41 protein-coding genes (2 of these 41 cut by a window edge) are annotated in these 57,671 nt (G+C 60.2%); 25 read left to right on the top strand and 16 right to left on the bottom strand.

What is annotated here, in order from left to right:
• From gyrA to dnaN, 3 genes are all read right to left on the bottom strand, one after another.
• Positions 1-243, bottom strand: partial view of a DNA gyrase subunit A gene (gyrA, locus tag SFUM_RS13945; RefSeq protein ID WP_011699535.1) — the start only. 2,199 nt of this gene lie to the left of the window's left edge; only the first 243 of its 2,442 coding nucleotides appear in the window; its start codon is at positions 241-243; its stop codon lies off the left edge, out of view.
• Between the two features lie 230 nt (positions 244-473).
• Positions 474-2,900 (bottom strand): DNA topoisomerase (ATP-hydrolyzing) subunit B, encoded by a 2,427-nt coding sequence (gyrB, locus tag SFUM_RS13940; protein WP_011699534.1) that lies wholly within the window; start codon positions 2,898-2,900, stop codon positions 474-476.
• Positions 2,901-3,234: 334 nt separating this feature from the next.
• Positions 3,235-4,344 carry a DNA polymerase III subunit beta gene (gene dnaN / locus SFUM_RS13935; RefSeq protein WP_011699533.1) on the bottom strand — a complete coding sequence of 370 codons (1,110 nt, stop codon included), beginning with the start codon at positions 4,342-4,344 and terminating at the stop codon, positions 3,235-3,237.
• A gap of 725 nt (positions 4,345-5,069) precedes the next feature.
• Here dnaN and SFUM_RS13930 point away from each other — a divergent pair.
• Positions 5,070-6,833, top strand: a complete 1,764-nt coding sequence (locus SFUM_RS13930) for a formate--tetrahydrofolate ligase (protein WP_011699532.1) — start codon at positions 5,070-5,072, stop codon at positions 6,831-6,833.
• 75 nt (positions 6,834-6,908) lie between these two features.
• Positions 6,909-7,796 (top strand): bifunctional 5,10-methylenetetrahydrofolate dehydrogenase/5,10-methenyltetrahydrofolate cyclohydrolase, encoded by an 888-nt coding sequence (locus SFUM_RS13925; RefSeq protein ID WP_011699531.1) that lies wholly within the window; start codon positions 6,909-6,911, stop codon positions 7,794-7,796.
• Between the two features lie 350 nt (positions 7,797-8,146).
• Here the strand turns inward: SFUM_RS13925 and SFUM_RS13920 are convergent, their stop codons facing one another.
• Positions 8,147-9,733: a YdgA family protein gene (locus SFUM_RS13920; RefSeq protein ID WP_011699530.1), complete on the bottom strand. Its 1,587-nt coding sequence runs from the start codon at positions 9,731-9,733 to the stop codon at positions 8,147-8,149.
• A 501-nt stretch (positions 9,734-10,234) separates the two neighbouring features.
• Between SFUM_RS13920 and nifU the strand changes: the two genes are divergently transcribed.
• From nifU to SFUM_RS13890, 6 genes are all read left to right on the top strand, one after another.
• Positions 10,235-11,065, top strand: coding sequence for a Fe-S cluster assembly protein NifU (gene nifU / locus SFUM_RS13915; RefSeq protein WP_011699529.1), 831 nt, complete (start codon positions 10,235-10,237; stop codon positions 11,063-11,065).
• Entirely contained in the window at positions 11,062-12,243 is a 1,182-nt protein-coding gene (gene nifS, locus SFUM_RS13910) for a cysteine desulfurase NifS (RefSeq protein WP_011699528.1), read from the top strand. Before nifU ends, nifS begins: the two co-directional genes overlap by 4 nt.
• A 173-nt stretch (positions 12,244-12,416) precedes the next feature.
• The gene (gene epsC / locus SFUM_RS13905) at positions 12,417-13,373 is read left to right on the top strand and encodes a serine O-acetyltransferase EpsC (protein WP_011699527.1); all 957 of its coding nucleotides are present in this window, start codon (positions 12,417-12,419) and stop codon (positions 13,371-13,373) included.
• 23 nt (positions 13,374-13,396) lie between these two features.
• Complete coding sequence (cysK, locus tag SFUM_RS13900) at positions 13,397-14,323, top strand: cysteine synthase A (protein WP_011699526.1); 927 nt, start codon at positions 13,397-13,399, stop codon at positions 14,321-14,323.
• A gap of 352 nt (positions 14,324-14,675) precedes the next feature.
• Entirely contained in the window at positions 14,676-15,062 is a 387-nt protein-coding gene (locus SFUM_RS23370; protein WP_011699525.1) for a CBS domain-containing protein, read from the top strand.
• 16 nt (positions 15,063-15,078) lie between these two features.
• Entirely contained in the window at positions 15,079-15,519 is a 441-nt protein-coding gene (locus SFUM_RS13890) for a CBS domain-containing protein (protein WP_011699524.1), read from the top strand.
• Between the two features lie 155 nt (positions 15,520-15,674).
• On the opposite strand, the gene SFUM_RS13885 is transcribed toward SFUM_RS13890, so the two are convergent.
• The 3 genes from SFUM_RS13885 to SFUM_RS13870 all read right to left on the bottom strand — a co-directional run bounded on the left by SFUM_RS13885 (position 15,675) and on the right by SFUM_RS13870 (position 21,566).
• Complete coding sequence (locus SFUM_RS13885) at positions 15,675-16,631, bottom strand: universal stress protein (protein WP_011699523.1); 957 nt, start codon at positions 16,629-16,631, stop codon at positions 15,675-15,677.
• A gap of 278 nt (positions 16,632-16,909) precedes the next feature.
• Positions 16,910-18,850 carry a DNA repair helicase YoaA gene (gene yoaA / locus SFUM_RS13880; protein ID WP_011699522.1) on the bottom strand — a complete coding sequence of 647 codons (1,941 nt, stop codon included), beginning with the start codon at positions 18,848-18,850 and terminating at the stop codon, positions 16,910-16,912.
• A gap of 328 nt (positions 18,851-19,178) precedes the next feature.
• Positions 19,179-21,566 (bottom strand): penicillin-binding protein 1A, encoded by a 2,388-nt coding sequence (locus SFUM_RS13870; protein ID WP_011699521.1) that lies wholly within the window; start codon positions 21,564-21,566, stop codon positions 19,179-19,181.
• Positions 21,567-22,127: 561 nt separating this feature from the next.
• Here SFUM_RS13870 and SFUM_RS13865 point away from each other — a divergent pair.
• The 5 genes from SFUM_RS13865 (at position 22,128) to SFUM_RS13840 (ending at position 29,123) form a co-directional block, all read left to right on the top strand.
• Complete coding sequence (locus tag SFUM_RS13865) at positions 22,128-23,147, top strand: sensor histidine kinase (protein WP_011699520.1); 1,020 nt, start codon at positions 22,128-22,130, stop codon at positions 23,145-23,147.
• An 818-nt stretch (positions 23,148-23,965) separates the two neighbouring features.
• Positions 23,966-24,859, top strand: a complete 894-nt coding sequence (locus SFUM_RS13855) for a TRAP transporter TatT component family protein (RefSeq protein ID WP_011699518.1) — start codon at positions 23,966-23,968, stop codon at positions 24,857-24,859.
• Between the two features lie 17 nt (positions 24,860-24,876).
• The gene (locus SFUM_RS13850) at positions 24,877-25,911 is read left to right on the top strand and encodes a TRAP transporter substrate-binding protein (protein ID WP_011699517.1); all 1,035 of its coding nucleotides are present in this window, start codon (positions 24,877-24,879) and stop codon (positions 25,909-25,911) included.
• 2 nt (positions 25,912-25,913) lie between these two features.
• Complete coding sequence (locus tag SFUM_RS13845; RefSeq protein WP_011699516.1) at positions 25,914-27,716, top strand: TRAP transporter large permease subunit; 1,803 nt, start codon at positions 25,914-25,916, stop codon at positions 27,714-27,716.
• Between the two features lie 204 nt (positions 27,717-27,920).
• Positions 27,921-29,123 (top strand): trans-sulfuration enzyme family protein, encoded by a 1,203-nt coding sequence (locus SFUM_RS13840; RefSeq protein ID WP_011699515.1) that lies wholly within the window; start codon positions 27,921-27,923, stop codon positions 29,121-29,123.
• Between the two features lie 128 nt (positions 29,124-29,251).
• Here the strand turns inward: SFUM_RS13840 and SFUM_RS13835 are convergent, their stop codons facing one another.
• A complete protein-coding gene (locus SFUM_RS13835; protein WP_011699514.1) occupies positions 29,252-29,845 on the bottom strand; it encodes a cob(I)yrinic acid a,c-diamide adenosyltransferase in 594 nt (197 codons plus the stop codon).
• Between the two features lie 506 nt (positions 29,846-30,351).
• Between SFUM_RS13835 and SFUM_RS13830 the strand changes: the two genes are divergently transcribed.
• The 3 genes from SFUM_RS13830 to SFUM_RS13820 all read left to right on the top strand — a co-directional run bounded on the left by SFUM_RS13830 (position 30,352) and on the right by SFUM_RS13820 (position 35,459).
• A complete protein-coding gene (locus tag SFUM_RS13830; protein ID WP_011699513.1) occupies positions 30,352-30,792 on the top strand; it encodes a Fur family transcriptional regulator in 441 nt (146 codons plus the stop codon).
• Between the two features lie 688 nt (positions 30,793-31,480).
• A complete protein-coding gene (locus tag SFUM_RS13825; RefSeq protein WP_011699511.1) occupies positions 31,481-34,087 on the top strand; it encodes a PEP/pyruvate-binding domain-containing protein in 2,607 nt (868 codons plus the stop codon).
• A gap of 358 nt (positions 34,088-34,445) precedes the next feature.
• Positions 34,446-35,459: a molecular chaperone DnaJ gene (locus SFUM_RS13820; RefSeq protein ID WP_011699510.1), complete on the top strand. Its 1,014-nt coding sequence runs from the start codon at positions 34,446-34,448 to the stop codon at positions 35,457-35,459.
• A gap of 267 nt (positions 35,460-35,726) precedes the next feature.
• Here the strand turns inward: SFUM_RS13820 and SFUM_RS13815 are convergent, their stop codons facing one another.
• Together SFUM_RS13815 and SFUM_RS13810 are read right to left on the bottom strand one after the other, a co-directional pair.
• Positions 35,727-36,416, bottom strand: coding sequence for a DNA alkylation repair protein (locus SFUM_RS13815; protein ID WP_011699509.1), 690 nt, complete (start codon positions 36,414-36,416; stop codon positions 35,727-35,729).
• A gap of 67 nt (positions 36,417-36,483) precedes the next feature.
• Complete coding sequence (locus SFUM_RS13810) at positions 36,484-37,149, bottom strand: hypothetical protein (protein WP_041440563.1); 666 nt, start codon at positions 37,147-37,149, stop codon at positions 36,484-36,486.
• Between the two features lie 659 nt (positions 37,150-37,808).
• On the opposite strand from SFUM_RS13810, the gene SFUM_RS13805 reads away from it, so the two are divergent.
• The 4 genes from SFUM_RS13805 (at position 37,809) to SFUM_RS13790 (ending at position 42,770) form a co-directional block, all read left to right on the top strand.
• Complete coding sequence (locus tag SFUM_RS13805; protein WP_244148060.1) at positions 37,809-38,255, top strand: CBS domain-containing protein; 447 nt, start codon at positions 37,809-37,811, stop codon at positions 38,253-38,255.
• 62 nt (positions 38,256-38,317) lie between these two features.
• Positions 38,318-39,205 (top strand): CBS domain-containing protein, encoded by an 888-nt coding sequence (locus SFUM_RS13800; RefSeq protein WP_011699505.1) that lies wholly within the window; start codon positions 38,318-38,320, stop codon positions 39,203-39,205.
• A gap of 661 nt (positions 39,206-39,866) precedes the next feature.
• Entirely contained in the window at positions 39,867-41,087 is a 1,221-nt protein-coding gene (locus SFUM_RS13795) for an FIST signal transduction protein (protein ID WP_011699504.1), read from the top strand.
• Positions 41,088-41,090: 3 nt separating this feature from the next.
• The gene (locus SFUM_RS13790) at positions 41,091-42,770 is read left to right on the top strand and encodes a hybrid sensor histidine kinase/response regulator (RefSeq protein WP_011699503.1); all 1,680 of its coding nucleotides are present in this window, start codon (positions 41,091-41,093) and stop codon (positions 42,768-42,770) included.
• A 71-nt stretch (positions 42,771-42,841) separates the two neighbouring features.
• Here SFUM_RS13790 and creC read toward each other — a convergent pair whose 3' ends face one another.
• The 5 genes from creC to SFUM_RS13755 all read right to left on the bottom strand — a co-directional run bounded on the left by creC (position 42,842) and on the right by SFUM_RS13755 (position 48,936).
• On the bottom strand, positions 42,842-44,269 hold the full coding sequence (creC, locus tag SFUM_RS13785) for a two-component system sensor histidine kinase CreC (RefSeq protein ID WP_011699502.1): 1,428 nt from the start codon (positions 44,267-44,269) through the stop codon (positions 42,842-42,844).
• Positions 44,266-44,946, bottom strand: coding sequence for a two-component system response regulator CreB (gene creB / locus SFUM_RS13780; protein ID WP_011699501.1), 681 nt, complete (start codon positions 44,944-44,946; stop codon positions 44,266-44,268). The genes creC and creB overlap by 4 nt, the downstream gene beginning before the upstream one ends.
• Positions 44,947-45,016: 70 nt before the next feature.
• A complete protein-coding gene (locus tag SFUM_RS13775) occupies positions 45,017-45,304 on the bottom strand; it encodes a hypothetical protein (protein ID WP_150109521.1) in 288 nt (95 codons plus the stop codon).
• 74 nt (positions 45,305-45,378) lie between these two features.
• On the bottom strand, positions 45,379-46,728 hold the full coding sequence (gene creD, locus SFUM_RS13770) for a cell envelope integrity protein CreD (RefSeq protein ID WP_011699499.1): 1,350 nt from the start codon (positions 46,726-46,728) through the stop codon (positions 45,379-45,381).
• 777 nt (positions 46,729-47,505) lie between these two features.
• On the bottom strand, positions 47,506-48,936 hold the full coding sequence (locus tag SFUM_RS13755) for a DNA integrity scanning protein DisA nucleotide-binding domain protein (RefSeq protein ID WP_011699496.1): 1,431 nt from the start codon (positions 48,934-48,936) through the stop codon (positions 47,506-47,508).
• A gap of 778 nt (positions 48,937-49,714) precedes the next feature.
• Between SFUM_RS13755 and SFUM_RS21890 the strand changes: the two genes are divergently transcribed.
• Entirely contained in the window at positions 49,715-50,758 is a 1,044-nt protein-coding gene (locus tag SFUM_RS21890; RefSeq protein WP_011699495.1) for a GGDEF domain-containing protein, read from the top strand.
• Positions 50,759-50,827: 69 nt separating this feature from the next.
• Here the strand turns inward: SFUM_RS21890 and SFUM_RS13740 are convergent, their stop codons facing one another.
• On the bottom strand, positions 50,828-52,153 hold the full coding sequence (locus SFUM_RS13740; RefSeq protein WP_011699494.1) for an acetyl ornithine aminotransferase family protein: 1,326 nt from the start codon (positions 52,151-52,153) through the stop codon (positions 50,828-50,830).
• A gap of 428 nt (positions 52,154-52,581) precedes the next feature.
• On the opposite strand from SFUM_RS13740, the gene pdhA reads away from it, so the two are divergent.
• From pdhA to lpdA, 4 genes are all read left to right on the top strand, one after another.
• Positions 52,582-53,679: a pyruvate dehydrogenase (acetyl-transferring) E1 component subunit alpha gene (gene pdhA, locus SFUM_RS13735; protein WP_011699493.1), complete on the top strand. Its 1,098-nt coding sequence runs from the start codon at positions 52,582-52,584 to the stop codon at positions 53,677-53,679.
• A 69-nt stretch (positions 53,680-53,748) separates the two neighbouring features.
• Positions 53,749-54,729, top strand: coding sequence for an alpha-ketoacid dehydrogenase subunit beta (locus SFUM_RS13730; RefSeq protein WP_011699492.1), 981 nt, complete (start codon positions 53,749-53,751; stop codon positions 54,727-54,729).
• A gap of 72 nt (positions 54,730-54,801) precedes the next feature.
• A complete protein-coding gene (locus tag SFUM_RS13725; protein ID WP_011699491.1) occupies positions 54,802-56,133 on the top strand; it encodes a dihydrolipoamide acetyltransferase family protein in 1,332 nt (443 codons plus the stop codon).
• A 256-nt stretch (positions 56,134-56,389) separates the two neighbouring features.
• Positions 56,390-57,671 carry the 5' portion of a dihydrolipoyl dehydrogenase gene (gene lpdA, locus SFUM_RS13720; RefSeq protein WP_011699490.1) on the top strand. Its footprint extends 143 nt past the window's final position, so only the first 1,282 of its 1,425 coding nucleotides appear in the window; it begins with the start codon at positions 56,390-56,392; the stop codon falls past the right edge of the window.

Below are 57,671 nucleotides of genomic sequence, written 5' to 3'. Positions count from 1 at the left end.
ATAGACGGCCGAGTCGCCGTGGGGGTGGTACTTACCGATGACGTCACCCACGATGCGGGCCGATTTCTTATATGGTTTGTTGAAGTCGTTTCTCAACTCGTGCATGGCGTAAAAGATGCGCCGGTGAACCGGTTTGAGGCCGTCCCGGACGTCCGGGATGGCCCTCCCGATGATGACGCTCATCGCATAGTCGAGATACGAAAGCTTGATTTCGTCTTCTATGTTTATTGTTTTCAAATCCATCCGACCGTCTCACAACGTGGGTAACTGCATTTTACTCATCCGAAAGCAGGTCACGGCTTATGCCCGTCATGCGGCCGCACGGCCGCACCCTGCCCGGCGTTTCCTGCGCACTCGACCGGGCCCGCCCGGAAAACAGTGCTCAGAACCGCACGCTTCGAGCGAACCCCGACCGACCGGTACCGTTTCGACCGATCGTATCGACCAGCGGGCAAAACCCCGCTTGCACGGCATCAAATATCCAGTTCCCTGAAGTCCAGCGCATTGAACTGGATAAAGTCCCGGCGCGGCTCTACGCGGTCCCCCATCAAGGTAGTGAACAGCTCGTCGGCCAGGTACTGGTCCTCTACTCTCACCTGGAGCAGAGTCCTCTTCTCCGGGTTCATGGTCGTCTCCCAGAGCTGCTCGGGATTCATCTCGCCCAGACCCTTGTAACGCTGGATATTCGTGCCTTTCCTCGCTTCTTCCGTCAAGAACCTGAACAAGTCCCCGGGATGATCGAACCGGGCCTCCCCCTGTCCGTCTTTGACCGCGTACGGGGTTTGATTGAAGATTTCGAGGTGATTGTTATAGAGTTCCAGGAGCTTCTTGAACTCGATGGATTGCAGAAACGCGTACCCCAGTCGGACCCCGGTTCCTCCGTTGGCCACTCCCGGCCTGCGGATCTCCAGGTCGTATCCCTGGTGTTCCTCTTCGTCCTCGATGGAAACGATCTCGAACCCGGCCTTTTCCAGCTCCGTCCTCAGCACGCCGATGTTCTCCTCGTGCTCCGCTGGAGACAGCTTTCGTATACTGTAAATCCGGATCACGTGTTCGATCACGTCACGCGGCACCCCTTTCTGGCTCTGCCTTTCCAGCCAGTCTTTGTATCGGGAGTAGGCACGCATAAGCTGAATGAGTTGCTCCGGAGGAAGCGGTTTTGCGCTCCCGGCCAGAAACACCTGCTTTTTGTCCGCCGCCCTCGACAGCAGGTAGGCATCCAGGCTCTCGTCGTCCTTCATGTAGAATTCCTGCTTGCCCACCGCCAACCGATAGAGCGGCGGCTGAGCGATGAACAGGTGTCCGCGCTCAATGAGTTCCGGCATCATGCGGAAGAAGAAGGTGAGGAGCAAGGTCCGGATATGAGCGCCGTCCACATCCGCATCGGTCATGATGATGGTCTTGTGATACCGCAGTTTCTCCGGGTTGTACTCATCCTTGCCGATTCCGGTCCCGAGCGCGGAGATCATCGTGCGGATCTCCTGGTTTTCCACCATCTTGTCGAATCGGGATTTTTCCACGTTGAGGATTTTGCCCCGGAGCGGCAGGATCGCCTGAAAACGTCGGTCACGCCCCTGTTTGGCGGAGCCGCCGGCCGAATCCCCCTCCACAATGAATATCTCGCTCCGTGACGGATCCCGTTCCTGGCAGTCGGCAAGCTTTCCCGGCAGGGAGTGGTCGCTCAGCACACCTTTACGCCGTGTGAGTTCCTTCGCCTTGCGCGCCGCCTCGCGGGCTCTCGCCGCTTCCAGCACCTTGTCGAGGATCGTCCGAATCACCTTCGGATTCTCTTCGAAGAAAATCGACAATTTCTCGTAAACGAGGTTTTCCACCAGGCCTTTCACGTCGCTGTTGCCCAGCTTGGTCTTCGTCTGGCCCTCGAACTGAGGCTGCGAAAGCTTGACGCTGACAATGGCGGTGAGTCCCTCCCGCACGTCGTCGCCGATCATCTTGTCCAAGTCCGCCTTCGCCATCTTGTTCTGCGTGGCGTATTGCTTGATGGAACGCGTCAGCCCGGTCTTGAACCCGACAAGGTGCGTTCCACCTTCTTTCGTGTTGATGTTGTTGGCGAAGGTAAAAATTTTTTCGTTGTACGTCTGGTTGTATTGAATGGCGATATCAATGCTCACGCCCTGTTTTTCGCCGCCGACATAAATCACCTCCGGATAAAGAGGTTCCTTGTTCTTGTTGAGATACTCCACGAAGGACACCAGTCCTCCTTCGTAGCAGTACTGACGGTCTTTGGGAATCCGCTCGTCGGAGAGCTCAATGGAGACGCCCCGGTTCAGAAACGCCAGTTCCCTCAGTCTCTGGGCCAGGATGTCAAAGCTGATTTCCGTATCCGTGAAGATCTCCGTGTCCGGTTTGAAAGTGACCCTTGTTCCGCGGCGCTGCGTCTCTCCCTTCACGATCAGCGGAGTCTTGGCTTCCCCTCGCTCGTACCGCTGGTAATACACCTTGCCCTCGCGCCTGATTTCGACTTCCAGGTATTCACTGAGTGCATTCACCACGGACACGCCGACACCGTGAAGCCCCCCCGAAACCTTGTAAGACGCATCGTCGAATTTACCCCCCGCGTGGAGCATGGTCATGACCACCTGGACGGCGGGCAGGTTTTCCTTTTCGTGAGTATCGACCGGAATTCCCCGGCCGTTATCATCCACCGTGACGGAACCATCGAGGTGGATCTGAATCTTGATGGAATCGCAGTGACCCACCAACGCTTCGTCAATGCTGTTGTCGACCACCTCGTAGACCAAGTGGTGCAGGCCCTCGGTTGAAACATTCCCAATATACATGGACGGGCGTTTGCGAACCGCGCTGAGCCCTTCCAGCACCGTTATCTGCTGTGCAGTATACTCGTCATGGGAGTTTCTCTCGATTGCACTTATTTCCGACATAATAAGACCTCTTGGTGGATTAACTATGCGAAATCATAAGCTCTCCATCACGGGAGAACGATACGCGTTGCCCAGCCGGAAGACAGCCGATTTGCCTTCTACCAAACAAATATTTATACCTCTTAACACACATTTTTTCAATTCATTTCGGGCGAATCCCCGATCCCGGCGGGAGAACGCCGCCAAGCAGCACGGCGCCACTGTTGGGACACTTCGGTAGGCATATGGACGACAGCGGGCCTGCCAACGACCACAGGCACGCATTCTTCATTGCTCATTGACACCGACTCTGTGCGTGAAACGCTCCTGACCAAAAACCCGCGGCAGGCGCGAATCAAACCACCATCGGCATGACCAGGCTCAAAAACCCAGGGTCCTCAGACCCAACGAAAACTCCGCCGTGAAACTGATCCACCCACTCGAATCTCACTCGAGGACTATCAAGAGCCTGGATCGTTTCCAGCAGATACCGGATGTTGAACGCCACGCTGAAGTCTTCACCCTCATACTCCACATCCAGCGTTTCATTTGCATTCCCGAGCTCGGGGTTTCCCGCTTCCAGTTCCAGCACGCCCTTGGTCAATATGAACCGCACGTGACGCCAGACGTTGTTGCTCAGAATCGAGGACCGTTTCAAAGCGGAAAAAAATTGCTCCAGGTCCAGCATAATGAAGAAAGGCCTCTCCTCGGGAATAATCGTCTTGTATTCCGGAAATTCGGCATCGAGGAGCTGCACGCTGAGAAACGTCGACGGCGTCCTGAGCACGACATACTTCTCGTGCACCCCCAGGACGACCTCTTCCTCCTTCTCCAGCATCCGAAGTATCTCCTGGACCCCTTTTCTCGGGATGATCAACCCCTCTCGAATATCCAGCGTCCCAAAGGCTTCCTTCGGCACTTCGCAGTACGAGAGTCGATGTCCGTCGGAGGACACGAACCGATACGAATCCTCATTGACGGCATGAAGAAAAGTCCCCGCAATGCTGAAGGAATCCTCATCCGCGGGGACACTGTGCAAAGTCTTGGTCAGCGCGCGCTTTAGCGCAGCCGCATCGACCTTCACCAACTCGGTTTCCCGGTAAAAGTTGAGCTGAGGAAAGTCTTCGCCAGGAATGGTCGACAGCTCAAACCGCGCGCGTCCGGACAAAATCTGCATCTTGTTGTTCGGGAGGCCTTCCAGCAACACTTCCGGTTGGGGAAGCTCCCGAACGATCTCGAACAATTTGCGGGCGGAAACCGTCGAGCTGCCCGGTGTCTCCACCTGTCCACCGGTCTGGGTCCAAAGGCTCAATTCGAGGTCCGTCGCGGAAAATTCGACCGTTTGTTGTTCCGAGGAGCTGATCAGAACGTTGGACAAAACAGGCATACTCGATTTCTTATCCGTGATATTCTGAACCTTCTGCAGGATTTGGATGAGGTTGCCTTTTTCCAGCCGGACTTTCATTGCGTTTCCCTCGCTTGTGTATTTGATTTTTTTCTCCGTTCGAATGATCCAATCATCTTAATAAGGGCCTGTTGAAATGTCAAAATCTTTATCAAATTACTGTTTTTATTATATTTTTATGTAGACATGGACTCGACCGGATATCGTTTTTCCAACAGCTGGCGGAGTCCTCCCGTGGATTTGAACATTTCTTTAACATCGTTCCGACAGCGAATCGACATGGAATGGACAGGATCTGGAAAATCGATTCATCCGACCGATGAGAACCCACGGAGGCATCGGAAAGCTCGCAACCCGTCAGGGTCTGTTTTTTCGGAAATCTGTGCGTTGTGTCGCGTGCGACGGGGGGGAATTCGAACCATGGGGTGCAGTGCCTCAGCTGAGGGGTGAAAGTCGTGGGCGCAAGACTTTCCGCTTGACAGAACCGAGGACGCACTTTACCCTTAGCATGGTTGCAGCATGCTACTTCGTTCTGCTATGAATACGAGCCAGTATTCCTGGAAGGTTGATTCATCCGGCCCAACCCTGATTGCGTGTTTTCCCCGGATTTTCTCTCTGGCTTCATTCCTCTTACGTGCAACTGTCCTTTGGGCACCAAAGTAAATGTCCAGTGCTTCGGCTGGAGTGGGTGAGATCCATTTGATGCCTGGATAATTCTGGTTTTTTTGAGGATAGAGGGAAAGATCATTTTGTCCATTGGGTCAACAACGAACCGGAGGCCTAACATGCCGTACGACGCAACAAAGATGATGGATTGGCAGATTTCCGAAGAGGCTGAGAAGGACATGCCTTCTCCCTGGCAGTGGCAGGAGAAGCTGGGTCTGCTCAAGGAGGAAATTCTTCCCATGGGGAGACTTTGTAAGCTGGATTTCCTCAAAATCATGAACCGCCTGAAAGACAAACCGGACGGGAAGTACATCGAAGTGACGGCCATCACGCCTACCCCGCTTGGGGAAGGGAAGAGCACGACTTCCGTGGGCCTGATGGAAGGGCTCGGCAAGCGGGGCGTGAATGTCGGCGGTTGTCTCAGGCAGCCGTCGGGCGGGCCGACTATGAACATCAAGGGAACGGCGGCCGGAGGCGGCAACGCGTTGCTCATCCCGATGACCGAATTTTCCATGGGGCTGACCGGGGACATCAACGACATCATGAACGCGCACAATCTTGCGATGGTGGCTCTCACAGCCCGCATGCAGCATGAGCGGAACTACACTGACGAGCAACTCGATCGCCTGACCAAGATGCGCCGGCTCCACATCGATCCCACCCGCGTGGAAATGGGCTGGATCATGGACTTCTGCGCGCAGGCTTTGCGCAACATCATCATCGGCATAGGCGGCCGGCAGGACGGCTACATGATGCAGTCGAAATTCGGGATCGCGGTCAGTTCGGAACTGATGGCCATTCTGTCCATTGTGAAGGACCTTCCCGACCTGAGAAAACGGCTCAATGAGATCACCGTAGCGTTCGACAGGCGCGGAAATCCTGTGACCACCGGAGACCTCGAGGTCGGCGGGGCCATGACCGCTTTCATGCGCAACACCATCAATCCGACGCTGATGTGCACTGCGGAATACCAGCCGTGCATGGTTCATGCCGGTCCTTTCGCGAATATCGCGGTCGGGCAGTCGTCCATCATCGCCGATCGCATCGGCCTGAAGATGTTCGATTACCACGTTACGGAGAGCGGCTTTGCGGCGGACATCGGGTTCGAAAAGTTCTGGAACGTGAAGTGCCGCTACAGCGGCCTCAAGCCCCATGTTTCCGTCCTCACGACGACGATTCGCGCGCTCAAGATGCACGGCGGCGGTCCGAAGGTCGTGGCGGGTCTGGCTATGCCGGAAGAATACACCAAGGAAAACCTGAAGTTACTTGAGAAGGGCATCGTGAACATGGTTCACCACATCAACACCATCCGCAAGTCCGGCATGAACCCGGTGGTGTGCATCAATGCGTTTCACACGGATACCAAGGACGAGATCGCACTGGTGCGCAAGCATGCCGAGGCCGCGGGTGCCCGTTGCGCCCTCTCCGAGCATTGGGCCAAGGGCGGCGAGGGCGCGTTGGAATTCGCCGACGCCGTTATTGATGCCTGCAAGCAGGAGAGTCAGTTCAAGTTCCTGTACCCGCTTGAAATGAAGCTCAGGGACAGGGTCAGCACCGTCGCCAGGGAAGTCTACGGGGCCGACGGGGTGTCCTGGACTCCCGATGCGGAAGCCAAGGCGAAAATGCTGGAAAACGATCCCAAGTACGACGACTATGCAACCATGATGGTCAAGACCCATCTGAGCCTTACTCACGATCCGAGCGTGAAAGGCGTTCCCAAGGGTTGGGTGCTTCCCATCCGCGACGTTCTGATCTATTCGGGAGCCAAATTTCTGTGCCCCTGCGCCGGGACCATCAGCCTGATGCCCGGGACGTCCTCGAACCCCGCTTTTCGCCGCATCGACGTGGATGTCAATACGGGCAAGGTGAAGGGGTTGTTCTAGCACACTCTGGCGGGTTGCGCGGCAACCGCTGGAACACGTCGTCAAGAAGGACTTTCCATTGGAAGGAGTATTCAGATGGCTGCCAAACTGCTCAAAGGAGCGGAAGTCGCCAAGGAGATCCGGGCGGAACTGAAGACCGAAGTCGAACAGCTCCAGTCCAAGCACGGAGTCGTTCCGGGCCTTGTGACCATTCTGGTGGGTGAGAATCCCGCGTCTCAGAGCTATGTTCGGGCCAAGCAGAATACGGCCCACGAGCTCGGGTTCCACTCGGTTCAGGACAACCAGCCTGCGGATCTGGAGGAAAACAGGCTGCTCGATCTGATCGACAAATACAACAAGGATCCCAGCATCCACGGGATTCTTGTGCAGTTGCCCTTGCCGAAGCACATCAATGAAAACAGGATCCTTCTGTCCATTGACCCGAGCAAGGACGTGGATGCGTTTCATCCCGTCAACGTCGGAAAGCTGATGATCGGAGAACCGGACTATCTTCCCTGTACCCCCGCCGGCATCCAGGAGCTGCTGGTGCGCTCCGGGACGCAGGTCTCAGGGGCCGAGGTCACCATCGTGGGGCGTTCGAACATCGTGGGCAAGCCCATCGCCATGATGCTCGTGCAGAAAGCCAACGGCGCCAACGCAACGATCACCGTATGCCATACCCGGACCAAGGATGTTGCTTCCCACACCCGGCGGGCCGACATACTGATTGTCGCGGCGGGAGTCGCGGAATACGTCAAGGGGAATATGATCAAGCCGGGAGCGGTGGTCATCGACGTAGGCGTGAACGAAGTCGGAAAGACCGCAGACGGGAAGCGCATCCTCAAAGGGGATGTGGCCTTCGACGAAGCGGTCGAAGTGGCCAGTGCCATCACTCCCGTTCCGGGAGGCGTGGGTCCCATGACCATCACGATGCTCATGAAGAACACCGTGAGAGCCTGCAAAGTGCACAACAAGATCGCATGAAAGCCGGCCCCGGGCGGTTCCTCTGCCGGCTGGCGCTCAAGACCGCAACACAGGGCGGGCGAGCACGACGTCCTGCCCTGTGATTCCTCGAGTCTCACAACGGGCGGGGTCTATCCTCGCCCGTTTCATTTTCCGCCGACCCTCAGTCCGCGACCTTCAAAGCCAATCGGTATGACCGGACGACTGCCCGGCACCTCGATCCCGCCCCATCCTTTTTCCTTCCCGGGTGCATTGCCGGCTGCCGGGGCGCCTTTGATACGCACCCGCGTTCAAGGGAATGCAACCCGGCATGATTCGCCCGGTCGCAGGAATGCCTCCGCCCTTTGCCGTAAAATGGTTGCTCCCAGGTCCTACTTCAAGAGATTTTCGAGAGGGATGGTCCTGCCGTTCAGCACCACTTTCCCGCCCCGGTAGCTGGCGGATGCCTTGTAGTTCGCGCCGTCCTTAACGATGAGATCCTGTTTGACCAACTGGTCAAGGGTCAGGGCGACCTGCTCCTCCACGGAAAGGGCTTTTCCCTGCGGCGCTCCAGGAAGACCGGGTTTGGCCGGCCTGGCGAGCTCCGAAGGAGCCTTGTCCGGTACGGCGGCTCCCGGTTCCGCTTCCTCGGAGTCTTCCTCCTCCGATTCAGGCACTTCCGCCGGGGATTCATCGGATTCGGCGATTTCCGAACCCGGTGTTCCCGGGACCGTTTCTCCGCCTCCGGGGAGGTTCTTGAGCGCTTGTGCGGCAATGTAGCGCACCAGCGATTCCTGGGCCGTGCATTCGGCCTCGGCCGTCACCGCATTGAGAAGGAGCAATGGGTTCTCGGCTATGGACCCCTTCGGATCCGTGAACACCACTTTGGCTTTCCCGTTGAAGGTGCCTTCGGGCATGGTGAACTTCACCTCGGTGAGCTCAACTTCCGGCGATTTTTTCAACAAACCGGCAGCCAGGTCCAGGTAATTGGCCGCCATCCTCTTTTGCATCTCCTCCTCGGAGGCCGGGGGCTGCATGTTGAGAGCGTCCATGGCATCCTGGAATTTACGAAGCGATTCGGCGTCCAGTTTGCGAAAGACGAAGCTCAACCGGGCATCGAATGACTTGTCCGCTGCCTTGGCCTGCTCAACCCCCATGGTCATGGTGGCATCCACGCAGTTGTTCGCGGATTCCTTGGAATCGATCTTGAGCTTGATGCCATTGGCCCTGAAGCTCTCGGGTGCCTTGTCCCCGGAGCCCTTGAAATCGATTGAGGCAATCTCGGTGGAGACGTCCCCCAGGTTCAGGGAACTGGCGCCTCGGTGGAGATTGACGGCCCATTTGGCGGCTTTGAGCGCAAATGTGCCGTCGGGGGTCGTGACCTGCAGCCCGGGAGCGTTTACCGATCCGGTGGTGGTCTTGAGGCCGTCGGCAAATAGAAAATGAGCGGACAGACCCTCCCACACAATATCGGTCTTCTTATCTTTCTGGATGGTCCGGCGAAAGGCCGGGACCGTCAGGACACTTTCGGTGTTCCCGCTGAAAAAGACGGTGGTCCGGTTCTCCGAGCTCTTCAATTCAGGAAACTCGTCCAGGAATTTCTTTATTTCGGCGTTCATTTCCGGAAAGGACTGGACCGTCGTCCTGATCACGGCCACCACGGGTTTGAAGTCGCCGATGTTTCCCATGGGGAAGGGGCCGTGGCAGATCTCCTGGATCGCGACGAAGCGCAGGCCGTTGCCGTCCTTTCTTGCCTGTTCGCCCATATCGCCGAATTCGATGGCGACCTTGGCCGTGGACGCGAAGATCCCTCTCTTGTAATTCTCCACCAGAAATTTGAGCATCGGCGGTGAAGACGCCTTTGCCAGGATCTGGCGATACTGCTCCTCGGCCTTCATTCCGAACCAGTAGCTGGACCCGGCCCAGGCTGCCCCGAGCACGACGGCCAACACGACCAATACTGCGACGAGCTTCTTCATTTGGCGTCCCTTTCTTCATGAGTTACCGGCCAGACAATACGCGTATGGGCTCAGGAGCCGGCAAGCCCGGGTTCGGGCTCGGACCGGGTTAATCTAACCCGCACAGGCTTCAAACACCAGTCAAATGCGCACCGGTGCATTCATGAAGCTCCACCGGCATGGCGCCTCCCGACTCGGCGGCGCTCAGTATCGCCAATTCACCTATCGGAATCCGAAGTCATGGGCTACAGTGTTTGTCTCAACCGCGGAGGGTATTCCGTAATCCGTCGATTTTCATTGACTTGAAGGTTTGCATGTGTAGGCTAGCAAAAATCCTTCATTTGTGCTCTTAATCTGGTCCGGAGGCTTGCCGGTACTTAACTTATTTGCGACATGACGCCCGGGGTTCCCGGGCTGATGAAGATCGGGTTTGCGATCGCGCACGGTTCCTCATGAATTCTGCCGGGCGCAGTCACATGAGGCTGAGTGAATCGCGTAAAATAGACCATCGGAGGTCCGAGCATGTGGGAATACACGGATAAGGTGAAGGAGCATTTCCTGAACCCGCGCAATGTGGGCGAAATCGAAGAACCGGACGGGGTTGCCGAGGTTGGATCCATCGCCTGCGGCGATGCGCTGAAGTTCACCTTCAAGCTGGATGAAAACGGGAGGATCAAGGAGGCCAAGTTCAAGACCTTCGGCTGTGCGAGTGCCATCGCATCCGCATCGGCGCTGACCGAAATCGTCAAGGGCATGACCGTCGAAGAGGCCTCCAAGGTGACGAACCAGGATATTGCCAGGTTCCTGGGAGGCCTGCCCGAGGAAAAAATGCACTGCTCGGTGATGGGCCGAGAGGCTTTGGACAAAGCCATCGCGTACTATCGCGGCGACACCGGGAAAGAGGTCGAGGATAAGGTGGTTTGTGAATGTTTCGGGGTCACTGAGAAGGAGATCGAGAAGGCCATCCGTGAGAACGCCCTCACTACCCTGGAAGAAGTCACGAACTACACCAAAGCCGGGGGAGGCTGCGGCAACTGCCACCCCGCCATCCAGGAAATCATCGACAGGGTCTTGGGGGATGTGCACGCCAAGCCCGTTCCCAGGCCGAAGATGTCGAATCTTCGCAAGATCCGGTTGATCGAGGAGACCATCGATCAGGAGATCCGGCCGTCCCTCAAGCAGGACGGTGGGGACATCGAGCTGGTGGACGTGGTGGGAAACCGGGTCCTGGTAGCCACGAGGGGTGCCTGCGCGTCCTGCCAGGCCGCCAACCGGACGCTGAAAAATTTCGTCGAGGTGAAGCTCCGTGAGCTGGTCCTGCCCGAGCTGGTGGTTGAGGAGGTTTCCCAGTGAAAACAATATATCTCGACAACAACGCAACCACCCGGGTCGCGCCGGAAGTGCTCGAAGAGATGCTTCCCTATTTCAGCCAGCTCTACGGCAACCCGTCGAGCATGCATTCCTTCGGCGGCCAGGTGGGAAGGAAGCTGAGGGAAGCCCACGAAAAAATGGCGGCTCTCCTGGGTGCCTCGCCCGATGAGATCATTTTCACCAGTTGCGGCACCGAAAGCGACAACGCCGCGGTTCGAGCCGCTCTCCACTCCAACCCGGACAAGCGGCACATCGTTACGAGCCGGGTCGAACACCCTGCAATCCGCGCGCTTTGCGCGCACCTGGCCACCAGGGGGTACCGGGTGACGGAGCTGCCCGTCGACGCGGAGGGGCGATTGGACCTTGAGCAGTACCGAAAAGCGCTGACGGCCGATACGGCGGTCGTGAGCCTGATGTGGGCGAACAATGAAACGGGGGTCGTGTTCCCCGTGGAACAGGCTGCGGAGATAGCCGGGGAAAAGGGAATCATCTTTCACACCGATGCCGTCCAGGCCGTCGGCAAAATCCCCATCGACCTCGGCAAGACCGCCATCAACATGCTCTCGCTGTCCGGTCACAAGCTGCATGCCCCCAAGGGTGTCGGGGTGCTCTACGTTCGCAGGGGAACCAAGTTTTCCCCGTTCATGATCGGCGGACACCAGGAAAAGGGGCGTCGCGGCGGGACGGAGAACACGCCGGGCATCATCGGCCTGGGCAAGGCGGCCGAGCTGGCAGCCCGCTACATGGAGACCGAAAACACGGTGGTGAAGAACCTGCGGGACAGACTGGAGAACGCGCTGCTTGCCCGCATTCCCAACAGCAGAGTAAACGGAGACCGCGTGAACCGGCTTCCGAATACGACCAACATCAGCTTCGAATTTGTTGAAGGCGAAGGCATCCTGCTGATGATGGACGAATTCGGAATTTGCGCATCCTCGGGTTCGGCCTGCACTTCCGGATCGCTGCAACCTTCCCACGTGCTGCGCGCGATGGGCGTTCCCTTCACCATGGCCCACGGGTCCATACGGTTCAGCCTGAGTGTCTACAATACGGATGAAGAGATCGATCTGGTGGTCGAGAAACTGCCTGCGATCATCGAAACGTTGCGCGCCATGTCGCCTTATTGGAAGCCGGGCGAGGGTGTTTGCGCCAGGAGTTAGCGCTGGACCGGCAGCCGGTGCGGGGTACGGAGAAAGGCCTGAGGGCCTCCTTGTTCGGCCCGGCTCGGACCCCGATTCGTCATATTTGTGGAAAAATGCGAGTCGACGCGATGCCTCACGGTAATCTGGCGTGAGTGATTCGGGGAGGACTCCATTCATGAAATGGAAACGCTATGCATGATATGCCCCAGACAGAACGTTGCAGAACGGCAATCGAGACGAGTCGCCACTTTCGGGAGGAAGTTCCGGATGTTGTGGAAAAGCTCGTGGCTTCTTGCGGTGCGGGTACATGTTTCGATCACATCGGTCCCGAACCCATTCCGTCGCGCGAGGCCGTGATTGACCTGATTCACCGGATAAACCGGCTGCTGTACCCCGGTTATTTCATCCGGACCCGCATCGAGGATTTCAACCTGAGGTACTACTTCGGCCAGGAAGCAACGGCTCTTTTCGAGCTCCTGTCGGAGCAGATCACTCTGGCGATGCGTCACGACTGCGTGCGTCACAATCTGCCCTGCATTCAGTGCGAGGAGCAGGGGCAGAAGGCCGCGATTTCTTTCATGCACGAGCTGCCCAATCTGCGGGCGGTCCTGGCCACGGACATACGTGCGGCTTTCGAGGGTGATCCGGCGGCCAAAGGGTATGATGAAATCATCTTCAGCTACCCCGGGCTTCTGGCCGTCACCATATACCGCATCGCCCACCGGTTCTTCGAGCAGTCGGTGCCGCTCATCCCCAGGATCATGAGCGAACACGCTCACAGCGTCACCGGAATCGACATTCACCCGAGCGCGCACATCGGGGAGAGCTTTTTCATCGACCACGGGACCGGAGTGGTGGTGGGTGAGACCACAGAGATCGGCGACCGGGTGCGGGTCTACCAGGGTGTGACCCTGGGGGCGCTCTCGCTCCCGCGAAATGAGGTGGAGCGGCTGCGCACCAGGAAACGCCATCCCACCATCGAAGATGACGTGATCATTTACTCCGGCGCCACCATACTCGGGGGAGAGACCGTCATCGGGGCGCGCTCCGTCATCGGCGGCAACGTGTGGCTGACGGAGTCCGTCCCTCCCGACACCAGGGTGTACCTGAAGAAACCCGATCTTATCTACATCGGCGGTACGCGCTGATCTCCGGACGCTGGGAGGGAACAATGGACCGGATCTTTGTAAACATAGGCGCGACGATCGGCTCCACGCCCGTCGTTCGATTGAATTGGATGACGCGGGGAATGCACGCCGAAGTGCTTGCCAAGCTGGAATTCAAGAACCCCCTGGGGAGTGTGAAGGACCGGATCGGGCTGGCCATGATCGAGGCGGCTGAAGCCAGGGGGCTGATTTCGAGCAAGTCCCTGATCGTGGAGCCCACAAGCGGGAACACGGGTATCGCCCTCGCTTTCATCTGTGCCGCGAAAAAATACCGGTTGGCCTTGACCATGCCCGAAACGATGAGTGTCGAGAGAACCAAGCTCCTCAAGCACCTCGGTGCCGAGCTCGTTCTCACTCCGGGCGCGGAAGGAATGCCGGGTGCTATCCGGAAGGCCAGGGAAATACTCGAAAACACTCCCTACGCCTACATGCCGGACCAGTTTGCCAACCCGGCCAATCCGGAAATTCACCGCCTGACGACCGCCGAGGAAATATGGAAGGACACCGGCGGAAGGGTGGACATTCTCGTTGCAGGAGTGGGGACCGGGGGAACCATCACCGGCGTGGCGGAGGCCATCAAGGGAAAAAAGCGTTCATTCAAGGCCGTGGCGGTCGAGCCGACGGCATCTCCCGTTTTGTCGGGAGGAAAACCGGGGCCGCACAAGATTCAGGGAATCGGGGCGGGGTTTGTCCCGGAGGTCTTGAATGTGAAGATCATTGACGAAATCGTCATGGTGAGCAACGACGATGCCATGGAGACGGCGCGGACACTGGCGAAGCATGAGGGAATCCTGTGCGGCATCTCCTCGGGCGCCGCTGTCTGGGCCGCTCTCGAAGTGGCCAGGCGTCCCGAAAACAAGGGGAAATGCATTGTCGCCATTCTGCCGAGCACCGGGGAGCGCTACCTGAGCACGGAACTGTTCCAGGTGTAGAAGGCGACGGGCGCAGGCGTTCCTTGGGATTGCGGGGCGGAACGTTGCCTGCCGAAGTGGATGCGTCCCCGGAGATGAACGATGAGGTGGCATCCGTCCTTTCGCCGGGAATCGATCCGCACCTGGAATGGCTCACACTTCCATGCGGGGTAACGATCGGGAAGAAAGCCTCTCCGAGGATGACGGCATGCCCCTGCTCGCCGCCGGCGAGCCCTCCGGGGCCCGTGCCGCCCTCGTTGCGTTCCGCTGGGAATCATGCCGTCGGCGCACAAGAAACCCCTTGCCTTTTTTCGCCCTGAGTGTACCTAATAATCATCACTACTCGAAGTTGGTTGGCCGTTCGGGAGGACCCATGGAAGCGCGTGTTATGAGCCTGATGCGAAGAGGCGCCGTAACGTGTACTGAGAATATGAGCGTCCGGGAAGTGGCCCAGATCATGGTCGTCAACCGGATCTACTATTGCGTGGTGGTCAACGAGGACCACGAGGTGCTGGGCGTCATCTCCGCCAGGAGCATACTGAGAGGATTCGGGATGGACTTGGACCGGACGAAAGCCGGGGACATCCTTCTCCACTATACCGTCACCATCACACCCAGGTCACCGCTCAAGGAAGCCATCAACCTGATGTGCAGGCGAAAAATCGAACATCTCATCGTGGTTTCGGATCACCCCGGGAGCAAGACGATCCTGGGCCTGCTCCATGCCGAAGACATAGTCGCCAGGATGGCAACGGAATAGAGAGGGATTGCTGGAAATGGAAGGTACAACGCGAGTCTGCGACCTGATGCACAAAGGCGTGGTCTTCTGCCGTCCCGAGGACAACCTTAAGGAAGTGGCCGGGATCATGAAAGAAAACGGTCTTCGTTCCGTGGTGGTGATGCACGAGAGCGGCGAGGTCTGGGGCCTCATTTCCCTGCTGGAGATCATTCGCTCCTTCGGAGAGGACCTGGAAGGCATCAGTGCGGAATCGGTCATGCAGCCTTACAAGATTCACGTGGACCCTCAATGGCCCATCGAGCGTTCCATCGAGCTTATGAAAAAGCGGAGGATAGAGCACCTGATCATCGTCGATCCTCATGCCGGGCCAAAGCGTCCGATCGGACTCCTGTCGAGCTACGATATCGTTCGGTACATGGCGCACATACCGTCCGGCCAGTTCGAACACGTGCTTCGGCTGCACACGGCAAATCCCTGACGGGACGATGGGGGCGTCCCCGGCTCATCGTGGATTTTGCCGGGCGCCGGCGGGCAAACCGAGCCCGTTAAAATTGCCCGAACGCCTCGTTCCGCCCGAGAGGGGCGCCCTGTCTTCTCCAGGGCTGCACGGCCCCCTCGGAATGCAAACGGCTCCTAATAGTCCACCAGGCAAAGCACCACGCACTTGACGTTTTGCATGACCTTGCTCGCGTGGCTCCCCATGAGGAACGGCTTTCGTTCATGAAAGCTCTTCTTGCCCATGATCACCATCTGAAACTGGTGTTCGGCGATCTCGTTGAGCAGGTCCCGCGCGATTCCCAGCTTCGTCGGGAGGACCAGGGTGTCGAGGTTCGTCCCGGGCGTTCCCTGCCGCTGCAGCAGTTCCTTCCCGTCGGACATGAACTTGCTTACCCGGTCCATCCATTCGGAGCGCCACTTTTCGATTCGCGACTGCCGGTCTTTTCGCTCGGCGGAGCCGAGGATGTGGCCGTTGTCCCAGAACGTGGGGGGGACCGGCGGCATGAGATGCAGGAAAGTGAACCGCATGCGCCTGGACGGGGCGACGAATTCCGCCGCGTAAGCGGTGAGCTCGCGACTCTCCGGAGCGTCTTCCATGGCGATGAGGACCTTCCCGGTCTCGTTGACCGGCGCATCGACGATCCAGACCGTCTTGTGCTGGGCGTACTGCGCCACCTTCCCGGACACACTGCCCAGCAGAAGGGCTTCGACCTGGCTGCGACCGCGCCGTCCCAGCGCGATGGTCCTGATCTTGCGGCTGTCGGCTTCGGCGATGATGTCCTGCGCGGGGTCCATGCTGTTCATTTTCAGCTTCGGCACGATCCTGTCCTCGGGGAATCCTGCTTGAACGAGCCGTTTGACGGATTCGCTCAGTACCGCGTTGCCGATCCTTTCCTGGTCCTTGAAGGAAATCTTGCACCGGTCTTCGAGGTCCACGCACAGATCGCTCGGAAGCAGGCTGGACAACTGCTGCACGCAATGAAAAAGCACCAGTTCGAGGTCCGGCTGGTCTTTCAAGAGGCGTCCGAGGACCGAAACCGATTCCAGTCCCTTCTCCGTTCCGTCTACCGCCAAGAGAATCTTCCGTGCCACAACTTTCCTCCTGTCTTGATCCATGTTTTCCATAGCCTGTAATTGGTTGTAAACCAGTTTCACCCAAGCTGCAACGCATTCATCCGGAAATGTCCCCCGACCCGCCGCGGATCGGAAGCTCGCCACGAGGATTGAAGATCGTGGGATTCATTCTCAAGCATCGCCATGGGCGGGGAAACCTCGATCCAACGTGGGAGCCGGTATCGTCCCTTTCCGGAAAGCCGGAATCCGGGAAGCACCCGGATGCAGGCCCGCGCGTGGTGGACGGCTGCGCTTCCTCACGAAGAGGAAATGCCGGATGGACCCCATTGGAACTCGTCGATGGCGTCCAGTTGGTGAACGAGCCGGCAGGGGGGAAGGCTCTTCAGGAATATTTGACCGTAGTTTTTCTGCAGGAGACGGACATCGAAAATGACGATGAGGCCGCGGTCGCTGGATGAGCGAATCAGGCGACCGACGCCTTGCTTGAGTTGAATGACCGCGCGAGGCACCTGGTAGCCGAAAAACGAGCTTTTTCCCTGTCGGGTGATGAAATCCATACGGGCAGCGGCAAGAGGGTCGTCGGGGACTTCGAAGGGGAGCTTGTCGATGAGCAGGCAGCTGAGAGCTTCCCCCGGAACATCGATTCCCTGCCGGAACGAGCTGGTCGCGAACAGCACGGAACCGATGCTCTCCTTGAATTCAGCCAGCAGAGCGCGCTTCGGTTTTTGCCCCTGCACCAGGATCGGGTACGGGAGACGGTCACGCAACAGCTGATGGACTTCGTTCATGTTTCGGTAGCTCGTGAAAAGGAAAAGCGCCCTGCCCCGGGTCTTGAGCAGGATTTCCACGGACTGCTCCGCGATTTGGCGGCAGAAGTCGTGTTCATTGGGGGCCGGAAACCGTCGCGGGATATAGAGCATGGTCTGCTCGGCGTAGGCGAAGGGAGAAGGCAGCCGGATCGATTTGCTGTCCGGCGCGATTCCCAGGGACTGACGCACAAAATCGAACGAACCGGCAACGGACAGGGTTGCCGAGGTAAGGATCACGGGGCGGTTGGGTGTGAGCACCCGCCGGCGGAAGATGGAACACACCTCGATGGGGGTCGCATTCAGGAACAGAGCATTTTGGCCGACTTCGTACCAGTAAACCAGGGATTCGTCTTCCTGCGCGAGGAGCATTCGTACGGCCCCGGACAGGTCGGAAGCCCTCCGATGGTAGGCTTCGAAGGACAGGGGAAGGTCTTCGGCCGGCGCGATCATGGGTGCCAGCTCATCGAGCGCATGGATGAGCTGATTGCAGGATTGCACGAAGTTCTTGCCCATTCTGCTCATGTCGAGCGGAAACCGTCCCTGGGACCCGCGGACTTCGAACAGGTGACGATGCAGAAGGCGATTCAGCACCTCCAGCTGCTGGACGATTCTCCGCGCATCGTGGAAGCGGTGTGACGCCCCGGTTTCCTTCTTGAATTCGCGCTGCAGGACGCGGGTCAGTTCCATAAGTCCGTAACTGTTGAACTGGATCCCGAAATACTGTCCCATGACGTCTTCGAGCTGGTGGGCCTCGTCGAATATGACCGCGTCGTACTCCGGAAGGACCCCCGTGTCCGCCTTGTCTCTCAAGGCGAGGTCAGCGAAGAAAAGGTGATGGTTGACGACAACCAGGTGCGCCTGTGCGGCTTCGGCGCGCAGCCGCGTCACAAAGCACCGCTGCACATCGGAGCACTGTTGGCCGAGGCAGTGTTCGCCGGCGGAGCAGACTTCATTCCAGGTGTGAAACTGGTCCGGGAGCCAGGAAATCTCCGCCCGATCCCCGGTACGGGTCCTTGTGGCCCACTTCTGAAATCGGCTCCAGAGCTTGGCTTCGTCCTTGTTCCAGAGTGTGGGTTGATAGGAGAAATCCTTGAAACGCCGATGGCACAGATAATTCCCGCGGCCCTTCAGGCAGACGGCTCGAAGCTTGGGATACACCGTGCGTTTCAGGAACGGTATGTCCTGGTCCAGGATTTGGTCCTGGAGGGTCTTCGTACCGGTGGAAACCACTGTGCGCTTTCCGCTGAGGATGGCGGGAACCAGGTAGGCCCAGGTCTTCCCCGTGCCCGTTCCCGCTTCGACCACAAGCGGCGAACGGGCACCCAGCGCCTCGAGAACCGCCTCTGCCATTTCCAGCTGGGAAGGGCGAAATTCGAAGTGCGTGACATTCTCGGCCAGAAGGCCGTCAGGACCAAAATAACGTCGCATGATTCCTGGTTTTCCCGGGGATCGGACCGGATGGCGCCTTCATCCGTGAATCACCGCCCCGACAGTGCGCGAAAGCCGAAGCCGGGGATAATCCCCGGCCGCGACAAACAGGGAAGCCGGTTCCAACGAAGAGCCGTAGGCGGCGGTTCTCACCGTCGCGTTCGCGGTCTTCGCTCGGGAGCATGCCGGCGCCTGATTGAGAGTGTCACCGCCAGGCCGCCGCGGGCCGGGGTCCGGGAGGCTTTGACGGACCCGGACGTCCGGCTGCGGGTGAAGGACATCGGCATGTTTCATGATTCGTTGCGGGCCTCCTGCTGATGGCGGTTCACTAGAAGAGGTCGGACTTGAAAAAGGATTCCGATGAAGAAGTGTATGACCCGGAGCCCGTGACGAGATCCTCCGAAAGCTCGGAATCGGGACCGCTTCGCCCGGTCGGCAGACTGCCCGCGAATGCGGCGTATGTCCCTCCAGGTTCGTCGGATTTCGAAATCGCGCCCGTGTAGGAATTCATCTTGGCAAATACAATGCCTTCAGGAATGGCGAAGGTGTCGATGGGCTGATTCATCATGTACTCTTTCATAAAGTACACCCAGATCGGGCACGCGGCCCGGCCCCCCGTTTCACCTTTTCCCAGCGAGATGTTGTGATCGTCGTATCCCACCCACACTCCGGCGAGCACGGTGGGTGTAAAACCGATAAACCAGGCGTCCTTCATTTCATTGGTGGTGCCGGTTTTTCCCGCGGCAGGTCTGCCGATTTCCTTCGCCTTCGTTCCCGTGCCCTCCAGGACCACCCCTTCCAGCAGATTGGTCATCAAGTAGGCCGTCTGGGGTGAAATGACCTGTTGCCGGTTGACCTGGTGTTCTTCGACCAGTCCGCCGTGCCGGTCGTAGATCTTCTCGACGAGGTAGGGTTCCACGCGTTCCCCCTGGGCGGCAAAAGGCGAATAGGCGGTGAGCAGCTCGGAAAGAGTCAGCCCGGAGGCTCCCAGCGCGAGTGCGAGGGTTGGAGTCAGGGGTGCGGAAATGCCGAGTTTCCTTGCATAGTCGATGGCATAGTGCACCCCGATGGCGTCGAGCAGCTTTACCGTAACCACGTTCCTCGAATTCACCAGAGCCTTCCTCAGCGAAATGGGCCCCCAGAATTTCCGGTCGTAGTTCGACGGTATCCAGGGTCCCCTCAGGCTGTGGTCGTCGAGAACGAGCGGCGAATCGACGAGGATGGAGGCCTCCGTATAGCCTTTGTCGAGTGCCGCGGCATAAATGATGGGCTTGAAGGATGATCCGGGCTGACGGATCGCCTGGGTGCAGCGATTGAACTGGCTTTTCTCGAAGTTCCGCCCCCCGACCATGACCAGCACCCGGCCGGTGTCGGGCGCTATGGCCATCAAAGCCCCTTCCATGCCGGGATCCTGTTCGAGAACGGTCATCCAGGAGCCGTCCTCCAGGGGCTTGTCGAGCCGCACCCGGATGATGTCCCCGGCGCGAAACATCTTTGAGGCGCGCTTGGCGGACACTCTCGTCCATTCATATCCGGAGGCGGGCAGTTTTCCCTCGCCCTTGCCGAACATGATCTGGCAGGCCCGGCTTCTCTCGTCGAAACTCCTCACTATGGCCGCAACCACTTTCCCCTGGGTCAGTTCGCCATTGCTCTGCGCGAGAACCCTCAGAGCGCCCGGCCAGTCCTCCCGGGGAACGTTGGCGTGGACGCCGCGGTAGCTCTTGTGGCGTTTGTCGAGCTCGCGAAGTCCCTGATCCAGAGCTTTCCGGGCAATCTTCTGCCCTTTTGAATCGAGCGTCGTGTGGATGGTCAGGCCTTCCTTGTAGAGCATATCACGGCCGTAGCGGGCCTCCACCTGCCTGCGGACCTCCTCGGTGAAGGAATCGAGCTCCTTCAGCGTCCAGTGCTTTGGCTTTGCCAATTGGAGGGGTTTTGCCATGGCCTTCTGAGCTTCCTCGGGCGTAATGAATCCCACCTCCGCCATGCGCTGCAGCACGTAGCCCTGGCGTTCCCTGGCGACTGCAGGGTGCTGAAAAGGCGAAAAGCGGCTCGGAGCTTTGGGCAGGCCGGCAAGCAGCGCGGCTTCGGGCAGAGTCAGATCCTGCACGTGCTTGTTGAAATAGGTCCGCGCGGCCGCCTCCACTCCGTAGGCGCCCGAGCCGAAATAGATTTGATTGAGATAGAGGTATAGAATTTCATCCTTGCTCAGGGTGTGATCGATCCGGTAGGCAAGCAGCGCTTCCTTCATCTTCCTGGCCAAGGTCTTTTCCGGGGTCAGGAGAAGCGATTTAACCACCTGCTGGGTGATGGTGCTCCCGCCCTGCACGATTTCTCCGGCCTGGAGGTTCTTGAACGAGGCCCGGAGGATCCCGAAGAAGTCCACCCCGCCGTGTTCGTAGAACCTGACGTCCTCAGCCGCCAGGAAGGCTTTGATCATCATGGCCGGAACATCCTTCAGGGGTATGAGGTAGCGTCGCTCGATGAAGAACTCTCCGATAAGCTCACCGTCGGCGGAGTACACACTGGAAACCAGGGGCGGGTGATAGTTCTTGAGAGACTGGGTACTGGGAAGCGAACGGTCCAACTGGATGTAAAATGCGAACAATCCGACCCCGACAATCAGAACCAGGCAAAAAAGCACGGAAGCAACGGCAAGAACAAACCACCGAAACGTTTTGCGTTTGGGTGCTCGTTTTGAAGGACCCGGTTTTCTCATATCTCACCTCGGTTGCCATGGCACGCTTCGGTCGGCGCCGCCCGAAGGCGTTGCGAGACGGCGGTGACCACCAATGTCGCACACTGTCGCGAGCGATTATTCAAATCAAATCATTTACCATATTTACCCCGGAAAAGAAACAACGGGCTTCTTTGTCTATATGAAATGTTCCGTCAAATCAAACGGTTGTTCCGAACGCCCACGGGCGCTTCCGCACCCGTGTCCGCTCCGGCCGCTCTGCGCCCGGTGCTTTCGCCGCGTCTCGGACAATGGTGAGGGTGCGGGATGGAATGACAACGCGCGGCGTTCGTCTTATTTTCATTCCATGTATCGCCGACCGCAGATATCCCGTGAGAGGTCCGGATCGTCCCGGGCGATGGATGGCGGCCAAAGACGGCAATTCGCCCTGGAGCTTCGAATGGTTTAGAATGTTCATGCCGGAAGTGAAATCGGCAAAGACGATTCCTGGCCGTGTCCCGTGCCTGTTGTGCCGATTCCGGTCGCCGCGCGGCCCGCGTACGGTCCTCCTGCGACCGTCTGTGCGTCCCGCGAGGAGCTCCTATGGCGCTGAACAGCAACAAAACGAGAATCGCCCTCATCTCTCTCGTGGTGCTGGCCATCACGGTCGCTCACAGTTTTGGCATCCGCTCCCGGGGCGGTTACCTACATCATCTTTACCATGCTTGCTTCTTCCTGCCGTTGATGCTCGCGGGGTTCTGGTTCGGGCTCAAGGGTGCCCTGGCGACGTCATTGAGCATCACCCTGCTCAACCTTCCCGAGGTGATAACCCATTTCGAAAAGTTCTCGCCGATCGAGTTTGATTACATGCTGCAGATGGGCATTTACAACGTGGTGGCGGTGTGCCTGGGTATGCTCAGGGATCGGGAGCGCCGGGAACAGAAACGGGCATTGGAGGCCGGGAGGCTTGCCGCCATCGGGAAAGCCATATCCTGTGTCGCGCATGACATGAAGACCCCGCTCATTGCCATCGGCGGTTTCGGCCAACTGCTCATGAAACACTTCGAGACGGGCGATCCGCGCCTTGAAAAACTGGAGATCATCGTCAAGGAAACCCGGCGCCTGGAAATGATGGTGAGAGAAATGCTGGATTTTTCCCGTCCTCTCGAGCTCCACCGGTCGGAGGAAGACATGTGCCTGCTGGTCCGGGAGAGCCTCGAGGTGGTCAACGAGGCGGCGACGGCAAAGCGGGTGATCGTTTTCAGCACGCCGGCGAATCCTCCCCGGATTTCGGTCGACCCGTTGCGTATCAAACAGGTTCTCATCAACCTGATGATCAATGCGGTTGAAGCGTCGCCCGAAGGGGAAATCGTCACCGTGGCGACCTACAAGCAGGGGAGAAACCTCGTGATCGACGTCAGCGACAAGGGGGACGGGATCCCGGATGGGAAGGCAGAGGAGATTTTTTCCCCTTTCTATACGACCAAGAAGGATGGAACCGGTCTCGGCCTCACCATTGCCAGGAAGATCGTCGAAGCCCACGAGGGTCGCCTGGAGCTTCTGCAGAACTCTGGGAAAGGCCTGATCGTCAGGGTTATCCTGCCCATCGGGCGAAGATCCTAGCGGCACGGCGGAATCGCATGGAAAAGCGGGCCCTCCGGGATACCGCGATCGGGGGCGGTTGGGCGGCAGTCTCGGTCTCCTCGGAATCGCAATGCGAACCACTACTCCCAACTGTATGAAATGTTTATTGGAAAATCTCAGCAGCCAGGATTCTCCAGCCATAATCCTTGACAATTTCAGGTCCGCTGTGACAAGAATGCTCGTCGTCCCCTACCCGGCGGCGTTTGTGGGGATGCATGACACCCATTCGCGTTCCGATCTCGGGATACGGAACCGGCGGAAGGCGGAGCGGTGCCTTGCGTATCTCATGCGGAACATTGATTTTGATGCGACGGAGAGCGTCGTTTCCGATGACCCCGGCGGGATCGACGGCTGGAGCGTTTCCGAGCCCCCCGGAGGGGGGCGCTGACCTTCTTGGATAAAGCCTTCGGTGACCGGCCGTTCCGAGGAGCCGTCACGGCGGTGTGGAGGCGGTTGAGGTTGGAAGCTTCGTTTCCCGGGGCGGGGTTGCTTTCACGGTTCCTCACTTTCCCGGGGCGCATCGATCGTCGTTTTTGACAGGCCTTCGCGTGAAACCGGTTTCTTTCAATGGAGCGGGTGTCGCCAGCATGAATTTCTCTCCCGTCAATGATCTGAAGTCTGGTTCGCCTCATTGCAAGCATTCACCCCGAGGCGTTGCTCCGCGTCCTCAAACGGCGACGGCGTTTCGGGCAACACGGCCGGGGGTGATCGGGGGGAACGTTCGTCACGCTTTCGAGGGGGCACGGGCGGAACAAAGTGCCCGGAAGTTTCCGACAGGGCCGGGAATCACGCTCGGTATGGTTTTTCTGCTGGGGGTTCTCTTGTTGCAGGGTTGTGCCTCCGTGGAGCGGCTCGCCGTTAACCGGCTGGGTGATGCGCTGGCACAGGGAGCCTCGGTGTATGCGACCGACGACGATCCGGACCTCGTCGGCCAGGCGCTGCCTTTCGGCCTCAAGACGATCGAGGGCCTTCTCGCGGAATCTCCGCGTCACAAGGGGTTGCTCCTTGCCGCGGCCAGTGGATTCACGCAGTACGCGTACGCCTTCGTGCAGACGGAGGCGGACTTTGCCGAGGACGCGGATCTGGCGCGCGCCATCGCACTGCGTCAGCGCGCGGGCCGCTTGTATCGCCGGGCGTTGGGATATGGGCTGCGCGGCCTCGAGGAAGTCCATCCAGGCTTCCTTCAGGCGCTGCGCGCCGACCCGGATGCGGCGCTGGCCGGGTTCCGCAAGGCGGATGTACCGCAACTCTACTGGACGGCCGCGGCCTGGGGATCGGCGATTGCCCTGGACAAGACCGATACTGAACTGGGGGCCGACCTGCCCCTGGTCGAAGCACTGATGCGCCGCGCCCTGAAACTCGACGAAGGGTTCGGCCGGGGTGCGATACGGGATTTCTTCATCGTTTACGAGGGAGGGAGACCCGCCTCGGCGGGTGGGTCCATCGAGCGGGCCCGCGAGCACTTTTCCCGCTCACTCGTGTTGTCCGGCGGCCGCCGGGCGGCCCCCCTGGTATCTTTTGCCGAGACGGTCGACGTCGGCCTCCAGGACCGGGCCGATTTCGAAAGGCTGCTGCACCAGGCGCTGGCGATCGATGCCAACGCCGAGCCTGAGGAACGGCTGGCGAATGTGATTGCCCAAAGGCGGGCGCGTTGGCTTCTTTCCCGCATGGACCGGCTGTTTGTGGAGTAGACGAGGGGGAAGGTACCATGAAACGATGCAATGACTCGACGGGCAGGCGGCTCCTTGTCGCGGTCCTGCTCGTTCTGGCCTCGGCGCACCTCTCATGGGCCGCCGACGAGATCGTTATCAAGATGGCGACACTGGCACCCCAGGGCTCGGAGTGGCACCAGGTGCTGCAGGAAATGGGCGCGGCGTGGCAAAAGGCGTCCCACGGCAAGGTGGCGTTCCGCCTCTACCCGGGGGGAGTGGCGGGTGACGATACCGACGTCGTTCGCAAAATGAGGCTGGGAACGCTCAACGCCGGGCTCCTGACCATCTCCGGGCTCTCCGACATCGACCGGGGCGCGTTGGTGGTCGATGTGCCCCTGGCCTACGCCGACTATGACGAAATGGACTGTGTCCTCGAGCAGATGAGCCCGCAGATCGAAAAGAGGATCGAGGCGAAGGGGTTCGTCCTGCTCGGTTGGTCCGATGCGGGATGGGTGCATTTCTTCACCAAATCCCCGGTCAGGACTCCGGATGATATGAAAAAACAGAAAATGTTCATATGGGCCGGTGACGACCAGTACATCGAGCTATGGAAGAAGGCCGGCTTCAACCCGGTGCCGCTGCCTTCGACGGAGATTTCCACCGCTCTGCAAACCGGGCTGGTCAATGCCGTCACGTCCAATGCGCAGGGCGTGGTCCTGCTCCAGTGGTACAAGCAGGTCAACTACATGAGTGACCTGAAGTGGGCGTTGTTCCTGGGCGGCATCGTGGTCAGCAAGCCGACGTGGGAGAAGATTCCGGCCGAGATGCGCCCGCTGCTCAAGGATGCCGCGGTCAAAGCATGCAAACGTCTGCGGGAATTCTCGCGCCGATCGGAGCCCAGGGACATTGAGGTTCTGCAAAAGCACGGCGTCCAGGTGGTCCATGTGGACGGTGCCGCGCTTGCCGAGTGGCGCAAGCTCATTGAAGGGACCCTGCAGCAGGTGAGGGGATCGTATGTCCCGGCCGAACCCCTGGATGCCGCCCTCAAGTTTCGGGATCAGTGCCGCCGACGGTCCGGCAAGGTCAATTGACGTTGAGAGCGCTTTCACTCATCAGTGGCGCGGGTGAAGGGATTGTCGTCGCCACCTTCCTGCTGCTCACCGCAATGCCCCTGGTGGACCTGCTCGGACGCCCGCTCGCCAACTTCCATATTCCCGGCGCCTCCACCTACACCCAGCAACTCACGTTCTGCCTCACATTTCTGGGCGGGCTCCTGGCCACCTGGACGGGGAAGCATTTGACGCTTTCGACCGCGGCGCTACTCCCGGAGGGGCGCGTTCGCCGGACGGCAGAGTACCTGGCTTCGTGTACCGCTGCGGTGGTCACGGCAGTCCTGACCTATGCCGGCGTCGGCGTGGTTTTGGCCGAGCGGCAGCAGGGGCAGAAACTGTCCTTCGGCCTGCCGGTCTGGATCAGCGAGAGCGTGATGCCCATCGCGCTGGGTCTGATGGCCCTGGTGTATATTTATCGGTCTTCGCGGGGCTGGCCGGGGCGTGTCGGTGTGGCCGCGATCGTGGGAGCGGTCTTCGCCCTGGGGCTGATTTCCCCGGCGCATTCCATCGCGTGGCTCTTGGGCGGCCTGTTGCTGGCGGCAACGTTGGTCGGGTCCCCTGTCTTCGCCGCCATGTCGGGCATGGGATTGATTCTTTTCTGGCGGGACGCCACACCGGTTGCGGCGGTCAGCGCCGAAATCTACCGATTGATCGCCTCGCCGACTCTGCCCGCTATCCCTCTGTTGACGGCCATCGGCTTCGTGCTCGCGGAAACCCGGGCGCCGCATCGCCTGGTGCGCTTTTTCCACGCGATTTTCGGATTCATGCCCGGAGGCGTCGCGGTGCTTGTCGCCGCCGTCTGCGCGCTCTTCACCGCCTTCACGGGGGGCTCGGGCGTCACCATCATCGCGCTGGGAGGCCTCGTTTACCCGATCCTGATCGAGGACGGCTATTCGGAGCGGTTCTCCCTGGGCCTCGTCACCGCGGCGGGCAGCCTGGGGCTCCTGTTCCCGCCGAGTCTTCCGGTCATCCTCTACAGCGTCGTGGCGAAGATCCCTGCCGATCAGTTGTTTCTCGCCGGCCTGGCGCCCGGCTTGCTGCTTCTTTTGCTGGTGGCGGCTCACGGCATCAACGTCGGGCGCAAGCTCGAATCGCGCCGACAGCCGTTCGTGTGGCGCGAAGCGCTGGCCGCTACCTGGGAAGCCAAGTGGGAGCTCTCCATTCCGGTGGTGATGCTGCTCATGTTCGCCACCGGCATCGCTTCTCTCCTGGAGACGTCCGCCTTCGCCTGCGCCTACACCATTTTCATTGCCTGTTTCATTCAGCGGGATCTGCACCCGTTCAAGCAGTTGCCGCGAGTGCTGGTGAGCGCCGCGGTGCTCGTGGGTGCGGTGCTGACCCTCCTCAGTTGCGCGATGGGGCTGACAAGCTACTTGGTGGACGCCCAGATTCCGGATCGCCTCCTGGGGTTCGTGAAAACCCACATCGAGTCGCCGCTGGTCTTCCTGCTCGCCCTCAATCTCCTGCTCCTCGTTCTTGGCAGCGTGCTCGAGATCTTCTCTGCGATCATCGTCCTGACGCCGTTGATCGTTCCTCTCGGAGTGGCGTTCGGGATCCATCCGGTCCACCTGGGCGTCATCTTCCTGGCCAACCTCGAGCTGGGATTCCTCTTCCCCCCGGTCGGCCTCAACCTGTTCCTCTCGTCGTCGCGCTTCGGAAAGCCCATGGTCGAGCTGTACCGGGACGTTCTTCCGCTGCTGGTCATTCTCGGCATCGGAGTGCTTCTCATCACCTATGCGCCCGTGCTCTCCCTGGGCATACCGCGTCTTTTGGGCTTCTTTTGACGCAATGGCCCGGATCGGCCCAAGGCACCGGGCATGAATCGGTACCGCGGGAGCCGCGTATTGACTTGCCCGGGTTCATTGTTACATCCCTTTCAGGGGCAGTCATCGGCTGCTGCTCCAAACGTTGTCATCCGCTCGAGAATCCAGGACTCTTATGAGGAACCCTCGGCCTGAACGAGGGGGCCTTACTCTACCGGGAGCGACATGATGAAAGACGACGAACGCCTCCGTCGGATGGGGAAACACACGAAGGCCATCCATGGCGGCGGCCTCGAGAAGAAGGTTTACGGGGAGATTTCGGTTCCCATTTTCCAGACCTCCACGTTCGGCTTCCCGAGCGCCGCGGAAGGGGCCGCTCGTTTCGCGGGAGAGAGTGACGGCTACATCTACACCCGGCTGAACAACCCGACGGCGAACGCGCTGGAAGAAGCCATGACCCTGCTGGAAGGCGGATTTGCCGCCATCGCCTCCTCCACCGGCATGGCCGCCGTCACCACGACGCTGCTCACGTTCCTTAGCCAGGGAGACCACGTCGTGGCCACCGACTCGATCTACGGGGCATCCCGGATGGCCCTGCAGTTCGAATTTGCCCGGTTCGGCATTGGGGCGACCTTTGTGGACAGCTCTTCGACAGCCAACATCGAGCGTGCGATTGGCCGAAACACGAAGGTGATCTTTTTGGAAACGCCCACCAATCCGACCATGGCCGTTTCCGATATCCGTGCGGCGGCGGAACTGGCCCGCGCCCGGGGCGCCATCCTCGTAGTGGACAACACGTTCGCCGGTCCGTATCTCCAGCGCCCCCTGGAACTGGGCGCGGACATCGTCGTGGAAAGCCTCACCAAGTTCATCAACGGCCACAGTGATGTCCTGGGCGGTATGGTCGTGACCCGGAATGAAGAACTCCACGCGCAGATCAAGAGGATGTTCACCCTGTTTGGAGGCACCATCGATCCCCATCAGGCATGGCTCATCCTGCGCGGCCTGAAAACCCTGCCGTTGAGGGTGGAAAAGGCGCAGGACAATGCCGGCCGGCTTGCCCGGTTCCTCAGCGGGCATCCGAAGGTGACCTGGCTGCGCTACCCTGGCCTGCCGGATCATCCGCAACACGAGGTTGCGAGGCGACAAATGGAAGGGTTCGGCTCCATGATGTCTTTTGGGGTGAAAAACGGCCTGGAGGGCGGGATCACACTGATGAACGCCGTACACCTGATCACGCTCGCGGTTTCCCTCGGCGGGATCGACTCGCTCATCGAACATCCCGCGTCGATGACTCACGCCGCCATTCCCAGGGAGGAACGGGAGCGGGCCGGAATTCGTGACGAGCTGGTGCGCCTCTCGGTCGGGTGCGAAGACTTTGAGGATCTGCGCGCGGACCTTGAGCACGCGCTGAGTTGCATTCCCTGAGCCTGGGCATCGGGGCACAAGGCTGCTCTCGTTCGCGGCGGAATCGACGGGAATGCCCGTCTCCCGCCCGTGACCGCCATGGGGCGCGGCACGCCGGCATGTTCGGATCGAGCGATCGGACCCGGCACTCAGTAATCGATGCCGGGTTGTGCTTCGATATCTTTGCGGTAGGCGTGCTTGATCTCCCTGACCTCGCTCACCGTGTCGGCCAGTTCCATGACGTCGGGGTGAGCGTCCCTGCCGGTCAGGACAAGATGGGTGAGGGGTGGTTTGCGATGCAGGAGGTCCAGCACCTGATCGAGATCGAGCAGATTCAGGTGAAGGGCGTTGTTGATCTCGTCGAGGACCAGAAGGTCGCAGCCCCCCGAATCGAGCTTTTCCCGGGCCAGCCGGAGCGCCTGCTGAGCGGCCTCCCGGTGGACGGGGTGCGGATAAGGGTTTCCTTTTATGCCGCAAAACCCCATGCCGGTGCGGATCAACTCCACGTCACAATCCATCTTGTCGATTCCATCCCATTCCCCCGTGTAGATGTCGCCTTTCATGAACTGAATCATGCACACCTTCATCCCGTGGCCGCAAGCACGAACCGCCATCCCGACGGCGGAGGACGTCTTGCCCTTGCCGTACCCGGTGAGTACCACGATCAATCCGACTCTCTTCGAGGGCTTCAAGTGAGTCACTTCGAGCCGGGGGTGCAGCGTGTCGACTTTCCGGGTCGCCATGAGGTCACTCCTCGCTTGCCGCATTGTGTTTCCACGCAGCCGATGGCCGGCCGTCACGATGAACCCTGTCCGGCCGGATTCGCGTTGTCGCCCTTCACGGCGGATCAGACTGCCCTCCGCCTGCGCTCTCGATCCGCACGAACGGCAATGAACGGCACTCGGCCCCGCTTTTCATGTTTCATGTGTCTCATATTCAATGATAATCACACAGTGTGGACGGACAATGTCGTCCCGCGCCTTCCAAAAAACAAGGAATCGTCCTCAGATATGGATTTAATTTCCGAAATATAGTGAAAAAATGCTTTACTTCATAATTGAGAAGTAGTACCGATTGTGTGTGATTCACTATCGATAACTTGTGCGCTCTTTGATTCTATATTGCTAATTTCATTTGTGTAGACCTTCATCATTGTTGAGGCTGATTCGGTCAGAAGGGCGCTCCGAATCGCCGCTAGACTCCAGGTCCGAGACGGACCCCATGGTTCCCAACTGGCGAAGGGGGGGAAATGAACGGCATGGATGATACGGGTTTCATTTCAATACTGAGGGAACACGGACTGCAGGTCACGTACCAGCGGTTGGCCATTTATCAGGCACTGTACCATTCGAAGGAACATCCCAGCGCGGAGGAGATTCACCAGCAGGTGGGGCGGCGTTTTTCCATGATCTCGCTGGGTACGGTATACAAGACGCTGGAACGCTTCAGCGAAGCCGGTCTGATCGACAAAATCAACCCCGTGGCCGAAGTGGCGCGCTACGACGCGAACCTGATGCCGCATCATCATTTTGTCTGCGTGCAATGCCAGGCGATCTACGACCTCGAGGGCGTGTCCGACGATGAATCTCCGATGCGACTCGATGGGTATGAGGATTTCAAGGTCCTCAAGAGGCAGGTGATCTTGAGGGGTTACTGCCCGAAATGCCGGCCCCGGGGGACGGAATCCTGAGACGCTCGAATCCTCTTGCCCGGTCCAGTGCGTAGCCCCCCGGGAGGGTCGCCGAAGAGGCGGCAGCCGGGGGGAGAGACCCGGAAGCAAATCTGCCCGAATCCGCTTTGTCAGTGTTCCCCGTCACACAGAGTCCGCTCACTCCTTTCTTTCCGCCCGGTTCAAAACGGGACGTTGGTTTGCCTTCTTGGCGGGGACGTCCTCTGCCGACGCGGTGAAGAGATGGCTTGTCCGGGCGATGCGTGGTCGGAACACAGTCGAGAGACCGGCTCCGCCGGGCAGGGCATGCCGGTTTTCCCTCATTTCGGGGGGATTTTCATGAAGGGAATCCAACACTCCAATCGGGGGCGGCTCTGATGGGCTGCGCCACGGCACGCGGGGGCTCTGCCTCGACGGCGAACCGGCTGCTGCGAGCAGAAGCGCAACCGCCGGCACGTCGCAGGAGCTTCGGAGTCTTTGCCGCATATGGGCTTCGGGGCTTCCTGCCGGGGAATGGAACGCACCTCGATCCATGAACGCCCTTCGTCCGAATGAACTTAAGAATTGTCGCAGTTCGCGTTCCGATGATATTGACTAGTGTAATAAGATGGTTCGCACCTGAGCACCCGGGCACCTTCCAGGGCGAGGAATCGGTGTTTGGATCGGCGGTGTTGAATCGGTGCGCGTTCCGGGTTGAGAGGGATATGCGATGTTGAAATTTTTTGAAATGTTTCGAAAGAATCGGCTGCTTCAGGCGGAATCGCCGGAAAAGGCCGCTTTTCAGTATAAGTACAAGCATTTTCAAAACCTTCTGGCTGGGAACTCCCGCGCCCTGGAGATAATGACCGAGCTGGAACAGACCTGCTACGGTCCAAAGCCTTTTGCGCTGGACGACGTCGTTGATCGGACGGCAAGCCTGGTGTCACGCGTCTACGATATCGTTGAAGACCTGAACGCGCTTGCCGGTGGTGCTTTTCCGGGGCTGTTCGATGCCCTTGAACGCGTCGGGGAGAGCATCCGCAAGGAATTGACCAGGAAGAAGGGCCCGGAGGAGACAAGCCTCACCATTCCCTTGCAGCACCTGAGCCTGGATCGTGTTTCGGAAGTGGGGGGAAAGGCGGCGAACCTCGGCGAGGTCTATAACCGGATTCATCTTCCCGTACCGCGAGGCTTTGCCGTGACGGCTCACGCATGTTCACTGTTCCTGGAGTCCAACGACCTTTTCAAGAGGTCTGGCGGGATCTTGAAGGGATTGGACGTCGAGAACACTTCGCGGCTGCTCGAGTGTAGTCGGGAAATCAGGGCGGCGATCGTAAACGCGGTTTTGCCCGCCGAGCTCGAACGATGCCTGAAGGAAGAAGTCGCCGCCCTCACCGCCGAATTCGGTTCGGGCATAGGGTTTGCCGTGCGCAGCAGCGCCACCAGCGAGGATTCGGAGGCGAGCTTTGCCGGTCAGCATTCAACGGTTCTGGGGGTGGGCAGGGATCGGATCGTGCAAGCCTACAAGGAAGTCGTCGCCAGCACCTTTAACCCGCGAGCGGTTTATTATCGTCGCACCAAGGGGTATCCGGACGAATACGTCATAATGAGCGTGTTGTGCGTGGTCATGGTGGATGCCGGGGCCGGCGGCGTGATGTACACGCGCGATCCGAACAATCCGGGCCGGGATGTGTTGATGATCAACGCCGTCTGGGGGCTCGGAGTGGGCGCGGTGGATGGGTCGGCGGCCACTGATTTCTTCGAGGTGGACAAGAAGGACCGGCGGCTTCTGGCTTCCCATGTCGCGGAAAAGCCGACCAGGTTCGTGATCGGTCCCGACTGGAAGCCGGAGGAGCAGCCGGTGCCGGAAGAGCTGCGGAGCAAGGCGTGCCTCAATCCCGATCAGTTGATGCTGTTGGCAGAGTATGGCCTGACCATAGAATCCCATTACGGGGTGCCCATGGACATCGAATGGGCACTGGACAGCCGCGGCAGGCTGATTCTTCTCCAGGCCCGCCCGCTCAACGTGGAGCTCACCGGCATACGTGGCGAACCGGCGACGGCGGACCAGGAGCCGGGGTCGATCGAACGTGCCGTGGCCGCGCATGCCGTTTTGCTGCGGGGCGGCATGACGGCCTCGCGAGGCAAGGCGAGCGGATTCGCTTACGTACTGAATTCGGATCACAACCTGCTCAACGTTCCCGAAGGCGCAATCCTTATCGCCAGGCAGACCTCGCCGCGCTACGTGGCCATCCTCGGGAGAGCGCGGGCAATCGTGACCGACGTCGGGAGCGTGACGGGCCACATGGCCGCGGTGGCGAGAGAGTTCGGAGTCCCCGCGCTGGTCGGTACCGGCAACGCCACGGAAGTCATCGGCCACGGGGAGGAAGTCACGGTCGACGCCACCAACCGGATGGTCTTCAAGGGAAGAGTGGAAAGCATCCTCGGCCGCAAGCGGCAGGTCAACCCGATGAAGGGAAGCCCCGTTTACAGGATCGCCCACTCAGTGCTCAAGAGGATCGCGGTGTTGAATCTGGTCGATCCCAAAAGCGACCAGTTTTCTCCGGAAGGCTGCCAGACGTTGCACGACATCATCCGGTTCGCCCACGAAGCGTCCATGCGGGAAATGTTCCGGATCAGCGACGATCTGGATGTGAACCGGTCTTTTGCCGTGCGTATCAAGGCTCCTCTGCCGATGAAAATCTTCGCCGTTGACCTGGGAAACGGGCTTTCCATCCAGCGCGGAACTCCCGAGGCACGGGTGGAGGATGTCGCTTCCGTCCCCTTTCGGGCACTGCTGCAGGGAATGACAAGGCCCGACGTGCGCTGGATCGGCCCGGTGGACGTCAACTGGAAAGGCTTCGCGGCCATAGTGACGGAATCGATCTTCAGCGATCCCACGCTTGACGATCGCATGGGGGGACCGAACTATGTGGTGATCTCGGGTGAATACCTGAACTTCAATTCCCGGCTGGGCTATCATTTTGCGGTTGTGGATTCCTATTGCGGCGAAAACGTCAATGACAACTACATCACCTTCTCGTTCAAAGGCGGGGCGGCGGATATCGGGCGCCGCTCCCGGAGGGCACTGCTCATCACCAAGATTCTCAAGCGGCTGGGATTCAAGACGGAAATAAAGGGCGACCTGGTTCGCGGTGAGCTCAAGAAGTTCCAGAGCGGCGTCATCGAGGAAAAGCTCGATATGATCGGAAGGCTCCTGGGAGCCGTGAGGCTCCTGGACATGGTGCTCTCCGACGACGGCCACATCGACTGGTACGTCGAAGAGTTCTTCAAAGGCAACTACACGTTTCAGAGGCCGCTCCGGCAGAAGACGTGAAGCGGCGCTTTTCCCGGCGCGGCCGCTCCTTGCGTACGGGAGGAGGGGCGCCGTGCGCGCGGATCGTGCCGACGCCTTGCCGCTGGTGATATAATCCATGCGTGACGGAACGGACCCGCGGATTTCGGGCTGGGCAAAGGCGACATCGGCGAGGGAATGATATGGAGTTGCGTCCGGGACGATGGTCCGAACGGGCAATCGGGGAGCGGAGGAAGGACTTTTTCTTCCTCCCGCGCACGGCCTTGGGGCGGCCGCTGGAAGGTGCGCGGGATGATGCTCCCCCGGGCTTCCGAAAGACATGGTTTGCGTTTTTCTTGAAGACCTCCCGGTACGATTCCATGGAAAGCGGTGTGCGAGCTTGTACATCAGACGCGTTAAGATCGAAAAAGAATACCATTACGTCCTGAGAGAGACGGTACGCGCTCATGATGCCTGGGTGAGCCGCGACCTCATGGACCTGGGGACGGATCCGTGCAGGCACATCGAGTATCCCGGAGGCAACGGTTTTTACTTCAATCCCGAAGTGGATGAAGCCCTCTGCGCAAAAGGGGTCGAATACGCGTCCGAAGACCTCGAGGAAGTGTTTTTTCCTTTTCTGGAACCGCATGTCCGCCGCGTGGTGCGAAACTTCAGCCATCCACCCGGGCGGTGCCGGGGGCCGAATGCGGTTCCGGGGGAAGACCTCTGGAAATACGAGCAGGAGCTTCACCTCTTCGACAAGCGGCGGCTTCACTACCTGCGTTGCGGGCGGATCGACATCGGCGAGTTGGAAGGCCGTTCCTGGAAATTCCTCAAAGTCCTGTTGGGCAAGTGCAGAGATGAGATCGAATGCGTGATCGAGGGGATGGAAGGCCGACTGCGGCCGCAGGAGCTGGGGTCCTATGTCTACGCGGCGTTCAACCTCCAGTCCCATTTCCCCGGGCACGTTTTGAGAAATATCCCGGCGGGCCTCGATCCCGACCGAATCGACGAGTGCCTGCTCGCGGAGATCTGCCGACTCAATGACGATCCGCGGTATTTTGCCGGGATGAACGGCCATGACGGCAGAACCCTCCATCCGTTCCTGGTGAAGTATCTCATCCTGCACTTCGACCACGGATACGAGCGGCGGTCCCTGCTGGATGAGCACATGAACGATTTTGAACGGCGCCGACGGTTTGCCCGTCCTGCGCCCCGAGGGGCCGGGATGGCGTTGCAGGAGGCTTTTGCCGTCTTCGGGATAACGGACAAGGAATTCCAGGCGATGAGCCGAAGGGAACTGGTTCGACGCTACCGGCGTCACGCCAGGCACCGCCATCCCGACCAGGGAGGAAACCACGAGGACTTTCTGCGGCTGACCAGAGCCTACGAGGTCCTCCTGGTCAGGAAGTGACGCCGATAGGGACTTGAGCGCATGGAAAACCGCCGCCTTGTCCCTCGTTCCGCCGCGTTGAACCCCGATCGGTGTAGGTGGTTGCCCATGCCGCCCGCGTGACCCGAAAAACATCGGGAACCGGTATTCCAAACGTGTCTCTGCAGAATGCCTTTTGAGCGCGTGCGCGAAGCTCGAAGGGGACGCTGTTCCCGGACTCTGCCGCTTCCGGAATCATGCGCCGTCACAAAACTGCTCCGCTCGCGGATGGCGCGATGCGTGGCGGAGTCAAACACGCTTCCAGACCCGGACGCGTTTCCGCACGCCGGTGCTCTGCAACTCCCGGAGGGCATCCGAGGCAATCCATCGTGCGGCTCGGTTTTCGCTTTTCTTGAGTTCCTCTCCCACTCCGATCGCGGCCTTGTTGAGAAGGGCGTTGCGCTTGCCGATCTGGCGAAGCGCCCAGCTGATCGCTTTCTTCACGAAGTTGCGCTCGTCTCCGGCTTCCCGCGCAACGGCGACCAGGAAAGGGTTGAATTCGAAATCCGGGAGGCCCTTGTCCTTGACCGCCAGGATCGCCATCATGACGAACCCGGCCCGCTTCTCGAACTCCCGTTCACGCCGGCTCCATTCCAGTGCCTTGCGATGAGCCGCCGGGTGTTTCCAGAAGCAATTCAGAATCGTCCCATCGGTGATTTCCCAGGAATCGAAATCCTTGAGCCAGGCTTCGAGCCGGCCTTCTTCAAGGGTTTTGGGGTCCTGGACCATCGAGGCAAGCAGCCGTGTCTCGCGGTACCCCAAATTCCACAACGCCTCCGCCAAGCCGGAATCGATCCCGATCCGGCGGGCAAGCCGGCGAAGCTCGGGCACGCGGACTCCCAGGTTGCCGGCGCGAGGAATTCCGAAGCGCTCCATGCCGTCCAGGTCTTCCGGATTGCCCATCCGGCCCAGGTGTTCCATGATTGAACGAAGATCCATTGGCATCCTTCGCCCGTTTTCCGTTCGGGTCCGGTTTGAGATGCGCCGGTCAGGCACTCCCGGTCGTTCAAAGGGGATGACTCAGTTGCACGACCTTCTGCTTCAGGCACCCGAGGAACTGGATGTCGGCCGGCGAGGCCTTCTGACCCTTCGATTCGATCAGGTGAATCAGGGAAACGATCTTGGCGAAGGTGGCGTCGAGCTTCCCCTCCGGAGCGTCCCCCTGTCGTGAACCCCGGAAGGGACGCTCATCCCGGCTTTGCCGGAAAGTCCTCGAATGGTCCGCGAACCGGGGGCGCCCCAGGACCCGGAAGTCGATATGGCTTCCCGTTTCCCCGTAAGCCCCGCGAGACAAGCTCTCGGGACGGTCGCACCGCCCCTCCCGCGAGGTTCGCAACAGGAAGCCGCCGATCTCCCGTTCGCCGAGATATCCCACGGGGTCCGGCAATTCATCGTCGAAGCACCAGGCACGTCCCTCGAATTTCCAGTCGAAAATCGGGGCGCCGGGTTTCGGAACGCCATCGGTCCCCAGGCGGACCACTCGCACGGGCAGTTTCGCGGATGGCTGCCATTCGAACTGGACGCCCTCGATCGCGAGATTCACCAGCACCAGGGAATCCCGGGAGAGAGCGTTGCGGACCGTCAGTTGAAGGAAGTAAACGGGTTGTCTGCGACCGCTCGAGTGGATCAGCATGACGCCTTTCCTGCGCAGGGTGTAGAGGTCTTTGGCCATGTGAGGACTCCATGAAACCGCCCGTCCGGCATGCGCTTCCGGAAGTGCCGCGCCGCACGGGCGCAGTTGAGAGTTTGCCCTCCCACGAGAGGCAAAAAGGTTGATAATGGCGCGCAGGTGAATATTAGGTGAAAGTTGTTGTGGTGTCAAGAGAATTTTTGTGAGCTGTCGGCAAATCAGGCCCGGATAGTTGAACACGCCTGAAGAACGCTGTTTCAACAGCCCATGGCGAAAGGAACGCGGCATCCTCGGAATTTCCCATCAGGGCTCTCGCGCGGACAATTCCGCTCGGTAGCGGACGGCTCAACGCGCATCCGCCGAATCCCAAAAGTGCAAAAGGATTGACAGGTTCGGGCGAAATGATAAAAGGGAGGAGAGTAAAGAACCTGAAAAACGGACCCCGCTCACGCTCCCGTGACACCTCACCTCATCTCTTCCTGCGAAACATCGGAGTGAACCGGATCAGTCGATTCCCGGCGCATCGGAACCGCAATGCCCGCTTCATTGAAGCGGAGAAAGGGGTGCGGTTCGGCTTTTTTCCTCGTGGTTCGACAGCCACGGCTTCGCCTCCGCAATGGAGGCGCGCCTGAACCGTTGACGTCCTGCGCGGAGACTGCGGGGGCAAGGGTGACCTGATGGGTGTGACGGCACGAGACATCATGGAGACGCGATTCCGCTCGCTTTTGCCGACGATGACGGTTGCGGAGGCCGTGCTGGCCTTTGAAAACGCGTCCCGGACACTCGGACGCCGAGTGTTCGGGATGATGGTCATCGATGAGGACGGAGAGCTGGTGGGGATGATTTCCATGTATGACATCCTGGTTCTCATGCGTCCAAAGCACATCCACATCTGGGGGGAGATGAAGGATATCGACGTCACCGGGTTCATCCGCCAGAACCTGCAGCGCGCCAAGCAGATCCAGGTCGGAGACTTGATGTCGACCGACATCATCACGATCACTCCTGAAACGCATTTGCTCAGCATCGTGGACATCATGCTGAGGAAGCACGTGCGGCGGCTTCCGGTTCTGGACCGGGGGAAAGTGGTGGGCATCGTCCATATTTCGAACGTTTTCTTCTACCTCATGGAACAACTGCTGCACTGAGCGGAATTCGGCCGGGTGGATCGGCAAGACGGCCCTCGTGAGGGGTGGGTCCGAAGACAGCCATGACCAGATCAGACGGCACAAATGTCTTGAGCGACATAAAGGTCCGGGAGGCGATGCGCAAGATCCCCGTCTACCTGTCGCCGGATTCGCAGATCGAACTGGCGGTCCGGTGTGCCGTGAAGTTCAAGATCAATGCCGTGCTCATCATCGGCCAGGGTTTCGAGGCCGTTGGAGTAATATCCAAGACCGACCTGATGTACGCCTACTATGCCGGGCTCCCGATCAGCGCGCCGGTCGCCGTGGTCATGCGCTCCCCGCCGCTGTTCTGCCGGCTCGATGATTCACTGGACCGGGCGCTGGACGTCATGCGGGAGAGCAAGGTGAGCCGTCTCTACGTCCTGGGAAACGCTCCCGGGCAGGCCGTCGGCGTCCTGTCCTATCCGGACATCGTCGGATTGTTGTACCGTTACTGTCACAAATGCGAATTCAACACCCTCAGGTCGAAACGGCAGGACAGGACCAGCCCCGTGCCCGACATATTCAAAGTCTGCGAGGTGATGGGACCGGTCAGTCTTTCCTTTCGGGCTGAAGACAGCCTCCTCACCGTGATGGAAGGGATGTCCGCGAGCGGCGAGGCGGCTCTCATCCTGGATGAAAACGGCCTGCCGGTGGGTGTGGTTTCCAAGACCGACCTCATTCTTGCCTACCGCCACGGCGTTCCGACGACCGCTCAGGCGCGGGCCGTCATGAGTTCCCCGGTGCGGTCCTGCGACAAAGACGAGACGTTGGTCAACGCGATTCAGAAAATGATTTTTTCCGACCTGCATCGATTCTTCGTTTGCAGGGGGAACCCGGAAAACATCGTCGGCGTGATCTCGCTGGCCGATGCCGCCCGCGTCCGTTCGGGTTCCTGCCGCGCCTGTATGCCGAGCAGGATCACGCTCTGAACCGTCCGATTCGACCCGGCGTTCGAAAGGACGGCGCGAGGCCCGAAAGCGTTTCACTCCTTCCGCCGCGAAGGGTCCCCGGAAAGTCCGGGGCGGGACATTCCCCTTCATCTGCCGGATTCGATCCGGGTCTTCCGAGCTCCACTCGACGAAAATCCGCTCGGCGCCAGGCCGCCTATCGGGCCTTGCCGGGCACTCTGCCCGATGTGCCCGACGGAAGTCCTGCCCGTATTCAAGAAAGCCCCGGGTGAATACTGTCTTTGCCGAATGAGGCCGAATGAAGTCTGCATTTGACACGGAATCCTCAAAGTGGGATCCTGAGACACTCCTTTTGAATCTTGAATCGCTCCGGTAGAGTTTTTTTTCGCCGCCAGATCGAGACCGGCTCGATTGTGTGGGGCCGAAACGCCTCGTGCATGCCGGCAGGAGGTGGCCCCTGGAATGCTCGTTTCCGCCTGTCCGGTGGGGGAGTGGGCGTTGCGCATGGGCTTCCCTTTCCTCGATCCCAAGGGCAGGGGATGCAGTGCAGCGTTTCCGTCCGCTTCCGCCCGTGGACCGGGGCGGAAGCGGACGGAAGCGGATTCCGTCGACTCGAGAGCCTCATTTTACCATGGCGCATGGCGGGGTTTGGAACCCGGGTCGTTTCCACGCGGGGGGACGAATGAAAGCCGGTGTCGGATACTCCAACGGAGAAAACTCCTATTCCTGCGGGAAGGCAGCGGCGGAAGGGGCCGTACAGACAGGCGGCATCAGGCGCCCCGGGCTGGTTTTCGCCTTTTGCCACGGGAATCACGATCACCGGGCGTTTCTCGGCGGGTTGCGCTCCGTGGTGGGCGATTCCGTGCCCGTTGTGGGTGGATCCTCCATTGGGGTCATCACGAACAACGATCTGTCCTACGAACGCTTTCCGACCGGGGTTGCCGTCCTGGAAGCGGGTGGCATCAACTGCCGGGTTGGATCGGCGGGAGATGTGAACCTGGACGAGAGAGCCGCGGGGAAAAAACTGGCGGAACGGTTCGCACTCATCGAAAAGGACCGCTTATTCCTTTTGTTCTACGATTCCATCAAAGCGCCTTCCGACGGCCGAGGGCCTCCTCTTCTGAATGCCTCGACACCACTCATCGAAGGAGTCGCATCCGGGCTGGACTCGCGAATCCCGATCATCGGCGCGGGTCTCCTCGGAGATTACGGCTTTGGACCCACGCAGCAGTTTTGCGGCTCGCATGTGTCCTCCCAGAGCGCCGTGGGCGTGTCGCTCGACGTCGATTTCCACGTGCGGATCATGCACGGCTGCACGCCCCTCGACGGGGTCTACCGGTCGATAACGAAAATGGAAGGATCGACCATCTATGAACTCGACGGGCGTCCGATTGTCGAGGTCATCGATGAGCTCTACGGAAATACGGAGTGGCGGAAAAGCTACCCGGTGGCCCTGTTGACGCTCGGGCAAAACCACGGCCCGAGATTCGGCGCATACCGGGAAGACCGCTACGTGAACCGTCTCATCACCGGAGTCCTGCCGGACGGCAGGGGGGTAAACATCTTCGAACCGGATTTTGAATGCGGATCGGAGATTCAGTTCATGCTGAGGGACTCGGGGAAGATGATCAAGTCCGCGAGAAAGAATTCATCCGGGCTGATGCGGCATATTACCGAGGAAGCGGGCCGGAAACCCTTGTTTGGACTGTACATCGATTGCGCGGGAAGAAGCGGGGGTTGCTCCAACACGGCCTCGGAAGAGGCGGCCGAAGTTCAGGATGTCTTCAACCGGTATGGGGTGCCTCTGCTGGGATTCTACTCGGGCGTGGAGATTGCCCCGTTGCTGCGAAGAAGCAGAGGGTTGGACTGGACGGGAGTGTTGCTCGTTTTGACCGGGGAATGAAGCATGCCTGACGATATCACCGACTGGAAAGAAAGATGCGCGGAGCTGGAAACCCTCCTCGGGGAGGCGCGGGAAGAAGCGTTGTATTGCCGCAAAATCGCTGAAGAATCCGGACGTGTCGCACTGCGTGAAATAGAGCAACTCTCGAAGGTCATCGCCGCCAGGAAAAAGGCCGAGGACGCGCTGAAAGAAAGCGAATACAAGTTCAGAAGCCTTTTCAACCTCTCCCCTCAGTCGGTGATCCTGTTGAACATGGAAACGGAGAAATTCATCGACGTCAACGACAAGTTCTGCGAAATCACCCAGTACGTCAAAGAGGAATTGCTGGAGCTCACAGCCGGCGATTTGGGCCTTTTTTGCGATGGAGATCGCGGTGATCTCGTCGACGAACTGACAAGAGGCTACGCGTTTGAGGCCGCCGAGTTCAAGATCAGGGCCAAGGACGGGTCCCTGATAGACGTCATGGCTTTTGCGCGGCCCGTTCGGCTCAGCGGGGAGGACCTGATCCTGTGCATTCTCCACGATATGACCGGCCAGAAACAGCTCGAAAAGCAGCTCCGGTATGCTCAAAAGATGGAGGCGATCGGCACTCTGGCCGGAGGTATAGCTCATGATTTCAATAACCTGCTCATGGCCATCCAGGGGAACGCATCCCTGATCCTGCTCAATCTCAACACGGGACACCCCCATTACGAAATGATGAAGAGCATCGAGAAGCAGGTCAGGAGCGGAGCGAGACTGACCGCCCAACTCCTGGGCTATGCCAGAAAAGGCAGGTACGAGGTCAAGCCGACCAACCTGAATCATCTGATGCGTGAGACCGCGGAAGCTTTCAGCAGAACACGGAAGGAAATCAGGGTCAATCTGGACCTGGCCGGCGGCCTGTACGTGGTCGAGGCGGACCAGGGACAAATCGAACAGGTCCTGTTGAACCTTTTCGTCAATGCCGCGGACGCCATGCCCGGTGGCGGTCAGCTCCACGTCCGCACAAGGAACACGACGCACGAGGCCCTCCGCGGCAGGGTGTACCGCCCGCGGTCCGGCAATTATGTGCTGTTGCAGTGTATCGACAGCGGGAAGGGCATGGACAAAACCACGCAGGAGCGCATCTTCGAACCTTTCTTCACCACCAAGGAAATGGGGCGAGGAACGGGGCTCGGGCTAGCATCCGTCTACGGAATCGTCAAGGCGCACAACGGGTATATCGAGGTCGAATCCTACCAGGGGCGGGGAACTACGTTCAGCATCTACCTGCCGGCAACCGGCAAGAAAATACTCGATACCGGCGACATCGAGCAGGAAATCATGGAGGGGACCGGGACGATTCTCATCGTCGACGATGAGGCAATGGTCCTCGATGTCGGCGCCAGCCTGCTGGAAGCTCTCGGTTACAACGTGCTTCAGGCCCCGGGGGGGAAAGAGGCCGTCGATATCTGCCGGGATCATCCCGGCCCCATCGACCTGGTCGTGCTGGATCTCATCATGCCCGACATGGGAGGGGGCGAAGTCTTCGACAGAATCAAGGAAATGAGGCCCGGCCTGAAGGTGCTTCTCTCGAGCGGGTACAATGTGGACGGCCAGGCCAGAAGGATTCTCGATCGCGGATGCGACGGGTTCATCCAGAAACCGTTCGACATCAACCAGCTGTCCGCCAAGATCAAGGATATATTGAAGCAGCGATAGCGTGGGGGGCGATTCAATCCGGGGCGGAAATCTTCCCGCCTTTCGCGCAATCCGGCAGGAATTCCTCCGGGTCACACGGGAAGCCGGAGAGTGGCGCGCAGGCCTTTTCCCTCGCGGTTTTCGAGGCGGATGTCTCCGTGGTGAAGCGCCGCGACCTCTTTGACGAGATTCAGTCCCAGCCCCGTGCTCTTCTTCCCCGTATCGGGCCTCTGCAGCGAAAAGAATTTGTCGAAAACCTTCTCCCTTGCATATTCGGGAATCCCCGGACCTTCGTCCTCGACCGTGAAACATAATGCCTTGGCGTCCGCCTGGATGGTGATATCGATCCGCCCATGAGCGGGACTGAAATCGATGGCGTTTTGGATCAGGTTCGAAGCGGCCTGGCGGAGGAGAAAGGAATCCCCGGGCACCCGAACGTCATCTTCCGTTCCGATTTGTACCTGGAGGTGCTTTTGGGAAAGCAACGGTTCCTTTTCCTCGACAGTTGTTCTGATGAGGACACTGAAAGGAACGAGCTCCACCCGGTCCAGGAATTTCTTGTTCTCGAGCTCGGAGAGTCTGAGCATCCGGTCTACGAGCCGCTGGATGCGGTTCGCTTCGGTGCGGATATTCGACAAAAAACGGGCGCGAACGTCGGGCGACATCTCCTCTTCCATGAGTTCCGCCGCACCACGGATGGCGGACAGAGGCGCCTTGATTTCGTGGGTCAGGGTCTGCACGTACCGCTCCACGTATTTCCTGCCTTCCAGCGCCTCGCGCATCATTTCGAAGGCCGCTCCCAATCCCCTCAGTTCGCTGCGTCCCAGTTCGGGCAGTTGGACGCGTTTGCCTTCGCGCACGTCGACGGCATATTGAGTGAGGCGCCGGATGGGCCTGGTGATCACGTACGAGACGATGAGGCTGAGGAAAATGGTAGCGCTGAGCGCTACGGCCCCGATCTTGATGATTCGGGGCCTGGCCGTTTTCAGGAAGCTGTTCACGTTCGTGGTCGGTTTCGCCACGGTCAGGGCTCCCGTCGTTTGACCGTTGACGATGATGGGCGCGGCTACGTGGAGGACCACCGTTGCCGGCTCTTTGGGGTTCAGGCGCGTAGCCCTCGCCCCGTATTTTCCCTGCAGGGTCAAACGGACGTCCCTCCAGGCGGAGTAATCCGCGCCCGTGTTCCACCGGTTGGTGGAATCGAAAGTGATTTTTCCCGACATGTCAGTCATGTACACACGGATATCCACTTGCGTTTTGACGAGGTCATAGATGCGGGCCGGAAGGGACCGCCCGTAGACGTGTTCGAAGGCCGTGTGGAGGTCTTCGGCCGAGAACCGGTTCCTCTCCATTTCCATGCCGACAATGCCCGCAAGGATGTTCGCCTGGTCCACCAGCGGGTCTTCGATTGCTTCGACGTAGCGCGTGCGAAGGTCCCGGGCGATGAGATCGAAAGGATAGTAGAAGCACACGGCGAAAATGAGGAAGTAAGCGATGAAAATGCGGGTACCCAGTCTCATAGGTTCTCTCTCAGTGAGTATCCCATTCCCCGATGAGTAACGATGGGGTCGCTTTCCGGCGCGATGACCCTCAGTTTGGCGCGGATATTCTTGATGTGCGCATCCACGGTTCGGTCCAGACTGGTTTCCGGCTGTTCCCAGACGAGCTCCATGAGCTGGTCCCGCGAATAGATGTGTCCCGGGCGCCGGATGAACGTCTTGAGGATTTCGTATTCATAACGGGACAGGTCCAGGGTTCTTCCGTGGTAGGCGATCCGGCGTTTCGAATCGTTGACTTCAAAGACGTGAGGCGTCGGGGCGCAATGATCCCGGACATGGGTGCGGCGGAGCACGGCCCGCACTCTCGCGGACAGTTCGCGCGGGCTGAAGGGCTTGGTGACATAGTCATCCGCCCCGATCTCGAGGCCGACCACCCGATCGACTTCATCCGTCCGCGCGGTGAGAAAGATGACGGGGGTCGAGTGACTCTTCCTGATTTCCTTGCACAGTTCCATGCCGCTCATGTCGGGCAGGCCGATATCGAGGATGATGAGGTCCACGGTGTCCCGGGCGAGAAATGTGAGCACCGGTTCTCCCGAGACAAGGCAGACCGTGGCGAACCCTTCCGTTTCAAGCGCATACTGGATATTGTCCACGATGGCGGGTTCGTCCTCGACGATCAAAACCCTGGGTTTCATGGCAGAATCTCCCGTTGCCCGCAGCCTGGCCACAGCAGCTTCAGCCGCCTGCTTCCGAGGCGGTGAGCGGTTAAAAGCACGGAGCGGCAAAGACGATGACCGGGAAGTTCACACCGGCGTAAGCCGGTGCAGGAATGATCCCGTGTCGCCTGCCGATGAACCCGGCGCGTGTTTTCTTCTCGAAATGGATGCCCGCCGGGAAATCCACCAGCGCGGCCGTCGGCGAGAGACTCCACGAAAGCACTTCGCCGTCGGCTGGATGATCATGCCATTTCAGGGCAGTCGCCGCAAGCAGGACGGCGGCATAAAAAGCGATATTGTCCGCGAGCGAATTCCGGAGTCCGTCCTGTTCCATCATGCTCCATCTCCATTCCCGCCCCGAATTCCGCGCCGGTCGTCGCAGACCGGCGCGGAATTCGGGGCGGGGCCGATTCATCCCAGAGGCAACTCCGGCAGCCCGGGGCCGTCCTCTTCGCGCGCCTTCCCTGATCCCATCCCGAACCAGTCGATCCTGCGCGTCAGGAACATCACCAGCGAGAGACTGACGAAGAGACCCATGCTGCCGAGAAGCAGGGCGTAATCCTCCAGTTGCAGCAGCACGAAAAGAAATCCGTACAGTGCGACCAGAACGCCGGCAATCACTGCGGTCACCCCCCATCTGCGGGTAACGCCGCGAGTGTAGGCACCGATCAGAAAGATGTTCGGCAGGGATGCAACCAGGTATGACGTGTTGAAGGACCGGTATTCGGACACTGAGAGCAACAGGACGAAGAACAGGACCAGTGCCAGCCCGACCAGGGTGTAGTGGACGGGGTGAAAAGGGCTCCGGTTGAGGACGTCGATCATGCCGAAGGCCAGAAAGGTGAGCGCGACAAACATGATGGCGTACCGCACGGCCCGCCAGTTCTTCTGGTATTCGTCCACCTGGAGCAGGAGCTTCACGCCGAACGACGAGCTTTCCAGGTTCGGCTGCGGGCCGATCCAGGATTGCGACAGGTTCCTGTTCAGATGGAGCACTTTCCAGGACGCTTTGAAGGAACTGTCGGTGATATTCCGTTCTTCGGGCAGGAAGTCCCCCACGAAGCTTGGATCCGCCCAGGAGGATTGCGCGCGGACTTGCGTGGTCTTGCCGAGCGGAACGAAGCGGAGTTCCTCGCTGCCGTTGAGGCCGGCATCGAGAACGAACCGAAATCGAGACTGTCCCGGTGAGAGCGGGGTGCGGAACGTGAATCCGGCTTGTAGGAGGTCTTTGGTGCGCAGCCCCGGTTCCGGGGTGAGGGGGCTGTCTTCGCAGGCGGCTTTGTGGATGTCCTTTATCCCTTTGAGGTCCGAAATCCCGAGGGTGAGGAACGCATCACTCCACAGGATCTCGCTGTCGGCCGACTCGTTCTCGCTCAACGCCGGAGCGGAAAATGCGGCCTCCAGGTGCAGCCCCGCGGTGTAGAGCACCACCCTGTAGATGCCTCGGTAGCGGATCGAAGGGGAGAGTTCCGCGTTGCAGTCGAGGCTGTCCGGCAGGAAATGCGCATGCACGATGTAGGGCTTGATCGTGCCGTCGCTCAGTTTGTGCTTGCGCTTCACAGGTATGGTGAGAATGGGGCCGGTCACCGTTTGTTGACGGCCCCATTTCTCCGTGACTTCGGAGACGGCCTCGGCGCGCGTGTGCCGGCGGTCCTGGATGAGGTCGGTGACAAGAGAGATCGGAATGACGAGCACCGTTCCCAGCACCGCCACGATCAGCATCCGGGAAACGATGGAACTCCTGAGGGAGAATGGATTCATTTATCGGCTCCTTTGCGCTGTCCCGGGAACCCGGGAGGAAATGACATTGCGGATGCGCCGCCGGTTTGCATCAGGCCGGGATTCCGCGGTGATTGGAATGGAATCGCCCGCGTCAGCGGAAAACGACATGCGGGCAGAGCAGTGCCGAGGGAGCCGGCAGCGGCAGCTCTGGCTCCGGGGCTTGCAGGCACCCGCTGCCCGACGCAAGGTTCGAGTCGTGAAGAGGCCATGGCAGGGGTTGATCCACGTCCCCGGCGCGTGCGCCGACGGTCGTCCGCAGGGGGGCGCCGGAGGGACGTACAAGGTTGGACTTTGAACCCTCCCGTCAATATCAGCTTCTTGAACGCAAGCGCGTATGAAACCCACATTTTCCCCTGTTCCTCATGATCGGTACCTCCCTTTACGGGTTAGATGGATGAAAGCAACGCCTGCTCCTCGTGACCGGCGCTGATTGTCGCTGCGGGAAATGAAAAAAATGGGAAGGTATGATGAAAAATCCATGAAAAGGTGAGGAGCTTCAGGACAATGAGGTCCTGCAACAGGTCGATAAAAGGAAGCTCAGGGGTAAGCCGTGTTCCTTTTCCGTCATTCCGACGAGGCGCCGGAGAAGGGAATCCGACACGCCGATCCGGGCGGCCCTGAAACAAGGGGCGCGAAACGGGATCCGGCGGCTTCGCCCCGACTCGATGTGCTCACCGGCGCTCCCATGTGGAGAGGGACCATCGGGTTGCAGCCGGGAACCGGGAACACCCCGGAGCACGGCACGGCTTCCCGTGATCAGCGCCTCAACCATTCCTCCAGGGTGGGCGGCGGGGTGACGAACAGGGAGAAGGGTTCCCATTCACTGGGCGGGTTGAGAAGCGCTCCTCCCTGGATCACTGACACGGGGCGGTCCGAAGACACGACAACCACGATCAAATTCGGGTTCTCGGAGGTGAACCGCAGGGCGGAATTGAACCTTGCTCCCCGTGCCCGGTCCTCGGTCTTTATGAAACGGCCGTCGAGCAGGCAGGCAAAACCGTGGAGATGAAGGTCGGAGCAGATGTGGAGCGCTCCGTCGACCCTGGCCAGGGATTTTGCGAGTTCCAGGTACTGTTCATGCTGTAGATCCACGGGACGTTCCAGCTGCTGACCGGATATTTGCACCGGAGGATCGTTGAAATCGATCACCAGGGAACACCCGTGCTTTTGTTCTCCCGCGGCTTCGACGATGCACGATACGATCTTGAAGAGCAGGGAGCTCACGGCCGGGTCGAGGCTGGATGTGACCAGCAGTTCTTCGAGATGCACGAGGTTGGATTTGCGGGTCGTGGAATGAAAGCTCCCGTCCGAAAAACTGCACACCAGCTCACCGGCAAACCGCAGGAAACCGTGGCCGCCCCGGAAATCCGCCGTGATTCGGCATTGAGGCAATTCACCTGAAACGACGCCGATGATCTTCCTGCCGTCGGAGACCAGCTTGCGGTCCGAGTTTTCCACGGCCAGCAACAGTTTCCTCACATGCTTGTAGTTGTTCACCTTCAAAACATCCACCGATGGGAAACGGATCAGGAAGTGCATTTCCGGCAGTGAGTCGGGCTCGACAAAAGCCAGGAGGCCGCGGGGCCAGGCGCCTTCCTCCCGGGTTTTCGAAACCCCCAGTATGGTGTCCAAAATGGGATAAACCTCCATGCTCGTGTCCCATCCGAACTTGATATTCAGATCGTCGCGGATGAAGTCGCGCACGGCATGCGTGGCGTATTCCCTCAGCACATACCTGGAATTGCGTGTGTAGAAGGCGTCCTCATTGGCAAAATCGTGGGCGAGGAGGCAAACGGCGTGTTCGAGCCATCTCTCCGTCGGGCCGATGCTGCACATGTCCGGGTGGTGCTCGGTGAACCACATCTGGTAGAAAATGGATTGAGTGCGCCCTCCGAAGGAGATGAGTCCGGCCAGTTGCAGGTTCTTTTCCGGATAGATCTGTCCGAATAGCTTGAAGTTCAGCGTGCTCGGGGCTTCCCGCCTCCATCCGTCGGACGTGACGTAGAGCTTCTTAAGCACGGGTTCGTGTCCTTCGAGGAGCCTTTGAGGGTCGCACACGTGGACCTTGTCATCCGGTTTTTCGGCATACAGAAGCGCGGCCCTGCTGGGTCCGGAATAATGGCTCAGACCTTCCGCGAGGCCGTCGAGGACGTGATAGATGCACAGGTTCTTGATCGAATGATTCATGGGCCGGGTTTCCGCATGCAAGCAGCCTTGACGGCAAAGAGGTCTTCCGGGCTCAACCGTCGCGAGAGTTGAAGGGGCCGATGCAAACCGTTCGTCGGGTTTGCAGGCGACTGTCTCATTTACATTGAGTACATTGTTAGCTTCTGCTTTTCAACTGAAAAGCCGGATCCTTCGGGCCCGCAATGCCGGGTCGATCCGGGTGAAAGCGATCATGCCGGCGCGCTTTCAAGGCCGTGAGATAAAAGACCCGCGGGAGAGGGCGGTGCGGAATAAACCCCGTTCCTGGGACTTGCGCAATTGCAGAGGAGGGCTTTATGCCCTCCGATGTTGGTCGCTCGAACCCAACCGTTATCAGGCGGACATCCACCGGACCGGACGCCGGCCGGAGGCCGGAGCCGGCCCGGGCTCCTCCCGCGGGGCGCCGGCCTTTGCGCCCCAATTGTGCTCAAAAAGACCGGGGTTTGTCAAAATGTCTTGCATGTTCTCTTTGGCCCAATGTTTAATACGCTATCCTGGTGCGACGACAGGCCGCAACGGGAGGTCGCTCCCGCACGGAAATGGGCTGTTCCGGTCTTTCCCGGCTTCGGAGAACCGTGGGGGCTGCCGTGAATGAAGCGTTTGGTTTTTCCCTCGGAACACACTTGAAAGTGCGTAGGGGAAAGGCGGACCGGGAGCCTGAGTCCGGACGTTTCGACACGTGGGCCGCGGAACCGGAAAGCGGAATGGGACCCGCGGCGGGTACGGCTTCCCGGAAAATGATTTCCTCAGGAACGGAGGAATGAAGAGGCCCATGAGTCTGGTCGACGATCTGCACGCGATATCCGAGGAAAACTTGATCGTGCTGACCTACGCGGCACGCCTGATGGCTTCCGTGACGGACCGGGAGATCCTGCTCTCCAACGGCATGGAATGCATCGGCGACTTCTGCCGCGGTCTTCTGAGCGCGATCCTGACCTGGGATGAAGACCGCGGGAGCTTCATGGTGGAACGGCTCTTCGCGGACAAACAGGTCCTCGCGGTGAAACTGGAAGTTCCCCTGGCCGATCTTCCGGCCGCCGACAGCAGCGTGTTGACCCGGGCGAAGCTCTTCGCGCTGCGTTTCGAGGGGCGGATTCCCCTGCCGGGTACCTCTGAAGACGCGCCTCCGGACCGGTGTCTGTGCCTTCCGCTCGTGGCGGCCGGCAACAGGCTGGTGGGAATCTGCACCATTGCCCTCAACGGCGAAAAAGAGCTGACACTTCAGGATATGCAGGATTTGAGGGTGCTGACGACCGTACTGGCGGTCACGCTGGAGAATGCCCTTCTCTTTCGGCAGGCCCTCTGCGACGGGTTGACGGGAACTTACGTGCGCCGGTATTTCGAGATCCGGATGAATGAGGAGCTGTCCAGGCTGAAGAGAAAGGGCAATGCATTCTCGATTCTCTTCCTGGACATCGATGGATTCAAGACGGTCAACGACCGGCTCGGTCACCAGGTGGGAGACAGGGTCCTGGCGGAACTGGCGCAACTGCTCAAGAGCGAGATGCGGCAGGGAGTGGACGTGATTTGCCGTTACGGGGGTGATGAATTCATCGTGCTCATGCCTGATACGGACCTGGAAGCGGCCCTGACGGCGGGGGAGAGAATCCGCGAACGTTGCAGCTCCACATCCTTCGAGTCTCTGCCCGGCGACCTGGGGGTCACGCTCAGCGGAGGGCTGGCGTCCGCGGATGCCCATCATGCGCTCAGCCCGGACGAGTTGTTCAACCGCGCCGATGCGATGCTTTACCGGGCGAAGGAGGGAGGCGGGAACCGCATCGTCGCATGGCCGGGCAAAGAGTGAGGCGGGCGGGAGCGAATCCGTGCGCGCCCGGGGGAACGGGAGCTTGAAGGCGCGCAGTGAGGGGTTGTCTCAAGCCTCCACGGCACGCAGGGCTTCCGCGAAGATCTCGAGGCCGACGTTTGCTTCTTCCTCCGAGATGGTGAGCGCCGGGCAGAAGCGGATGGTGTTTTCTCCGCAGCCGAGGAGTAGGAGCCCTCTGCGGAATGCCTGCTGAATGACGGCGTTGCGCCGGTCGCCGGCGCGTTCCCGGGTGGCGCGATCCTTGACGAGCTCAACTCCGATCATCAGCCCACGACCTCTCACGTCCCCGATGCATTCGATTTCCTTTTGAAGCTCGATCAACCCTTGCTGCAGTTGCGCGCCGCGGGTTCGAGCGTTGGCCATGAGGGATTCCTGCAGCAGCTGGATGGTGGCCAGCGCCGCGGCGCAGGCCACCGGGTTGCCTCCGAAGGTGGATGCGTGGGAACCCGCCTCCCAGTCCATGATTTGCGCCGGGGCGATCATCGCCCCCAGGGGCAGGCCCGATGCGATTCCCTTGGCCACTGCAACGATATCGGGCGTGACGCCGAAAAGCTCCATGGCGAACATGTTCCCGGTTCGCCCCATCCCCGACTGGACTTCATCGGCCACCAGCAGGATGCCGTACTTGCGGGCGAGTTTCGAGAGTTCCACGTGGAACTCCGCGGGCGGAACCACGTATCCCCCTTCTCCCTGAATGGGCTCGACGAATATCGCGGCCACCTCCTCGGGGGGCACCGTTGTTCGGAAGAGCATCTCTTCCAGCCAGTTCACGCACGCCAGGCCGCAAGCCGGATGGCTCAGGCCCCACGGACAGCGGTAACAGTTGGGATACGGAACGTGGGTTATGCCCGGCACCATGGGGTTGTAATTCTTCTTCTGGATGGTCTTGCTGGCGGTCAGGGACAGAGCGCCCATGGTCCGGCCGTGGAACGCCCCGAAAAAGGCGATGTTCAACTCCCGCCGGGTATGCCGGCGAGCCAGCTTGAACGCGGCCTCCACCGCTTCCGCTCCGGAATTGCCGAAATATACCTTCGCATCCCCCTCCACCGGCTTGAGGGACGCCAGCTTCTGTGCCATCAGGATCTGCGGCGTATAGTAAAAATCGGTCCCCGACATGTGGAGCAGCCGGTCGGCTTGCTCCTTGATGGCCTGCACCACGCGAGGGTGGCAGTGACCGGTCGAGCAGACGGCGATGCCCGCCGTAAAATCCAGAAAAACATTGCCGTCCGGGTCACTCACCCACAAACCCCGGGCCGAATCGGCCACCAGTGGATAAAGCCGTGTGTAGGAAGGAGAAACGAACGAGTGGTCCAGGGCGATCATGGCCGCCGCCCGGGGGCCGGGCAAGCTGGTGTGAATGCGGGGATACTTCATGACCGAATCTCCGAAAGCGTCGCCGGGATGATTCCGGCGGTTCCCGTTGAATGCGCCGCCGAGCTCGCGGAAGGAAACGCCCCGATGCCCGTTCGCGCTCCGCCCGCGTTGCGGGAAACCCGACAAAGGTCGCCGACCGGGAACGTCCCAGCCTAGCCAACACCTGGCCCGGTACTTATATTTATGCCGGTTCACAGGTACCGTTGCCCATGCCCCTAAGATAGTGCCTGTTCGCGGCATGTTCAAACGGGAACCCGTAGCGGCGGGATTGTGCTCCGCCGGTCGGATCTCCTCCGGGTCGTGACGCAGCCGCCGGGATCGAGGAGAGAACTGGCTGAAGGCGCGAGCGATATGCGACATCCGGCGGCCGCCGGTGTGTAATGGAACCCCCGCGGTTCTTCGAGCGGGACAGTGAAGGAAAATCGACGATGCCCAGAAAAGAAATCGAACTGCCTTATCGGGTGGAGCACCTATCCATCCTGAACGAAAACGGTGAGGTGGACAAGAGCCTCGAACCGGACATTCCCGAAAGCCTGCTCGTCAAGCTCTATCGGGCCATGGTCCTCAGCCGCAAATTTGACGAACGCATGCTCATTTTGCAGCGCCAGGGGCGTATCGGCACTTTTGCCCCGATCAAGGGTCAGGAGGCCCAGGTGGGGGCGGTGGCGCTGCTGGAACCCGGGGACTGGCTGGTGCCGTCTTTCCGGGAAATGCCGGCGGAAGTGTGGCGCGGAAAGAAGCTGGAAAACGTGCTCCTGCTTTATGCGGGGTACAACGAAGGCGGCCGGACCCCGGACGACCTGAACAATCTGCCCGTCTCCATCCCGGTCGGCACCCAGACCCTGCATGCGGTCGGCCTGGCCTACGGCATCAAGTACCGGAAGGGCAAAAATGTGGCGATGGCATTCTTCGGTGACGGCGCGACCTCGGAAGGAGATTTCCACGAGGCTCTCAACTTCGCGTCGGTGTTCCAGGTTCCCGCCGTTTTCATCTGCCAGAACAACCACTGGGCCATATCGCTTCCGAGAGCCCGGCAGAGCCACTCCAAAACGCTTGCCCAGAAGGCCTTGGCGTACGACATGCCGGGCCTCCAGGTCGACGGCAACGATGTCCTGGCGGTTTACGCGGCGGCCAAGGAAGCGGTGGATCGTGCCCGGGCGGGGGGTGGCCCGAGCTTCATCGAAAGCGTGACCTACCGGCTGTCGATGCACACCACCGCCGATGACCCGAAAAAATACCGCCGGGAGGAGGAGGTCGAGCAGTGGGTGCGGCGCGATCCCATCATCCGGTTCGAAAAGTACCTTCTCGGCCGGGGACTGCTGTCCGAGGAGAGCGTGGCGGGCATCGCGGACGAGGTGCAGGCGGAAATCAAGGAAGCCGAAGAGCGTTGGACCCGGATGACGGAAAAACCCGCGGATCCCATGGAAATGTTCGACCACGCCTACGAGGAATTGCCGCCTTACCTGCTGGAGCAGAAAGAACAATTGAGGCGCGAGCTCGACGCGAAGCAAACCGAGGCGAACTGAACGGGCGCGGGCGTCGCCGCTTGCCGGCGGGGCCCGGTTCATGGACCGGAGACGGGGGAGACAGCAACAATGGCCAAGATGACCATGGTCCAGGCAATCAACCTGGCCCTGACACAGGAAATGGAAAAGGACGACAGCGTGGTCGTCCTGGGCGAAGACGTGGGCGTGGACGGGGGCGTATTCCGTGTGACCGACGGACTGATCGGAAAATTCGGCCCGGAACGCGTCATCGATACCCCTCTTGCCGAATCGGGCATCGCCGGGATTTCGATCGGGATGGCCGTGTACGGTTTGAAGCCGGTTTGTGAAATGCAGTTTTCGGGTTTCGATTACCTGGCCTTCCACCAGCTGGAATCTCATGCGGCGCGGCTGCGCTGGCGATCCCAGGGGCGCTTCCGGGTGCCCATGGTGATGCGCGCGCCTTACGGAGGCGGCGTGAGAGCCCTGGAGCACCATTCGGAAAGTCGGGAAGCCTACTGGGCCCACACGCCGGGGCTGAAAATGGTGATTCCGTCCTCGCCGCGAAATGCGCGCGCGCTGCTCGTCAGCGCCATCCGAGACCCGGACCCGGTGGTGTTTTACGAACCGAAGGCGGTCTACCGCGCATTTCGGGAAGAAGTCCCCGAGGCGGAAGAAACCATCCCCATCGGGAGATCGCAACTGGTCAGAGAAGGGCGGGACGTGACCCTCATCTCCTACGGCGCGACCATGCACCCCGTGCTCGAAGCCGCGTCGCTGCTCAAAGAACGCGACGGCGTGGAGGCGGAGGTGGTCGACCTGCTGACGGTCTCGCCGTTGGACGATTCTCTTTTCACGCAATCGGTGAAGAAAACCGGCAGGGCGGTCCTCGTGCACGAAGCGCCGCGAAGCTTCGGCCCGGGGGCCGAAATAGTCGCCCGCCTCGTCGAAAAATCGTTTCTCTACCTGGAGGCGCCCATCGCGCGCGTCACCGGGTTCGACGTCATCATTCCGCTCTACCAGCGGGAACGGGAGTATATGCCGGGGACCGAGCGCATCCTTCGGGCCGCCCGGGAGACTCTGTCTTTCTAGAGCCGGTGCGGATCCGGAGCCGCCGTCCATCCGGCGGCACGGCGCGGCCGCAGCAAGGGAGGAGGAAGGAATATGTCCGTGGAATTCAGGCTCCCGGACCTGGGGGAAGGCATTCATGAGGGCGAGATCGTCGAGGTCCTGGTCTCCGTGGGGGACAGGGTCCTGGACGGCCAGCCGGTCATGGTGATCGAGACGGACAAGGCCACCACGGAAGTGCCGGCCCCGGTCTCGGGCGTGGTGAAGGAAATCCGTGTGAAACCGGGCGAGGTGGTCAAGGTGGGAGCGGTGCTCATGACCTTCGAAGCGGAAGGCCGGGCGGTCGCGGCCGCGCCTCCCGAAAAGGACGTTTCGCGCGAGAAGGCGGGCGGTTTGGAGGCTCCCCCCGGCGGGGGAGAGACCCGGCCGGCCGTAACGGCTTCCAAAGAACCGCCGGCGGCGGCGCCGTCCACGCGGCGGCTGGCCCGCGAACTCGGAATCGACTTGCGCCAGGTGGCGCCCAGCGGCCCCGGAGGACGGGTGACTCCCGAAGACGTGCGCCGGCATGCCGAGCTCCAGGGTCGCAAACCGGCGGCCCCGTCGCCTCAGGCCGCCGTGGCCGAGGAAGAGGCTCCGGTTGCCCGGACCGCCGCCCCCGAAGCCGCCCCTGCGCCTTCCCCCGCGGGAGAGCCGCTCGGAGCCTGCGATCCACACGGCGCCATCGAGCGTGTTCCGCTGCGTTCGGTGAGGCGGGCCACGGCGAAACATCTTGCCCGGGCGTGGGCGGAGATTCCGCACGTGTCCCACCAGGACGTTGCCGACATCACCGAGCTCGATGCCTTCCGCCGAAAACACAAGGCGGAAATCCGCGAAGCGGGCGGAGCCCTCAACATGATCGTATTCGTGCTCAAAGCCGCCGTCGCCGCGCTCAAAGCCTTTCCCGGCTTCAACGCGAGCATCGATCCGGAACGGGAGGAAATCGTCTTCAAGCGTTACTACAACATCGGCGTGGCCGTGGACACGGACCGGGGGCTCATCGTGCCGGTGATCCGGGATGTCGACCGGAAAAGCGTCCGGGAGCTGGCCGTGGAGCTCCTCGACGTGGCGGAGCGGACCCGTCGGGGTAAGGCGGAGCGCGAGGAGATGACCGGGGGCACCTTCACCCTGACGAACATCGGCGCTCTCGGCGGGACGGCTTTCACTCCCATCATCAACCATCCCCAGTCGGCGATCCTCGGAATGGGACAGGCGAGGCTGCAGCCGGTGGTGCGCGGCGACCTGGAACGCCATGAGATTGTGCCGAGGCTGCTGCTGCCCCTGATCGTCGCTTTCGATCACCGGATCGTGGACGGCGCGGACGCCGCGCGTTTCCTGGGGATGATCATCGAGGCGCTGGAGAACCCCGAAGAACTGTTGCTGGTGATCTAGCGGGCGAGGGGCAGGCGGGCCCCTCCGGCCTCCGGGTGTCCGGATGCCGGGCGAGGGATCGACCATGCCGGTCCGGGCTTCAGGTCTGCCGGCTGCAGGCCGCTTCGGGGCCGTCCGCATGAGCGGATGCAAGCCTCGACTGAGGCTCGAGCAACTCGATCATTGTGGATGCACCGCTCTTTCCGGTCACCCGACCGGGGGGTGGAAGGTTGTTTCGGGGCCGCTCGGTTCGCGGATGCGATGGAGAAGATAGTTCATGGTAATGGGAGAGTTCACTCAGGAAACGGATGTTCTGGTGATCGGCGCGGGACCGGGCGGATACGCCGCGGCGTTTCGGGCCGCCGACCTGGGGCTGGACGTGACGATGGTCGACACGGGCGACCGGCCCGGAGGCGTCTGCCTGTTTCGGGGCTGCATTCCTTCCAAGACGCTGCTTTACGTAACGGAGCTCCTGTACGACGTCGGTCGTGCGGCGGACATGGGGATCAGCCTGGGAGAACCGAAAATCGACCTGCCAAGGCTGCGGGAGTGGAAGAAGCAGGTCGTGGACAAGCTGGCCGGCGGCCTCGTGGAGCTTTGCCGAAGCCGGGGGGTGCAGTTCCTCCGGGGGCGCGCCGTGTTCGAGTCGTCGAGCTATGCGCGATTGCTGGAGGCGGAGATCAGCCGCATCAAGTTCAAGCATGCCGTCATCGCCACGGGCTCGCACGCCCGTTCCATCGCGGGAGCCGAATTCCGTGACGGCGGGCGAATCATGGATTCCACGGGCGCACTGGAGCTCACGGACATTCCGAAACGGCTGCTGGTGGTCGGAGGAGGGTATGTCGGCGTGGAGCTCGGATCGGTCTACGCTTCTCTGGGCAGCCGCGTGACCATGGTGGAAGCGGGTGAGCGCCTGATGGCGGGGGCCGACCAGGACCTGACGGCATTCCTGAGTCGCCGCTTGAGCGGTTTGTTCGAAGCCGTTCACGTGGACACTCGGATACAATCCCTTCGTGAATTCGACGACTGGGTGGAAGTGGAGTTGGAAGGCAAGGTCGACCAGCCTGCTCAGAGCTTCGACCGCGTGCTGATCGCCGTCGGGCGGGAGCCGAATTCCGGCGGTATCGGGCTTGAGAAAACCGGGGTCGAGGTGAACGAGCACGGCTTCATCGTGGTGGACGAACAGCGGCGGACAACCGACGGGAAAATCTATGCCGTTGGAGACGTGGCGGGGGGCGTCATGCTGGCCCACAAGGCCATGCACGAAGGCAAGGTTGCGGCGGAAGCGATCGCCGGGCAAAAGTCCGCATTCGACTACCAGGCCATTCCCGCGGTGGTCTATGCCGATCCCCAGTTGGCGTGGGTCGGGTTGACCGAGGAACAGGCGAGACGCGAGAATCGTCCCGTAAAGGTTTCCCGGTTCCCCTGGTCGGCTTCGGGCCGGGCCGCGACCATGGGGGTCCCGAGAGGCATGACCAAAGTGATCGTCGACCCCGACACGCAACGGGTCCTGGGGGTCGGCATCGTGGGCCGGGAAGCCGGCGAGATGATCGCCGAGG

Source organism: Syntrophobacter fumaroxidans MPOB, assembly GCF_000014965.1.
In the GTDB taxonomy this organism is placed as follows: Bacteria; Desulfobacterota; Syntrophobacteria; order Syntrophobacterales; family Syntrophobacteraceae; genus Syntrophobacter; species Syntrophobacter fumaroxidans.
The sequence above is the reverse complement of the archived record's forward strand: the minus strand, read 5'-3'. Positions and strand labels throughout refer to the sequence as shown.

What these genes read in the sequence shown, in the direction of transcription:
- gyrB (WP_011699534.1), bottom strand. Translation starts at nt 2,900, where the DNA reads ATGTCGGAAATAAGTGCAATCGAGAGAAACTCCCATGACGAGTATACT.
- dnaN (WP_011699533.1), bottom strand. Translation starts at nt 4,344, where the DNA reads ATGAAAGTCCGGCTGGAAAAAGGCAACCTCATCCAAATCCTGCAGAAG.
- SFUM_RS13930 (WP_011699532.1), top strand. Translation starts at nt 5,070, where the DNA reads ATGCCGTACGACGCAACAAAGATGATGGATTGGCAGATTTCCGAAGAG.
- SFUM_RS13925 (WP_011699531.1), top strand. Translation starts at nt 6,909, where the DNA reads ATGGCTGCCAAACTGCTCAAAGGAGCGGAAGTCGCCAAGGAGATCCGG.
- SFUM_RS13920 (WP_011699530.1), bottom strand. Translation starts at nt 9,733, where the DNA reads ATGAAGAAGCTCGTCGCAGTATTGGTCGTGTTGGCCGTCGTGCTCGGG.
- nifU (WP_011699529.1), top strand. Translation starts at nt 10,235, where the DNA reads ATGTGGGAATACACGGATAAGGTGAAGGAGCATTTCCTGAACCCGCGC.
- epsC (WP_011699527.1), top strand. Translation starts at nt 12,417, where the DNA reads ATGCATGATATGCCCCAGACAGAACGTTGCAGAACGGCAATCGAGACG.
- cysK (WP_011699526.1), top strand. Translation starts at nt 13,397, where the DNA reads ATGGACCGGATCTTTGTAAACATAGGCGCGACGATCGGCTCCACGCCC.
- SFUM_RS23370 (WP_011699525.1), top strand. Translation starts at nt 14,676, where the DNA reads ATGGAAGCGCGTGTTATGAGCCTGATGCGAAGAGGCGCCGTAACGTGT.
- SFUM_RS13890 (WP_011699524.1), top strand. Translation starts at nt 15,079, where the DNA reads ATGGAAGGTACAACGCGAGTCTGCGACCTGATGCACAAAGGCGTGGTC.
- yoaA (WP_011699522.1), bottom strand. Translation starts at nt 18,850, where the DNA reads ATGCGACGTTATTTTGGTCCTGACGGCCTTCTGGCCGAGAATGTCACG.
- SFUM_RS13870 (WP_011699521.1), bottom strand. Translation starts at nt 21,566, where the DNA reads ATGAGAAAACCGGGTCCTTCAAAACGAGCACCCAAACGCAAAACGTTT.
- SFUM_RS13865 (WP_011699520.1), top strand. Translation starts at nt 22,128, where the DNA reads ATGGCGCTGAACAGCAACAAAACGAGAATCGCCCTCATCTCTCTCGTG.
- SFUM_RS13855 (WP_011699518.1), top strand. Translation starts at nt 23,966, where the DNA reads ATGGTTTTTCTGCTGGGGGTTCTCTTGTTGCAGGGTTGTGCCTCCGTG.
- SFUM_RS13850 (WP_011699517.1), top strand. Translation starts at nt 24,877, where the DNA reads ATGAAACGATGCAATGACTCGACGGGCAGGCGGCTCCTTGTCGCGGTC.
- SFUM_RS13840 (WP_011699515.1), top strand. Translation starts at nt 27,921, where the DNA reads ATGATGAAAGACGACGAACGCCTCCGTCGGATGGGGAAACACACGAAG.
- SFUM_RS13835 (WP_011699514.1), bottom strand. Translation starts at nt 29,845, where the DNA reads ATGGCGACCCGGAAAGTCGACACGCTGCACCCCCGGCTCGAAGTGACT.
- SFUM_RS13830 (WP_011699513.1), top strand. Translation starts at nt 30,352, where the DNA reads ATGAACGGCATGGATGATACGGGTTTCATTTCAATACTGAGGGAACAC.
- SFUM_RS13825 (WP_011699511.1), top strand. Translation starts at nt 31,481, where the DNA reads ATGTTGAAATTTTTTGAAATGTTTCGAAAGAATCGGCTGCTTCAGGCG.
- SFUM_RS13815 (WP_011699509.1), bottom strand. Translation starts at nt 36,416, where the DNA reads ATGGATCTTCGTTCAATCATGGAACACCTGGGCCGGATGGGCAATCCG.
- SFUM_RS13810 (WP_041440563.1), bottom strand. Translation starts at nt 37,149, where the DNA reads ATGGCCAAAGACCTCTACACCCTGCGCAGGAAAGGCGTCATGCTGATC.
- SFUM_RS13805 (WP_244148060.1), top strand. Translation starts at nt 37,809, where the DNA reads ATGGAGACGCGATTCCGCTCGCTTTTGCCGACGATGACGGTTGCGGAG.
- SFUM_RS13800 (WP_011699505.1), top strand. Translation starts at nt 38,318, where the DNA reads ATGACCAGATCAGACGGCACAAATGTCTTGAGCGACATAAAGGTCCGG.
- SFUM_RS13795 (WP_011699504.1), top strand. Translation starts at nt 39,867, where the DNA reads ATGAAAGCCGGTGTCGGATACTCCAACGGAGAAAACTCCTATTCCTGC.
- SFUM_RS13790 (WP_011699503.1), top strand. Translation starts at nt 41,091, where the DNA reads ATGCCTGACGATATCACCGACTGGAAAGAAAGATGCGCGGAGCTGGAA.
- creC (WP_011699502.1), bottom strand. Translation starts at nt 44,269, where the DNA reads ATGAGACTGGGTACCCGCATTTTCATCGCTTACTTCCTCATTTTCGCC.
- creB (WP_011699501.1), bottom strand. Translation starts at nt 44,946, where the DNA reads ATGAAACCCAGGGTTTTGATCGTCGAGGACGAACCCGCCATCGTGGAC.
- SFUM_RS13775 (WP_150109521.1), bottom strand. Translation starts at nt 45,304, where the DNA reads ATGATGGAACAGGACGGACTCCGGAATTCGCTCGCGGACAATATCGCT.
- creD (WP_011699499.1), bottom strand. Translation starts at nt 46,728, where the DNA reads ATGAATCCATTCTCCCTCAGGAGTTCCATCGTTTCCCGGATGCTGATC.
- SFUM_RS13755 (WP_011699496.1), bottom strand. Translation starts at nt 48,936, where the DNA reads ATGAATCATTCGATCAAGAACCTGTGCATCTATCACGTCCTCGACGGC.
- SFUM_RS21890 (WP_011699495.1), top strand. Translation starts at nt 49,715, where the DNA reads ATGAAGAGGCCCATGAGTCTGGTCGACGATCTGCACGCGATATCCGAG.
- SFUM_RS13740 (WP_011699494.1), bottom strand. Translation starts at nt 52,153, where the DNA reads ATGAAGTATCCCCGCATTCACACCAGCTTGCCCGGCCCCCGGGCGGCG.
- pdhA (WP_011699493.1), top strand. Translation starts at nt 52,582, where the DNA reads ATGCCCAGAAAAGAAATCGAACTGCCTTATCGGGTGGAGCACCTATCC.
- SFUM_RS13730 (WP_011699492.1), top strand. Translation starts at nt 53,749, where the DNA reads ATGGCCAAGATGACCATGGTCCAGGCAATCAACCTGGCCCTGACACAG.
- SFUM_RS13725 (WP_011699491.1), top strand. Translation starts at nt 54,802, where the DNA reads ATGTCCGTGGAATTCAGGCTCCCGGACCTGGGGGAAGGCATTCATGAG.